A 57,671-nucleotide genomic window follows, 5' to 3' on the forward strand; every position below is an offset into this window, starting at 1 on the left:
ATTTTGTTAGCATCACCAACTACAAAACTATCAAAAACATATTTTTCTTTTAATGGTAAACCAAAAGAGTACTCTTCAGCTTCCTTTGCTGTAATTAGCATAGCTTCATCAAAACCAAATAACTCTTGTGATGAAGAAAAGTTTTTAGTAGTGTATTTTTTTGATATTTTAGATTCTTGTACTACTTTTGCTTCTTCTGATTCGTCTTTTATCTCAACACTTGATGTACTAAAAAAATTAGCTTGCGGTCCAGCTGTGATAACTTCAGTAATTTTTTTACCAGAGAATTTTTTGTTAGAATATTCAATAATTAAATCTTTACCATGACACTCTTGAATTGTTGCTAAAATAAAATTTCCATATTTAGATTTTATATGTTTTTTGAAATATTCATTGTTACAATAAATTGTGAATAAGTTACTATTTTGCTCTACATGAATAGGCTTTATCCACGTTTTATATTCAAACGTAGAAAGTTTTTTTTTTATTCTTTTTAAACATTTATTCCATGTAGTCATATATAAAAAAATACCCTAATATCCATTATAAATATAAAGGGTAGCCAAATGTAGGCAAAAGTATTAATGAATAACTAAGATTTTATTGTAATAAAAAAAAATAAGCAATCATAATTAAGCATACTTGTGGATAATTATGTTAATTAATTTGTTTATTCTTTGTTTCAAGATTTGTGTAATAAGTTATTAACAAATATGTTAATATTTATGTTAATTAATTTGATAATTTTTTATCCATATTTTTATTCAGATTCTTTTTACTACTTTTTTACATGCTTATACATTTATTTTTATCCACGTTTAAATATTGATATATTTATATTTTATAAATTTATGCACAACGAGATACGCACATAATAAATAATAATATAAATAAAACAAAGTAATATATAATAATATAATATAAAGGATATTCAAAAAAAAAAATATTTTTCTTTATAATAGATTGTTAACAAAATTTAAAACATTTTTCTAATGTCATTTAATACAGAAATCTTTTTGAATATAAACAAATATGAGCAACGAATAGCAATAAAAGAAAATAATATTCTCAAAGAAATTTTGATAGAGCGCGATAATCAAAAAAGAATTGTTGGAAATATTTATAAAGGGAAAATAATTAGGGTTCTTCCTGGGATACAAGCAGCTTTTGTAGATATTGGTTTGGAAAAAGCTGGATTTTTACATTTATCAGAAGTTATACCTTTAGAGAAATATGATGATGACTCTGATGAGAATTTCAAACTCAAAAAAATAAACACTGAAGATATAAATGAATGGTTACGAGAAGGTCAAGAGGTTTTAGTGCAAGTAGTCAAAGAAAGTATAGGTAATAAAGGCGTAAAATTAACATCACATTTATCAGTATCTTCACGTTTTGTGGTTTTCTTACCTGATTTAGATCATATAGGCATCTCGCTTAAAATAACTAATGAACAAGAAAAGCAACGATTATTAGAATCAATTAAAAAAATTACTCAAAGTGAAAATCCACGTGGATATATTCTAAGGACAGCTGCTGAAGGTGCGAGTTATGAAAAATTAGAAAATGATATAAAATTTTTAAATAACTTATGGCAAGATATTTTAGATATTTCTAGTACAATCATTAAACCTAGTGTTGTTTATGAAGATTTTAGTTTAATAATCAAAACTATCAATATATTTGCTAATGATAATCTAGATAAAATTCTTGTAGATAATATCGATTCATATAAAGAAATATGTCATTTTACAGATAAATATATTCCTGGTTTAAGAGATAAAATAGAACTTTATCAAAAGCATAATATCTTTGAAGAGTATGATATTGAAAATGAAATAAATAAGGCTCTAGATAAAACTGTATATCTAAAATCAGGTGGTTATTTAGTTATAGAACAAACTGAAGCAATGATAACTGTTGATATCAATACAGGCGGTTATATTGGTACAAAAAATCTTGAGGAGACTATCTTTAAGACAAATCTAGAAGCTACAAAAGAGATAGCTAGGCAGCTAAGACTTAGAAATTTAGGTGGCATAATAATTATAGATTTTATAGACATGATGGATAAAACACATAAAACACAAGTTTTAGAAGCCTTAAAAAAAGAACTAGAGCTTGATAAGGCTAAGACTAGTGTAAGTGATATTTCAGAGCTAGGGTTAGTTGAAATGACACGTAAAAGGGTTCATGAGAGTTTGCTTAGAACTTTGTGTCAGCCGTGTGAACATTGTAATGGTAAAGGAAGTGTCAAAACATTACAAACAATTTGTTACGATATTTTTAGAGAAATAAAGTCAGAATCAAAAAATTATCCAAGCTATAATGATTTTTTACTAATTTCTTCTGAAAAAATAATTGATTATATTGAAAAAGAAGAATCTATTTGGCTGGCAGAATTAGAATTAGAAATACAAAAAAACATTTACTTAAAGGTAGAAAATAGTCATATATATAACCAATACGATATAATTCCATTAAATTTAAAAAAATTCTAAAACATTGTTGACAGCTTTAGAAAAAGAGCTATAATGTATCCTGATAGCCGCCGACTTAGCTCAGTGGGGAGAGCAACTGACTTGTAATCAGTAGGTCGCCAGTTCGAGTCCGGCAGTCGGCACCATAATGGAGTGGTAGTTCAGTTGGTTAGAATATCTGCCTGTCACGCAGGAGGTCGCGGGTTCGAGTCCCGTCCATTCCGCCATATAAATATTAAGGTCTAGTTCTTAACTCAGTTTTCCCCTTTTTACTTCTGATATCTTGATCTAGACCTTAATTTATTTAACCATAGTAGTTTTAAAGTTTTATTATGTAAATCAATAATATTAATTTATAGTGAATTAACTAGATATTGTTAAATTGGCATAAGAGTGTTTGTATATTAATTATTGTTATTTATTTTGTAATGGTGTAATTTTATAAAAATATATAATCAATTTAAAAAGTATGAATATAATTATATAATGCTTGTCAGCAATTAATTAATACTTTATCTTGAAATTTATATCCACAAAATATTAATAATTATTTGTGATTTTTTTATTAACTAAAGAAGATAAAAAACAGCTAAGTAAAAGAGTGCTTTTAACAAAAAAAAATATAAATAAATCTAAATCTCAAAAGTAAATATCTAAAGAAATAGGTATTAGTATTTATACGGTAACTAGATGTTCTAATGTTTAAAAGATTGCTATGCAAGAGTGAAAGAAATATTTAGTGAAAATATTAAAAAATAGGTGAATAAATATAAGTAAAAAATCCAGAAAATTTTTGACTCACATATTGTATAGAGTCAGAATTAGACTGATGATGATTTGAAGTATACAGTTGCGTAATATGAGAAAAGATTAGATGAAAAAATTATGTCTTGTTTTAGAAAACTCATAATATTTACATTATAATAACTATTTGTTTTATGATAAAATTTAGTATTTTATTCTGATACTAGAAAACTATTTGTAATTCATCTATATTTATATTATAGCTGAAAATTTTCAGGGTACGGATATTAACTGTGAAAAACTATATTTAAAATAAAAATAAAAAAACATGAAAGTAGTTGGTGTAGTAACAAAGGTTTCTAATGGTAGAGAAAATCTACTTGAGCAGACTTGGTAGCTATTCTTTAATAGAGAATTTTTAGAGTATATTAATGGTTAAAACTTATCTCAAGATGTAGTATTGGTTTACTATAATTATGTAATCATATAGTATCATATACTCTTTTGATAGGTTATGAAGTAAATGAGTCTGAGGTACCAACAGACTTAAATTCTATTGTAATTGAACTTAATCATGAAGTCTCTAGAGTAGATGGCGAGCTTCCTGATGTGATAATAGATAAATAGTAAGAAATTTGCGCAGATAACTCTAAAAAGAGAGCTTATAAAGTAGATTTTGATAGATATAATCTATATAGAATTATCAAAACACAGAAACTTCAAAAAATATGTAAAAAATGGAAACTACATTAACAAGAATTGTTGAAGCAAAAATAAAGTGGCTTTTTGAAAAAAAGACTACTTTCACTATATATATATCAGAAATAAGTTATCAAAACAGATAGAAAATAGAGCAGTATTTATTTTAGAATATAAAAAAGAGTTAACCTTCTAAAGGATTTAAATGAAATTGCAGCTGTGTACAAAAAAAACTATGCAAATGTAATATCTGTGCTCACAGGTGAAGAGTTTTTTTGGTTAGTTTGCAAATCTAGGATTGTTAGAAAGCAAGTTACATAATCTATACTTTGTAAAGATTTTATAGTATATAAATATCAAATAATATTTACGACATTATCAAGCTTATGCAGCGTTACTGATGCTTTCAGTACTTGATGGTAGTGAGTATAAAAAAATAGCAAAAGTTGCTAATAGTCTTGGTATGGGAATACTTACAGAGATTAGTAATGAAGAGAAACTTGAAAGATCGTATAAAATCTAAAAAGTAATTATAATAGTTGCAACCTTAGAGACCTATCCATAGATTTAAATACTACATGTCTTTTAGCTCAAAAAAAATACCTAAGTGATTTACTCTAATTTTAGAATCAGGCATTTACAAAAAAACAAGAAGTATGTGATCTTAGAAACTATGTAAGTGGTTTTCTTATTAGTAGTTATATTATGGCTGAGCGTAATCTAGAATTTGCGGTTAGGAAGATATTTTATGGATTTAATAAAATTTGTGGTTTAACTTTTAAAAAAAAATATATAAAAAGCTTATGATGCTGGAGCTATATATGGTGGATTTATTTTTGTTGAGAGATCTCATCACTATGTAGATTTTGTCATGGCAAAACAGATAAAAAAATTATATTAAATTATGTAGGCGTATTTGTACATGCTAAGATAGAAAATGTAGCAGATACTTATCATGTACTAAAATTAAGTGCCGTGCAATTACATGGAAATGAAGATCAAGAGTATATAGATACTCTAAAATTAAAACTACATAGAAACTGTCAAATATGGAAAGCTTATGGAGTAGATAAAACTCTTCAAAATTTTTTTTGATAATGTGGATTAATCATCTGTTAGATGCTCAAGTAGATGGTAAGGCTGGTGGTACTGGTAAAGCATTTGATTGGAATCTTATAAAAGATATAAAAAAAATATGATTCTTGCTGGTGGTCTTAATGCTAAAAATATAGCTTAAGCAATAGGTTTAAAATGTTAAGCTTATGATATTAATTTAGGTGTAGAATCTGAGCCATGTCAAAAAGATCAAAATAAGTTAAATGAAGTTTTTGATGTAATTAGAAATTACTAAGATTTTATTGATATTTTTTTAGTAGTGTTATCTTTTTCTTTTTTAGGAATATTTAAGCTTAATATACCATTATTATACTTAGCTTCTATCTTATCACTATCTATATTATCAGGTAGATTTATACTACGTTGAAACTCGCCATAATAACGTTCTTGTACATGGTGCTTTTTATCTTTGTGTAAGTGTTCGCGCTTTGCTTTTATATATAGTTTATTTTTATCTAGTTCTATATCTATATCTTTCTCTTCTACTCCTGCTAAATCTGCAGTGACATTATAAGAACCTTCATCTTCAATGATATCTAGATTTATATTTTCTAAATATCTTTCATCTTTATAATTTTTAGGGAAACTAAAAAAATTATCAAAAAGATCATTGATAGAATGTTTTAGTTCAAATGGATTATATCTAATTTCTTTACTCATATTTGTTCTCCTTCTGAATTATGTTCTCACACCTTTCAATTTGAATATGTGATCATATTTGAAAATTTCAAGCAATATGTTTTTAAAATTATTTCATACAAGTCTAGTTATAAACTTTTAACTATAGCATAACATATTGTTACCAATCCTAAAAATCGAGAAAATAATAGATTAGTTTTAGATAGTGTTGATTTGAAACTATTATCGATTAAAATATATGATTCAGATCTATTAGAGTCAAATTTTAGTGTTGATAAAAATTAGCTGATTATCCATAATGCTCCTAATAACATTATTTTACAGAAAGTTATTTAGATTAATCCTTATGCTAATTTTTTAGAAGGTTTGTATAAATCTGGAGATGCGTTATGTACTCAATGTGAGGCTACATGATTTAATAAAGATTATATACTATTTAGATAGACATGATGTTATGTCGTTTTATACTATCAAAATTATTGCTGACAAGCAAATACCATGTTATTCTCTCTCAAATGGAGATAAGATTGATTCAGGAGATATTTCTGATTCACTGCATTTTGCAACGTGAAAAGATCCATTTAAACCTTGTTACTTATCTATGCTTGTAGCTGGTGATTTAGCAAATATAAAATATACCTATATTACAAAATCAAAACGTAAAGTTAATCTTAAGATTTATGCTTTTAAGAAAGATATAGATAAATGTCATTATGCTATGCAATCTGTTAAGGACTCAATGAAATGGGATTAGCAAAGATTTAATCTCGAGTACAATCTTACATTTATGATTGTAACTGTGCCAGATTTAATGCTGATGCGATGGAAAATAATGGTCTAAATACCTTTAATACCAAACATACTATGGCTGGTGATAAAATAGCAACTGATAAAGATTTTAAGTTGGTACAAAATGTCGTCGGTCATGAGTATTTTAATAACTGGACAGGCAATATAGTTACATGGAGACACTTGTTTCAATTAAGTCTAAAATAGGGATTAACCATATTTAGAGATCAAGAATTCACCTCTGATCTGAATTCAAGATATGTAAAGCGTATTGATGATGTTCGCATAATCAGAAGTTTACAATTTACTGAAGATGCTAGTCCAATATTTCATCTTATCCGTCCTGATTCATATATCGATGAATAATTTCTATGCTGTTACTTATTTACTAATAAGGGCGCAGAAGTAATTAGAATGATTTATACTATATTAGGCGAAGATAGTTTCCAGAAAGGTATGAAACTTTATATTTACGTGATAGTCAGGTAGTTACTTGCGAATACTATGGTAGATGCAAATAATTGTGATTTTAGCTTATTTAAAAGATAGTATAGCCAATCAGGTACACCAAATATTAAAGTTACGGAGAAATATAATACAGATAGTCAAATTTACAGCTTAACTTTGGAGAAAAACATACCGCCAACTACTGATCAACAAGTCAAACAAGTATTGACATATACCAGTTAAAATATTGAGCTTAATGAGCAAAAACAAACTTATACTTAATAAATATCTCAGCAAAACCAGTGGTTTCTTTATTTAGGGATTTTTCTGCTTATTCATTAATTGGTGTATTTGGTGTTAACTTTTCTCAATATTATCATAAAAATGGTTTAGGTTATGCTTTTATGGGTTGTGTAGTTTTTAATTTAGCCAATAATATTACTTGTGGCAGCTATCGATATTGCTGGTATGTCTGTAGCATTTCCTTTAGCTATTGGTTTAGCCTTAGTTATAGAGGTGTAATAACAAATTATATAGAAACACCTTTAGGTTAGCCTATAGAGTTATTTTTAGGAGTTTTAAGTGTACTTTTGCAGCAATTATTATCTATATGGTTATATATAAGCGTATTTCTGATAACAAATCAATTATTTCAGGTATTTTAACGGGCTTTTTCTATCCTTTAGTTATTTAAAGTCTATATCAAGTGATTTTGTGGTTCCTCAATCTGGTTTGATGACACCATATACAGCTAGTTTTATATTTGCGTTAAGGATTTTATATCAAACTTTATAATCAATGGCTGGATGATTAAATTTCCTATTTTAAGAAAAAACTTAAATTTAAAGGATATTTTTCACAATGAACTCCAGTTACACACTATAGTTATCTTAGATGTTGTTTTATCTGTAGAATTGGTTGTTTGAACTTTATAGCATTCCAGTATTGCTAGACTTTCTATTTCTTATGGTTTATGACAAGTAGCAATAATAGCAGCTTTTTGGAGAGTGTTTATTTCGAAAGAATTTGCTAAAGCTCCAAAAGTCACAAATAAAATTATATTATTAATTTTTATAACTTATATTTTAGGTTTAACTTTGATTGTTTTTGCAAGAAATATTTAAAAATAATTTTATATATTATAGTTTTACCAATCTTTAAAATTAAAGTATTTTCTTGACCATAATAATTACTGATTATATAGAGGCCTGTTTAAATCTCTTTGGTAGTTCAAAAAAACTCTGGCGTAAGTCTAATAGTTCCAATGCATGCCTATAGTTTTCTTAGCTTTAATATCTATGGATATTTTTATTAGCTTCCTTTGGCGTAGCATGGATAGAACGCATAAAATCACGGTTCATAGGCACTTATTCATATAGCTATGTCAAGCTTGTTATTTTTTATCAATTTCTTTGAATATTTCACCTTTTATTTTCATCCTTGATTGCGAAGCTAGCCCACAGAGTTTTATTTCTATCAAATAAACTATGATCTGAGAAATGCACATAAGGTAAGCAAGTAATACTAGTATAAGCTAGAGTAATTTGTTGCAAACTGTTTTTCTTTTTTGAATATGGGTTAATAAAACAAATTTCAAAAAATCTTTCTTAGCTCAGAAGTGAAGGGCTACCTTGAGGATTAGAAAATTTATTTTTATAAGTTATATACTGATTTTAAAAGTATGTTTGACTTATGCAGATACTCAGATGAATCTTTAGAGGAGTAAAAGAAGATAATATTGCAGATGGTATGTTTCTTTTTATGGTGTTTAGATTGGTGATGTTTAAAGTTTGAAGTAGCTAATGATTCTATTTAATATATTGGCTATGAAAAATAGTTAAAAGTAATACAACATGACTGTTTTATTTATTATTTATAGGGGTTTTATTTCTTATATTTTTGACTATTTTTTTATAAACATATATCCCATTAGGAGGACCATAGCTAAAACCTATTCTACAGATGAAAATTATGATCTAAACCCTAATAAAAAAAGTTGGTGAATCAAAATAAAAATATCAAAAAAGATTGATAAAATTAAATCTTAATCCAAAGTTATTAATAACATTTAAAAGCTTTTGTAGAATATTTTTGATTGTACTTTTTTTACTTATTATTTTCGGTATATTTTTATTTTTTAAGCTGTAATTTATAGAGTCATTTTATATATCTGTTATAATTTTCCTATCTTAAGTTTTAGAAGATATTTTCATGGCTGAAAAATATATATATTCAATGCACAGGGTTGGCAAAGTTGTGCCGCCTAATAAATATATACTTAAAGATATTTCATTATCTTTTTTCGATGGTGCAAAAATTGGTGTACTAGGTCTTAATGGCTCTGGTAAGTCAACATTTCTTAAAATTATGGCAGGTCTTGATACAGAGATTGTTGGTGAGGCAGCGCCACGCAAAGGTGTAAAGATAGGCTATTTACCACAAGAACCAAAACTTGATCCAACTAAAGATGTGCGTGGTAATGTTGAAGAAGTCCTTGTGCACTTACAAGATATGCTTACTAGATTTGATGAAATCAGTATCAAATTCTGTGAGCCGATATCTGATGATGAAATGGCTAAACTTCTTGAAGAGCAAGGTGATCTACAAAATGCAATAGATTCTGCTGGAGCTTGGGAAATAGAGCGTAAACTAGAAGTTGCTGCAGAAGCTTTACGCTTACCACCTTGGAATGCTGATGTTACTAAATTATCAGGTGGTGAAGCTCGTCGTGTTGCATTATGTAAATTGTTATTATCTGCTCCAGATATTTTATTACTAGATGAGCCTACTAATCATTTAGATGCAGAGTCTGTGGCATGGTTAGAGAAGTTCTTAGCAGAATACAAAGGTACTGTTGTAGCTGTTACGCATGATAGATATTTCTTAGATAATGTTGCTGAATGGATTCTTGAGCTTGATAGAGGCGAAGGTATACCATTTAAAGGTAATTATACACAATGGCTAGAGCAAAAAGAAAAACGTTTAGAGATGGAAGAAAAGCGTGAAACTGCTCACCAAAAAGCCCTAAAAGAAGAGTTAGAATGGGTGCGTCAAAATGCTAAGGGTCGTCAAGTTAAATCAAAAGCAAGACTTGCTAAGTTTGATGAGTTAAGTTCACAAGAGTTCCAAAAGCGTAATGAAACACAAGAATTATATATTCCACCAGGAGAAAGACTGGGTAGGAATGTAATTAAGGTTAAAGATATCGTTAAATCATTTGATGATAAGATACTTATCAATCATCTAAATATCGATATTCCAGCTGGATCTATCGTTGGTATAATTGGTGCTAACGGAGCTGGTAAGTCAACATTTTTCAAAATGATTACAGGACAAGAAACTCCTGATAGTGGTGAGATCGAGCTTGGTGAAACAGTGCATCTAGCTTATGTAGATCAATCACGCGATGCTCTAGATGATAACAAAACCGTGTGGGAAGAAATTGCTGATGGTTTAGATATGATCACAGTTGGTAAATACACTATCCCATCACGCCAATATGTCAGTAGATTTAACTTTAAAGGAACTAGTCAGCAGAAATATATTTCTCAGCTATCAGGTGGTGAGAGAAATCGTGTGCATCTTGCTAAGTTACTTAGAAGTGGTGGTAATGTTATCTTACTAGATGAGCCAACAAACGATCTTGATGTAGAGACTTTAAGAGCACTAGAAGAAGCTATATTAGCCTTCCCTGGTTGTATTATGGTTATCTCGCATGATAGATGGTTTCTAAACCGTGTTGCGACTCACATGCTTGCTTTTGAGGGTAATAGTGAAGTAGTTTGGTTTGAGGGTAACTACGATGCTTATATCGAAGATAAAAAACGCCGTCTTGGTGATAAGTATGATGCTATTACTAATATTAAGTATAAGAGAATATCTGTAAATTAGTTTCTAATTTGTTTCATTATTTATTTCAATCATATTAAAACTAATATCATATAAAAAATATTGTTTCGCATTTGTTTCTTTACTAAATTCTTCACTTATTATTCCAGTATCTAAGACTTTAAATTTGTTAAATATTAGAATAATATTTATCATTTAGAGCTATTGCTAGGTGTATTTGAGCTGTTTTATTTATTGGATTATAAGATCCAGTCATTGTTTCTGAAAGTATTAAGTGAAGGCAAAAATCTTCAACTTTATACCATATTTGGATTTGAAGTTTGGTCTATATATTTTCTTAAAATCAAGAATATTTGTATAAAAATTTTCTGAAACTTCTAGATCTCTTATGTTAAAGCAATATGATTAAGCTTAAGTTTTAGGATAAAATATTTTTAAAACATATATACTAAAATCTACAATTTAGTTATGTTTTACTGCAAAAGCAATAGATTAGTTATAGTTTTATCAATCATAATACTTATAACTTTTCAATTACATCAGAAATTATTTCATCTTTTAAAATTTGCTTCACTATTTTTAAAATACCCAGATTTGATATATTAGTTGATAATAATTAGAAATAAAACCACTAAGAATATTTTTATGAAAATATTTTTCTACTCCACAAAAAAAGTATGACAAAGAGTACTTTTCTAAACTTAACTCTAATCATCGACTAACTTTTATTGTGTTTAAATCGTAAGATACATAAGACTTATAATAGAGTCAAAGGAAGTAATTTTAATATATAGGTGTTAGAAGGTTTTGATATTCATCAAAACCTATAGAAATAATAGGTTTTGGTAATATTGATAAAGCTTTTAGTCAAATTATGTCTGGATTTGGTAAAAAATTTTAGTTTATGATCCTTTTATAAACAAAAGTGATATACATGTATATGTTAAGTTAGTAGATTTTTATACTATATAAGCTTACATTACCATTTCAAATGATGATACTAAATATATGACCAAAAAGCTCTTTGTTTAATAAAATCATTCTGCTTTCGTAATTAATACAAGTCGTGTGTAGCATTAATTGATACTAAAGCTATTATAGAAGCTCTTAAATATAAATCTATAGCTGGTTTAGCTATAGATGTCTATGAGTATGAAAAAGATATTTTCTTTAGAGACATATACGTAGAAATTTTGGCTAATGATATTATTTAAAAGACTTATCACATTTCCGAATATTTTAGTAACTGCTCATCAAGCTTTTTAAACTAAAGAAGCTTTGGAGGGGATTGCAAATACAACATTAAATAATGCTTCTTTAATGGAGGGATTAAATCATTAATCTTGATATGGTCAATCTAAATACCACGAGAAGCTTCTACTACATCCCACATTAGGCTGCTTTGATTGTGTAATATACATGTGGAGTATCTGTGTAAGGATAGTTTTAAAATACTTGTAAGCTCTTTCGATGGTCAAATATAATTCTATATCTAATTGGCCATTTAACTCCAGTAGCATTAGCCATTTCTTGGATATGTTTTTGTAGCTTTCAAAGTTTAGGTTGATACTAGGAAAGGGACCTAAAAGTACTCTGAAATGATCATTATACTCACTAATATGGAATTGCTTCCCATTACTAATAATTACATCATCACCTAGGGTATTAAGTATGGTGAGATAAGCCTACCATATTAAATGGAATAGTTTTGTATAAAGGAATGATAATGTATATATTCATTCAATTACATCTTTAGCTTCAATTAGAGCATCTTTAAGTTTAGAAATTAAAGTATGAAATTTTAACCAAAGGAGCTTTGTAAAAACCAATTTTCATACCATTAGGATGGAAAGATTTACCACCTAAAAGTTTAAGGATATCATTATCTAAGTGCTGTAACTTAACACACTTCTAACAACTTCTTTAGGCTAATATTTTGCCATATAAATAGCTGATTTATAGACTAAGAAGTCGGGAGCTGCTAACAAGTGTATATGTAAATAGTTGCGATTCAATCCACTTACCTAAAACATCAATAGAAGCATATCCTCAATCCATTGAGTTCTAGTGATACCAAAAGCACTTTCATAATCTCTTGAGAAGCCTGCTTGGTATGATGCAAGAGGACAAATACCACAAATATGTGCTACAGAATCAATAATTGCGTTTGGTTCTCTGCCTTCGAGAAATTTTTCAAAATATCGTGGCGGTTTCGTGGTGGTTCATAGATTCTTAGTTCACACTTACATATTTTGCTATCTTTAATTCTTAAATCTAAAGCACCTTCGCCTTCAACACGAGCTAAAATAGGTACTTCAACAATTGTTTTCTACTTATAATTTATACACTAGCATTTTTAAAATACTTAATCTTGACTACTGATGAATCTATATTTATCTTGGATTTGTTTGGCTGATAAGCCAAGCTCTTTTAGTTTGTTTGTCATAGTATCTAGATTTGCATATTTAAATGTGCCAAAACAACCATAGCAACTATGACCAAGTTTTGGACAAATTATACCACAGCCATTAGCTGTTACAGGACCTAAGCATGTTTCATCTTTGGCAACAATTACTCAAGTAACACCTGCATGCTTACAGGTTGTACAAACTGGATCTACAACTTTTTCTGGATATACACCAAAGAGTAGCTGGCAAATAGCTTTAAATTATTTGCTCTGTAGTTATTAGGCAGTTAGAGATGTCAAAATATTAAAAAGTTATCTAACTTTTTAGCTATAGTAAACTTATCTTGATATGATTGAGGCACACGAATCATATCTGCATAATTACTACAGAAGATAACATCTTATTGAGATGCTAAAAATATTGCTTGATCAAACTTAGGATACAAACATGAAACCTGGTCCATCTGATATTTTTTGACAAAAGGCTAGGAATACCATAGTGATGTAAAGCGTGTGTATGCCACACCACAGAATTCACAAAATTGTATTGTTTACTAAGGCAAGCTTCTTTAGCGATTTATTGTAAAAGACTTTTTGCAATTTTCTGGGCTATAAATTCTTGCATGTAATCCATAGCATCACTTATCAATTACATTATATCATTTCTTTGATATCTTTGAGAGTATGTTTAGTCATTTTTTTTCTATAATTTACTCAAAGTCAAGCTTGTCCAAGACTTACATCACTATCATTTACATGTACTTTCTCTGATATATAGATGAAACCCATGGTTTTAATGTAAGCTTTGGCTAGTAGTAGCTTATTTTTGTAATCAGCCACCACTTAAAATTATCGTATTTATATTTCTTTGTTGTGCTGATTTGTCAAGCCATTGCATCAAAGCATAAGCAAGATGGCTATGCCATAAGTTACTAGCTGTAGTTTTACCATAGCATCTAATTGTAGCGCTTATTTTCAGTAGATATTTCAAATAGATTTTCTCTACAGTTATATCACTAGCAAGTGATTCTAGTTCTATCGCAGCTTGAGCTTCATAGTTATTGATATAACAAACATCAACAAGACTACAATCAGAGCCTGTTGTAGGTAGCATAAAACTAAGCTGTTTTATATTTGGAGCAATAGCTTTTCTAAGAATTACTAGAGGAAATTTTTAAGTAAAATATCTGTATAGTAGTAGAATTTATTAGCTCATCTTATTGTTTAGTAACTTCTGCAAAATATGTTTGTATACTTTGTGTATTTAAACCTAATTCTTTTGCAAGGTAATATATAAAATGGCGAAAGCCAACCCCTTGAACTCCATTGACAAGAATTTTTGTTATGACTTGTTGCATTTTTCCACTTTTATTAAAGTGATTGTGTTGTCTATGACAACTTATATCACTTTTTTGTTACGAAGATTTCTACAGGTTATGAGTTTTTATAGCTCTCGATATAGTCTAATATTAGATCATGGTGCTCTTTGGTTTTAAATCCTTCGAATATATGTTGTATTTTGCCTTCTGGATTCCATCATATACTTTTCCCATAAATTTCTTTTCGCTCCATACACTATATAGCCCGGCAACATGATGATCTTCATCACTTAGAAGTTGTACTGATAGTTTATCTTTCTCTTAAAACTTTTCTAAACGTTTTGTGTTATCAGGACTAATACCAAGGACCACAGTGTTAAGAATATTACTTAAACCTATAGATTCGACTGTACACCTAGGAGTCATTGCTTTAGGATAAAAGTAAATTAGGATATTTCTTTTGCTCTTAAAATCACTTACATAGTTTACCTATTTGTTAATTATTGATACATTAGTTTTTAAAATAATTGTATTAATTCCCTTTATTTCAAAGACCTTAACCATCCCAACCAACTATCAAAACCAGCACCAGTTTTTACGAGATAAATCAAATATTTTGACATCTGAACGAATCTTTAATATTTGTGTTACATTCTTGGATATCAAAATAAACATCTTCAATAAGATTTGTTTTATTGATAACAACCACATCTGCATAATAAAATATATCAGGGTATTTAATAGGCTTATCTGCACCTTATGTAGTTTAGATAACCGCTACACGATACTTTTCGCCAAAGTTAAACATAGACAGATTAAATTACCAACATTTTCAATCATTACAAAACCGTTTTTAATATCACCCAGATGTTCAAAAGTATAGCCAACAATATGAGCATTTAAGTGACAAGGTTTACCAGTATTAATTTGATAAGCTTCTGCTTCCGTCTTACGGATTCTTTCTGCATCAAGATCAGTATGTTGATAGCTATCAACAACTGCAATAGAATACTCACTATAAAGCTATTTGATAGTTCTATAAAGTAGAAATGTCTTACCAGAGCTAGGACTTGATACAAAGTTAAGCGTAATATTATTTTAGCTAATACATCTATATTTTGCTGAGCTTATTGATAATTTTCTTCTAATATTGCTCCTATTCTAACTTAATAGCGTAATCTATATGGTGGTGGTGATTTTGGCTATCGCCACAGCTACAAGTTGTACACATAATTAACTCCTTAATTAAAAACTATCGACTCTACGAACATTACCTTTTTTTAAGAATATCTTTCTTAAAACTGCCACAGTTTGGGCACTGCTCGTATAGTTTAATTAATTCAAATTCATGCATTAGAATTGATCAAAAGCTATATTATACCAAGAAGCTGTAAGTAAAAAGCAAGTTAGTAAATATTAACTGTTAAATTATTTCATTCTATTCAAGATATTATCTTTAACTATTAGTTGATGAGATAAAGCCGCTGCTATATGAATAATAACTAGTATAAGTAGTATTGAAGAAAAAATATAATGATAACTAAAAACCTCTTCTCCTAAAGGAACATTTGTTGTTAATAGCTCTGGAAATGGGATAATAAAAAATATATTCCATGAAAAGCCCATGAGCATTGAACCTACAACTCCTGAAAATGCCATGCTAAATGCTGATATGTATATCCATAAATGTACAACCTTAGCTATTAGTAATTGAAATAGTGGCAATGGAGGCTTATACGCAGGCCTAACGCTTATAATTCTAGCTATAACTAGTAAAGGAATCACAAAAAAGGTTACAACTCCAAAAGATTTATGTAGATTTATAATCCAGCCAGAGTCAAAAAAATTGTTAGTATAGCTAAAGCCTAAAATAAGTTGTGCTATTATCAAAAAAGCAAGTAAAGCATGTAAAGCTCTAACTGATAGACTATATTTCATAAGCCTTATAAAATTTTAGAATATATTTGTATTATATAGTATTTGTGATATTTTGAGAATGTTTTTTGATTTTTTAGTCATTCTAAATCTTTCTAAATTCTTTGATGATTTGATCGTAGCGTAGTAAGAAATCTTGAGTATTGTAGTTATCAATAATTCTTTTATATTCTTTAAGTATTATTTTATTGGTGATACTAAAGATTAGATCAGCTAAAGGTTTGATTATTTTACTAGTCATAAACTTTACATAGTTTACTAAATATAATTTTGTCTGGTTCATTAATTGGTGTAAAGTAAACACAAATTTTTAGTTTATCACCGTTTATTTATAGAAGCATAGGGTATACATATTTTTCAATATTATGCATTGCTGATTTAGAGCTTCTATATATTCAGATGTGATATTTAGGAAAATATCTTGAGGAATTTTAATCATCTACCAATAGATTTTTTTATGTACCATAGCTAAGAGCAGTATAGTCGAGTTGGTTTTCGATACAGTGGTGATATTGTTATGCCAAATATCTGTAAGTAGTGAATATTTACCATCAAAATCATCATATAAGTGTTGAGCAAATTCAAAGGCATAGCTACTATCAAGCTCTTCATCCAAAAATATTTATCCAAATCATAATCTGCAATAGCTTTTTGGATATGTTTTTTTTAAATTTAGGAATAGCTCTTTGTGTCTCTGGGGTAAATATACAGTGCCATGTTGGTCAAACCTAAAACCATTAAATGGACGCTATAGCTACAATAGTTATCATAGCAATATTTTATACCAAATCTTTATCTTTACTTTCGTTATCTTTATGAACACTTTTTATCATTGCGGTGATTATTTGCAATCGAATCTTTAAGGTAAATAGAAGTTAAGTATATGTTGTGCTTGGTTGTTTTATTACTGCACGGTGTATACCTCTTAAAGAGGGTGATAAAAATTCTTCAGTTAATTTTATGGAGGATTCATTTCATCCTTGGATTATCTATTTTATAATGCCAGTTTTTGCCTTTGCTAATACTAGTATAAGTTTTGTTGGGATAAATTTTTCGATACTGTCGGAACCTATTATGCTAGGTATTATTTTGGGATTATTTGTCTGTAAACAGCTTGGTATTTTTTCAATATTAGCGATTTTTAAGAAATTAAAATTGTTTAAACTTGGTGAGTCTTTATCAAATCTACAGCTATATGGTATAAGCTTATTGTGTGGTATATGTGGTATAGGCTTTACCATGAGTTTTTTTATAGAAGTTCTTGCCTTTAATGATAATCATTTATTGGGGTTTTGGGTTATATGATTTTGAGATTTATCGCAACAGATCCTAAGCTAATATGATTTTATCTAATAATTTTAATATATAATAAAACTATGTTAAGCTAGCGCTAAGTGGTTAGATGTTTGCAGTAAACTCAAAAGATAATCAATCTAGAAAATTCTGCTTGATGAGTTGGAACTCTTATAAGATAGATCATAAAGATTCTGAGGCTTTTAGTGCATATATCAAACATGTATATTTTAACTATAATGTTGATATTTTTTGCTTGCAAGAAGCCGTTCATCACCATGATAGTAAGTTTCCTATAGACAAATTTTATGTAAATTTTGCTTCAAATATTGTATTACGTTCACATAACTACGGTGTGGCAACTGTTAGTCATTATCCAGTGTTAAAGAATGTCAAAATACTCACAACTTATCGTGAGTCAGTTATAAATACACACAAAGCTTCTTTGATAACACATCTAAATATCAACAATACTAAAGTAATCGTTGTAAATATCCATGCGATAAACTTTAAAAGTAATAAAGTTTATGAGTATGAGTTTGAGAAAATAAAAGAATTTATCGCTCCAAATAAATACAAATATCCAATTATAATTGCTGGGGATTTTAATACTTGGAATAGAAAACGAGTTAAGCTAATAAAAGATTTTTGTCGAGAATTCTATTTTAAAGTAGCATTTATAGATGAACCTCAGTTGATTAAATCTTTCAAAAATAACCACTTAGACTTTGTTTTGTACCGAGGGTTAAATCTTGAAAAAGCTGCTGTGCTAGATTGTAAAAAAATATCTGACCATAATCCAATTATTGCTGAATTTTGTATCAAATAAGAATTTTAGCCACCGAAAGATTTTGTTTTATCATTAATGATGTCATAGCACAAATCTGTTAATTCAGCGACAGAATAGTTTTTAGGATTTATAGGCTTTTCAAAAGACATTTTAGCAATACCAGGTTTAATAAAATCACCTTTTTTACGCCCAAAATAAACGCCAAAATTATGTGCCACAGGTATAATTGGTATATTTGTAACCGTTGCTAATTTCATTGCCGAACGATGAAATTTTGGATATTCACCTACAGGGACTCTAGTTCCCTCAGGAAATATTACGATACTAAGATTTTTATTTAACACTCTATCTTTACCATCTTCCAGTACTTTTTTAATTGCTGAAAGCCCTTTAGATCTATCAATTCCTATTGCTTCAGCAAAAATATTAGTCTTACCAAAGACTGGTTTCTCAAGAAGTTCTTGTTTCATGACAAAACAACAATTGCGTACTAGACAATAAAAAACAAAAGTTTCAAGCATAGATTGGTGTTTAGAAACATAGATACACGGATAGTTAGGAATATTTTCTTTACCATCTATTTTTACATATATTTGCAATAGAATAAGTACGCCTAAACGGTATAAGCAAGACCATATCCAACAGATGAATAGTCTAACCTTTAAAGACGCACCTAAAACTCCCACTATATTCATTAAAATACAGCATAATAGTAGCACAATATATGCATATATTTTAAAAATATGCATTCTTAATACTAATAGTAGATGAACTATCTTTTTCATCTGTTTACCTCTTTTAACCGTTAAACTCTTTAGTTTTTTCAGTTATGACTTTATGACAATAGCTTGTTAGAGTTTTTGAGTCAAAATCTCTAGGATCTATTCTCTTACCAAAATCCATTCTAGCTATACCAGGTTTTATAACTTGTCCCCATTTTTTTGGAAAAAATCTACCAAAATTATGCGCAACAGGAATAATATATACATTAGCATCAGCTGCTAATTTCATTGCTGAACGCTTAAATTCTGGATATTCACCAACATTAACTCGTGTTCCTTCAGGGAAAATAACCACATTTATACCATCAGCCAAACTCTGTTTGCCATCTGTGACAACTTTTTTTAATGATTCTCTTGGTTTATCTCTATCTATGGCAATACTACCTAAGTTTTTCATAGCAGAACCAAAAATTGGGGTATCAAAAAGCTCTTGCTTCATTATAAAATGGCATTTGCCAAGCAATCCATAAAACATAAAAGTTTCAAGCATAGATTGGTGTTTAGAAACATAGATACACGGATAATCTTTGTCTATATTTACACGACCTGTTATTCGAATGAAGACTTGTAAAAAGACTAACATACCTATCCAATAAAGATAAGTCCATATATAACAAACAGCCATTCTCCATACTAAAGGCAGTTTAAAAAATGCAAAAATATTTATGAGGATACTACAGCCACCAATTACTGTAAAAGAATAAAGCTGAAATGCTGTCATCCTTGTCCACATTAAAATACTCCAAATCTTTTTAAGAAAAGATTTCATTAATAAGTTCTCCATAAAATTTTATTTAAAAATAGTTACAAACTACTATAGCCGCGAACTAAGGCTTAATTTTATCTACAATATTGTACACTTTTTAGAAAGAGCTGCCGATAAATAGTAAATATAATTCTATAACATATTAATTGAAATTTAAATAAAATCTGATCGATAGCTTTCTAAAGTAAACAAACTTTATAGTAGATTAATATAACAATAAAAAACTACTGACAAGTTAGTCAAATATTACTATAAAAAAGAAAGCAGTTTTTTCATAACCTAGCATATTTCTAAAGTTGTAAAATGTTACATAAAATAAACATTTCAGTTAAACCAATCCCTTTATTTTCTATAAGTATTATAGCAAGAAAGTTTTCTTAGAGTGCTGAAACAGGTAGTTTTAAAATCAATCTAATAAATTTTAATAAAAAAAGTAATATAAACATAACTAATAATGTCGAAAAAATAGATAAAGAAAAAACGTATTATATTAGAAATAAGTTGTCTTGAACATAAAAAAAAACGTAGCTTTTCAAAGGTTATTTTATTATAAAACACAAAAAATAAATGCTGCTAAGAACCTTCTTCCTATTTTGGAAGGACAATCCATATACTTATCCTACAGGTACCGACATAAAGTTTTATCAGATGGTTCCTTTGTACTTGTTGCTAACAATCAACAAGATATATTTAATAATTATCATAATTGTGATATATATCAGCACATGGAGAAGGTTTGAAAAATGAAATAAGTATTTATAATAAAAGGATATTTATTTATGGCCCATCTAAGTTAGTTCTATCAACTTATTCAATTGCAGCTTATAAGCAACTAGTTATCGAGGAATTATGGTGAAGCCACTGGCTAGTGTTTACCAAGGAGAAGTGCATCCATTTAATGAAGATTCTTTGTTGCAACTACAAAAGAATCAATTAAATCTAAAGTTTTTACTGGGGTAAAGAAATATTTAGAATATATGAAGAATTATGAACTCACATTTGAGAAAACTGAAAAGGACATCAAACATTTTGTAGAATTGTGTCCAAAGATTTAAGTGAAGGCTTAAATCCATGGGTATACTGCAGCGACAATAATATCTTGAGTTATTAATTTACCAACATCATATTTATTATGATGGCGAAATCTTTTTTTCTAGAGAGGATTATAACAATAAATCACTTTCAGCAATTTAACAATTCATTAGTCAATCTTTATGTAAATGTAGAGTTAGTGTTGATTTAGAATATATCAAATGAAACTACAGGAAGTATTTTAGGAGTTTCTAAATTAAACCAACCTTTACTACACATTTATACACAAATATTAACTACTATATCTGAAAATATTATTTTTAGAATGCTAACACAAGAGTCAAGAGAAAAGTTTCGTCAACTTTATGACGATGTAACAGAAAATTAACTAATTTGACATTTGCCTTTGGCGTTGTTTTTCAAGATATCTTACTAGTGATTGATAATGGTTTGGAGACACTAAATTTAGATGATAGTTTAAACAAAAGAAGTTTATCAGGAAATTTTGCATATAAAGTTATAAAAATAAAGCATACTTAATTGGAAAAAATAAAATTAGCTTTAGTTATGATATTATTTTTAATTATTTCAGGATGTGCAAGCTCAAGTTTTGACTTAACAGTTCAACCAGATAAATTAACTAATAATGGTAAACCTTTTTATGTTATTGTAAAAGATATATGTTTAGTTATTTAGATAGTAGCATTGATATTGTATATCAAAGTTACCTAAAAAGTTATGATAAAAATAACAACTTTTTGATTTATCCCAATCAAGGTAAACAAACTATACCTATACACAAAAAAGAGGTGTATCAGTTTATTTTTTTAAAACAAGCGTAGGATATTGTAAGTTTTATATTTAATTAATATTTCAAAAAAAATAATCTATAGGAGGTTTCATAAATGTGGAAATCAAAGTTCTATAGTATAATGAATGATGTTGATAATTTGATATAAAGACATTCTAACATTATAAGCTTATATTAGTTGATAAAAATCGTGAAGAAGGTAAGTTATAGCCAGTCACATTTAAACGTTAAACTATAAAAGCAATATCAGCTAGTTATGATTATGAAATGCTACGAACTCGCTTATTAAAAAAACTAGAATCAGGTAAGCTTTACTATTAATATCTAGAATATTTATTAACACAAATATCACAAGCTTATGTTAATAATTTATGGGTTTATTATTTACTTACGCATGGCTATAAGGGCACGTATGACTCTGATAATTGTTTCGAAAAAAGCCTTTATCTAAGACAGCTAAAAATTTTGACTGCCTAATTGAAAGATCCTGTAAAATCCAACTTTAAAAGATCCTGTAAAATCCAACTTTATTTTTTATAATCAATATATTAGGAAGTTCCTCTTTAATTATTTTCTAACCTATTTTTTTTGAAGTTTTTCCAATAAATATAAAAAGATGCATATGTAGAATAATTAACTGGTGATGCGAAAAGTATTTAAGTCAAAATATTTATAATATGGTTTACAATCTTTAATTAAAACTTGATATTTATTCAATAGCCTTTTAAATAAAAAATTTTAATTATGCTAATACTAATACTGCTTGTTCAATGACAAAATCAAATACTTCTAATATATAAGCACTACTAACAATAATAGTTGTACAAAAAATAGATAAGGTGGTTTTCTTATATGTGTTAATTAATCTTAAGATAGCATTTTTTCTCATTTGTATTGGTTGATAATGTAAACTAAAATCAAAATCAGTAAATGACCTTTGATAATTATGCCAATTTTTAATAATCTGTGGCATTAATTGCATATGATCACCTGTAATAGGTATAAAGCCAAAGTTTTTACTGTATTTACTTAGGTTATTATCTTTTATTTTATATCCTGGATTATCCATAGCTCTAAAAAAACATATTTCAGTATGTTTTAACCTTCCAGTAGGAGTACTTTGTCCTAGTTTAAATTCAGTATCTTTAGCTGATAAGACTCTATCAATATGTTTTTGATCGAAATTAGATACTATTTTTTTTATGACTTCATCTATAATTTTACCACCTTTATTAGGATCAAACTGAGGATGATGTTCAAATACCCGTCCTGTAGAAAAATGAGAATCTAAAATAATAGCCTTAATATTTTTAAATCCTTGTATTTCTAATTGATAAGCCATTTCTACAGCTATTACGCCACCTAAAGACCAGCCAAACATATATACTGTTTCATCTTTAGATAGATTTAACTGATTTATATAAAAACTAGATAGTTTTGATAGATTATCAATTTTGTCTTTATTATAAATATTATAGTTATCTATACCAATACAGTTATAATCATTAGCAAGCCTATCAATAAAATCTTGATACATTTCACAACCACCAAAAGCAGGGTGAATAAATATCATTTTAGGCTTATTAGAAATATTATTAGAATAATATTTAATTAATTGGAATTTATTATTAGATACATTATTCAATAATGATTGTATTGTTTTATATCTAAATATATCAGATATAGATATTTCAGTATCAAATATTAGTGTCATTTTATATGCTGCTTGAATAGATAAAATAGAATTGCCACCGATATTAAAGAAATTATCAGTGACATCTACTTTATCTACCTTTAGAACTTCTTGCCATATTTGACACATTTTTTGTTGTAATTCAGTAGTAGGGGCTAGATATTGTTTCTTAATATTAGAAATGTTGAAATTAGGTAAAGCTGTTCTATCTAATTTACCATTAATAGTTAGAGGGAATGATTCTAATCTCATATAAAAACTAGGGATCATATATTCAGGTAGTTTTTTAGCTAAATGATTTTTAATTATAGATTCGTCTATTTCTGTATCAGCTACATAGTAAGCTACTAGTGTTTCATTGTTAACTAAAACACAGCTTTGTTTAATATTATTAATTGCCAAGATGACATTTTCAATTTCTCCAAGCTCAATCCTAAAGCCTCTTAATTTAACTTGAAAATCATTTCTATCAATATATTCAATCTCTCCACTAGCTAACCATTTACAGATATCACCTGTTTTATATAAATGCGTATAGCCTTTGGCAATATCATCTGGTGTGGCAAAAGGATTATTGATAAATTTTTCTTTAGTTAATTGTGGTAAATTTAAATATCCTCTAGCTAAACCAGCGCCACCTATATATAACTCACCTGGTACACCTATTGGTGTTGGTAGTAAATTATTATCTAAAATGTAAAGCTTTGTATTTGATATTGGTTTGCCTATAGTTACTTTCTTACCTGGTTCACATAATGAATAGCTTACATCAATAGAAGCTTCAGTTGGTCCATATAAATTATATAAAGAAATATACGGGTTTAATTTATAAAAAGTATCACAAGTATTATTTTTAAGTACTTCACCACTGCAGAAAACTATTTGTAAGTTAGATTGTGATGATTCTTTTGTAGATAAATAGTTTAAGAATACATCAAGCATAGATGGGACGAAATGTATTACTGTTATTTTTTCTTTATTTATTAACTGATATAAATAATCACAGTCTTTATGACCTTCAGGTTTAGCAATAACTGTTGCGGCACCATACCAATTAGCCCATAATAACTCCCATACAGATACATCAAAGTTATAAGGTGTTTTTTGTAATATCCTATCTTTATTAGTTAATGGATGTATAGATTGCATCCATACTACTCTATTGATAATGCTTTTATGTTCTAAAGCTACACCCTTAGGTTTGCCAGTAGTTCCAGAAGTGTAAATTATATAAGCTAGATTATTTGGTTGTACATTAGTGCTCAAATTATCTTTACTATAGTTTTGAACCTTTTGTAAATCTGTAGCAATAATCTCTATATCTTGAGCTACCTCATGAAGCTTATCAATTAAATGTGCTTGAGATAGTAAAATAGTTGAATTAGTATCTTCTAAAATATATTTTGTTCTATCACTAGGGAAATCAGGTGATATAGGAACATAAGCAGCTCCTGCTTTAAGTACAGCTAATATTGATATAATCATCTCTAAGCTTCTATCTAAGTATAGAGCTATTGGAGTATCTGGCTGTAGCTCTTGATTTGTTGTAGATTTATATTTAGCTGTGATATATCTAGCAAGCTGGTTACTTTTTTCATTTAACTCTTTATAGGTTAGTTGTTTATCCTCAAAAACTATAGCTATATTATCTGGAGTTTTAGCTACTTGTTCTTCAAAAAGTTGATGGATGGCTTTCTGATGATACTTCTGATATTCACCACTTGAAATAGCTAATATTTGTTTATATTGGTCATCATCTATTATGCTTATTTCTGAAATCTTTTTATTTAAGATAATATCTAATTTAGATAATAAAGTTTTATATCCATTAATAATTGCATATATAAAATCTTTTTCATATTGATTATTAAATTCGACTCTACATAATATCTCACCATTTTTTAAGTCTACCTCAAAATATAATCCCTGCTTAACATAGCCTGAATGAGAATATATCTGTGTTTGGTTATATGGAAGACTATGAGTTTCCTCTGTTTCAAAATTAAATTGAATATCTGATAATAATCTAATATGTTCTCTATCTAAGTTATCTAATAAGCTTTCGTAAGCAATAGCATTATTAATATTAGATATTATTTCACTTCTAGCCTGATGTATAAAATAAATCAAATTATTATTACTATCAAAATCTGATGCTAAAAAAATATTGTTTATTAAACAGCCTATAGTATCTTTATGTTTAGGAGTATATAAACGTTCATCTATATTTGTAATGATAGCAAACTTAGTTTGACTTGATATTTTATGTATGACTAATATAAACAGAGTATACAATATAGAGAATTCACTAGTATTAAGGTTTTTAGATACTTGTAGTAACTGTGTTTTTGTCATTTTATCACAATTAAAAGAAATTTGTTTTCCTTTATTAGTAAACTCTTGATTATTTTTTGGTAAATCTAAAGGAGACAAGCTTTCTAATTTATTTTTCCAGAAGCTAAGCTTTTCTTCAAAATTATTTTTGTATTGCTTATTAATATAGTAAGATGCTTCATTAAAATCATTTATATCTGATTTTCTATTATCTTTTTCATTTAAAAATAAATATGAATATAAATCAGGTAAAATAATATTGATTAATGATGTAGCATCAAGTATCAGATGGTGACAAGAAATAAATAAATATTGTTTCTTAATATCTAAAACATCTATTAGATAAAATCTAATTAATTTATCTGTATATAAATCAAAACTAATTCTCTCTATTTCGTTGAGAACTTGATGTAATTCAGTTTGTGTTTTTACTATTTTTTGTTCACAAATGCAGGAATGATTATAATTTAGTATTCGTTTAAGACAACCATCATTATTATAAATATAGTTACTATGTAATAATGTATACTTATCTAGTAGATATTTAACTCCTGATTTTAAATTATTTAAATCGATATGTTTTTTGTAATCAATAAGGAAACTCTCATTATATATTAAGTTATGACCTGATGATAATTGATGACTAAATATAACTTTTTCAAAATGGTGTAATTTTTCCGATGATAAATTTAATTTTTCATTAGAAATATTATTAGAATAATATTTAATTAATTGGAATTTATTATTAGATACATTATTCAATAATGATTGTATTGTTTTATATCTAAATATATCAGATATAGATATTTCAGTATCAAATATTAGTGTCATTTTATATGCTGCTTGAATAGATAAAATAGAATTGCCACCGATATTAAAGAAATTATCAGTGACATCTACTTTATCTACCTTTAGAACTTCTTGCCATATTTGACACATTTTTTGTTGTAATTCAGTAGTAGGGGCTAGATATTGTTTCTTAATATTAGAAATGTTGAAATTAGGTAAAGCTGTTCTATCTAATTTACCATTAATAGTTAGAGGGAATGATTCTAATCTCATATAAAAACTAGGGATCATATATTCAGGTAGTTTTTTAGCTAAATGATTTTTAATTATAGATTCGTCTATTTCTGTATCAGCTACATAGTAAGCTACTAGTGTTTCATTGTTAACTAAAACACAGCTTTGTTTAATATTATTAATTGCCAAGATGACATTTTCAATTTCTCCAAGCTCAATCCTAAAGCCTCTTAATTTAACTTGAAAATCATTTCTATCAATATATTCAATCTCTCCACTAGCTAACCATTTACAGATATCACCTGTTTTATATAAATGCGTATAGCCTTTGGCAATATCATCTGGTGTGGCAAAAGGATTATTGATAAATTTTTCTTTAGTTAATTGTGGTAAATTTAAATATCCTCTAGCTAAACCAGCGCCACCTATATATAACTCACCTGGTACACCTATTGGTGTTGGTAGTAAATTATTATCTAAAATGTAAAGCTTTGTATTTGATATTGGTTTGCCTATAGTTACTTTCTTACCTGGTTCACATAATGAATAGCTTACATCAATAGAAGCTTCAGTTGGTCCATATAAATTATATAAAGAAATATACGGGTTTAATTTATAAAAAGTATCACAAGTATTATTTTTAAGTACTTCACCACTGCAGAAAACTATTTGTAAGTTAGATTGTGATGATTCTTTTGTAGATAAATAGTTTAAGAATACATCAAGCATAGATGGGACGAAATGTATTACTGTTATTTTTTCTTTATTTATTAACTGATATAAATAATCACAGTCTTTATGACCTTCAGGTTTAGCAATAACTGTTGCGGCACCATACCAATTAGCCCATAATAACTCCCATACAGATACATCAAAGTTATAAGGTGTTTTTTGTAATATCCTATCTTTATTAGTTAATGGATGTATAGATTGCATCCATACTACTCTATTGATAATGCTTTTATGTTCTAAAGCTACACCCTTAGGTTTGCCAGTAGTTCCAGAAGTGTAAATTATATAAGCTAGATTATTTGGTTGTACATTAGTGCTCAAATTATCTTTACTATAGTTTTGAACCTTTTGTAAATCTGTAGCAATAATCTCTATATCTTGAGCTACCTCATGAAGCTTATCAATTAAATGTGCTTGAGATAGTAAAATAGTTGAATTAGTATCTTCTAAAATATATTTTGTTCTATCACTAGGGAAATCAGGTGATATAGGAACATAAGCAGCTCCTGCTTTAAGTACAGCTAATATTGATATAATCATCTCTAAGCTTCTATCTAAGTATAGAGCTATTGGAGTATCTGGCTGTAGCTCTTGATTTGTTGTAGATTTATATTTAGCTGTGATATATCTAGCAAGCTGGTTACTTTTTTCATTTAACTCTTTATAGGTTAGTTGTTTATCCTCAAAAACTATAGCTATATTATCTGGAGTTTTAGCTACTTGTTCTTCAAAAAGTTGATGGATTTTCTTATCTTGAGGAAAAGCTCGTTGTGTTTCATTGACTTTTTGGATAAGATTGTTGACAATCATCATTGATATTTTACTAAAATTTTGACTAACATAATATTAATATAAAAAAAAAATAAGTAAATCTATGATAAGAAACTTGTGATGAAAAATGTGCTACATTGATTAATTTTTGAAAATAATGTTATTTATTTCTATACTTTAATACTAGTATTAATACTGAAGAACAAGTTATAAGAGCCAGTAGATAACCGATAGTTAAAATACAATCATTTTTGATTATTCCATACAATATGCTTACTGTTTGAATAAATATAAAAATGGAAAAAGTTATTAATGAAACAGACTTGGATGATTTTGTTTTATAAATATTTATAGCTTGTGGGATAAACGCAAGAGCATTTAGCACTAATGCGAAACTGAATAAAAAAACAATTAAATCCGTAAAATATGACATTTATGCTATCCCTAATAATTTAAGAAATTTTAAATTTTTCCTAAAACATCAAATATAGCTTCTGCTGCCTCAGATCTTTTTTTGTCTTTTTCTTCAAGCTCTTTATTTTTCTGTTCTAGTTGTTTTTGTAATTGTTTTTGTTTACTAATATTTACCGAAACTCCCACCAAACCAATCACTTCACCATCATCATTTTTAAGACAACTTTTAGTTGCAAGATATATATCTTTTTTACCTTTTTCAGAAATATATTCTTCTTCAAAAACTACAGTCTTATCGTTTCTCATAACGTATAAATCATTTTTGTAAATCTCTTCATTAAATTTTTTACTAACCTCAAAACTAGAATCTGATTTACCAATAATATCTTCATTAGTTAGACCTGACCCTAAAAGTGAAAGGTTTTTTTTATTCATTCCTAAAAATTTGCCTTCTAAGTCTTTCCAATAAATATTAGCATCAATACTATCTATAATTTGTTGAAATGAAGATTTTTGATTATCTAAAAGTCTTTTGATTTCTTTATTTTTCTGTTCTAGTTCAGCTTGTAATTTTTTTTGTTGAGTAATATCAATAGAAACTCCAACAATTCCTAAAACTTTACCATTTTCATCTCTCATAGGGGATTTTTGTGATAAAAATGTTTGTTCTTTTTCTTCAAGCAATACCTTTTCTTCAAAAATGAATGATTTATTACTTTCAATTACTTTCAAATCGTTTGTATATAAATCAGGCCCAGTATTTTTCATAACACCCAACTCAGTATCACTTTTTCCAATGACTTCATTCATATCGCTTAACCCAAGGTAATTAAGCTGACTACGATTCATACCTAGCATCTTGCCAGCAGTATCTTTCCAATAAATATTTGCATCTATAGAATTAATTATTTGCTTTAATTCATGATTTTCATTCCTAAGAGAATTATTCTCACTTTTAAGTTTTTTCAATTCTTGTTTTAATTGTTTATTTTTATCTTCTAATTGACTTGACATAACCACTTTCCTATCTATCTTTGTATAATTTAATTTATCTATAATATAGCTGTAAAACAAGAAAAAAAATAGTGCTGTCCCTTAATTTCACTTTTATATTTTTTCGTTATTGCTGTATATATACGTAATAATTATTACAAATTTAATATAGTCTTGACTTATTTATTGCTTCTTAGTGGATAAATATGGTTTATAAGTTATATAATAATAACATTATTATCGGCACTATGCATAATAATATTCGTGTATATAAGAATAAGAGTTAATAGGGAAGAAGAAATTATTTGAAAAAGCACAATCTTAATGCATTAGACTTATTAATAAAATTAAAGAGCAATAATATAATTAGCTCATTATTTCGATAAATAATATAGATTATTCCACACTTAGGTAAGTAGATTAGTCATAAAAGTTCAAAGGACTCCTGCTATTGCATAAATTTTTAGTATGCTCTCTAGGACAAATATTTTTGGTATGCATAGTGCTATTTTGCGGTATCAAACCTATTCTATCTTTAGGTATTAGTCTATTATTAGTGAGCTTCTATTTAAGATATCTAGTATAAATGAATATTATTGAAAACTTTTACAAAATTGATCTATTTTCTATACAACTCTCTACCAGTAATGCTATGCATTCAGTAACCATAAATACATGATAACAACAAACTGAGTGAAGTAGTAATAAATTATAAACCAAACAAAAAGGTAAATGTCAAATTTTAGTAGAGTCTATAAACCCTAATGTTGAGGTTATTCAACAAGCTATTAATTCATGTAATACTATAAATCAAAATAAGACAAAATTATCTAGCTGGCAATTGCTTCATCATGGTAAAGCAGGAATAGAAAGAGCAAAAACACTTTCAAAATGGGTGTATGGAGCGGGATATTCAGGACAAAGAGATTTTTGGATAGTTTTAACATCTTTTTTGGAGATATAAAAACAGTTAGAAACTATTTCTACTAGCTTATCTAATTCTAATCAAATTGATAAAAATCTTATTTAATAAAGAAGCAAAAATATTAGCAGGAGTAAAAACACAACTAGCTCACTTAGAATTTATGTCAAAAATGCGTTTAATTCTATTATTGTAGATTCTAGATGGAGAGCAACTGGATTTATAAATTATTTTAGAGGAATGTGAACTAGGGATAATTGCCTAATTCATCTAATACTTCTGCTCATGAAATTAGAATTTATAATGGTGTTAAGAGCAGGTTTTATGAAATCTTTCGAAACCTCTTCTAAAGAATGTAGATAATAGTATAACTGAGGTTGTTTCTGCTCAAATATGGCGTTATTTAATTGGTGAAATATTTTCAGAATCAAGACTTGTTATTGATAATAAAGAAAATAATGGGAATTTGTTACTCATGTAAGACGACTTTCATATTCAATATTTTTAATTAATGTCAAGCTGATTTCAATCGTGAAACTTATTTTGAAAAACAGATCATGATTATATGTTGTTAATTGGAAGACTGTGAAAACTAAAGATAAATTTTCTATAAAAAAATTAGAAGTGTTTAAAGGAAAAAGGACATTACAGGCTTGATTAACTTATGAGCTGCTAATTAGTAGATTTAGCCATGGGTATAGTAGTACTACATTCTTGTTAAGAGCTGCTCGTACAGGAAGAGCAAGTCTGAGTGATTACAAAAAGACAACAACATCTAATTCTTAGAGTGCTTTTTTTAGGTCTAACTTAGCAAAACTTAATAATTTTAAAGAGCTTTTTTGATATTTAGGAACTGCAAAAAGTAGTGGGGAAGAAAGAGATAATTGGAAAAAAAATAACAAATAGAAATATTTATAGTAACTTTCTAGAGGAAGTTAGTTTATATAAACAAGATAAGAAAATATCTTTAGCCAAATGTGTGTACTGCAATCAGTAGCATTTTGGGGAGATTATAGTCTCCATTCAAGTAACGTTGCATTGTATGGTAAAGATATTAAGGTTGCAAAAATAGATGGCGGCGTAGCTTTTAGAAGTTTTGCAAAGAATTCACCTATTAATATCCTATTTCCTTATGAATATGAAGGGCGATGAGTTCATAATGTTATTCATAAAAATTATGTAGATTATTATGCCCGTATAATAGGCTTTAAAATTTATTTGTCTTCTATAGCTGATCAGCATATTATCACACAATCAATGAAAAATAGATGATTGGAGAAAATCAATATCTGATATAGTTTATGATAGCATTCAACAAAAAAACACTTATTACATAAGGCATCACAACTGGATCATATTAAGAATAAAGCTTTCTCTAGCTATTTTGGTATGGATTTAAGCGTTGATAAAAAAGTTCTGTCAACATAGATAGAAGGAATAATATATCGTAATATTGAGGGTTTCCAAATAATAATAAAGGATAAAAACCTGTCAGTATTACACAAGAACTATCAAGTTAAAGATATGAATAATTTTTATAATATTCAACTCACTATTTTGCAAATTATCCTTTCTATAGTGATGTAAAATCAAAACCTGGCAAACCTTCAAACAAAGATGAAATTTAAAATTATTTAATAGATAAATTTAAAACTGGAAATTTATTACTAAAAGAAGAATTTTTATCTAAATTAGGAATTACTGTGTGCCCATAGTAACTTATTATCATTTTCTTCAAAAACTGCTAATACATTATTTTAGATTAAGTAGGTTACCTGGTGACTATCCTGTTAGAATCTACCTTGGAATACTACCAATGAAACAAAAAATCTCTAACACAGAATTAATTAAGTGCATGAAAAAGTTTGAGTGAAGTAAATAGAAATATCGTTAAAAATATTATATAAAAAATATAGAATTTGTAAATAAGAAGAATATTAATATTTTTTCTGATTCATAATTTATAGAAAAGATTTTAGCTATTTTAAAATTATTATAAAGTCACTGTAGTGATGTGATCTAGTAATTAAAAATAAGAATAATATAACTAGGGAGAATATTATTTGTGATAATCCAAACTGTACCACTATAATATTGTATTATTAAATTAATTAAAAAATAAATATAAAAAACTATGAATATCAAAAGTACTAAAGAAATAAAATAACTATTTTTCTAAATATTTTAGCTTATCTGGAACAGATGCCCAGTTATCAGCATCTTCACAAGGTTCACACTTTTCTACGATATTTGGCCAAATGCCTACTAGCTCTCTGTTAATTTCAAGCATTTGCTCTTCGTTTTTGCTTAAATCATCACTAGATTTAATCGCATTAACAGGGCACTCAGGTTCACAAAGAGCACAATCAATACATTCATCTGGGTTAATTACTAGCATATTTGGTCCTTCATAAAAACAATCCACAGGACATACTTCTACGCAGTCGCCGTATTTACATTTGATACAACTTTCAGTAACTACAAATGGCATTTTATTAAATCCTTTCGTTTTTTACTATTTTTTTAAAGAAGCCCACAAATTATAGCATAGATATAAAAAAAGGTAAATCATTATTCGTTTTGAATAACTTTTATAACCTTCTTTATAAGTTTGATAATCATGCAATCAAGTTTTACGACTAAATTGAGCAGCTAAAATTAGAAATATTTATTAACAAGTGATACTATAAGCTTAATATTTTACTAACTTTTTGGTTTAAAAAGTGAAAGCTGAACTTGATCCAAGAAAACTTATTGCTGGAACAACGATATCAGTAGCTATTTTATTTTTTACTACATATCTTGTATCTATAGCTGATGGTCATAATACTTTATGTAATCCCTTTATTTCAGGTTGCTCTGATATTACTCATGCTGGATTTACTTCATATGAGAAATATATGCTAAAGGCAGTATTAATACCAACAGCAACACTGATGGCGGTGATATTCTTCTTTATCCAGCAACTGCTTGTACAAATAAGTTACTATAGCAAAGCAGTAATCAAGCAAGGTAAATTAATACTATTTTTAGCATCAGTTGGTTGTATTGGTTTGATAATAGGTACTGCTGTGATTGATGGTCAAGATACACTTATGAATCTACATCTAAAAGCTATTGCAGTATTTTTTGTATTGATAAGTGTTTGCCAGGTATGGTATACGATTATTGAATATAGGTACTCCTCTAAGCTAAATAAAGCTCCACTGATATTACGTAGAATATTAATTTTAATAACAATCGCATTTTCAATATGGTCAGTATTTATGGATCAAACAACTGTTAATCATAATATTGTTGAATGGTGGGGGGTTTATGCACTTATTTTTTGGTTTTGGACATTTTCTATAACTAAAATTAAGTAGCATTCTAGCTAGCAAATTTTGATTAGCTTTTTGTTATCGAACTTATAAAAAAACAAAGTAAAAAATATATAAGGTATTTTTTATGTCTATCAAATCACTATGTTAATAGTGCTAATCTTTCAGTATATAGATGCTAATTCAGTTAAGCCATATGCTTAGCTCACCAAATCAGCTACAGCTACTTAGTGTTTTTCTGCTTTAGTAATGGCTCAAGCTAAGTATGGGAGTCTGTGATATTAGATGAGTATCTCAAGCCATATAGGCATTTTTGGCAAGAGGCAAAAGTTGAGCATAATAATCTAAATATCGCACCGGCACTTGAGACACTAGATAGATTTTTACACCAACAGCAAAAATTTGATTTTATTTACATTTATGCTGATAAACCAAATTACATAAATTACTATGAAAAAGAAAAAGCTCTAGATTTAATTGATTTTTGGGTATTATGCGATAGATAAGTACTTTGGTTAGCTATAGCAGCAGATGAGTCAAATACGGTTGTAATAAGGCAGTGTTGTAATAAGACAGTTAAATAGCTTTATTCACAACGATAAGCGCGTATAAATTTCTAAAATTTAGTGAGTATTTTCCGCTTTTGCTGAAACAATTCCATACGAATACTTTATCAAGTAAATACTTGCATTAGTTGTATCTTCTTCAAGCAGTGTTGCTGCTGAAGCACAAGGTTGTAATGTTTGATGAGTAGGTATAGGTAAGCCAAGTATTGCATGGAGATGTAGCTCAAATTCGTTTATATTTTGAGAAATAAGTATTACCATACCTGTATCATGGGAGCGGCGAGACTTCATTAAAAAATACCTCATCACCTTTTATAAAAAATTCAACACCAAAAACTCCATAACCGCCAACGGCATCAGTAATTTGTTTATCAATTTTTTGTAACTTTGCTAAAGCTGTATCTGGTATTGCATGTGGTTGCTAAGAGAAGCGATAATCATCATCTTGTTGAATATTATGGCCAATATGATCATACGCCTATAATAGTCAAAAGAGTAATTTCATAGTCAAAATCAATAAATTGCTCGATAATTATTCATTTAGCATGACCGCATGAACCATTTTGAGCTTAATCCCTAAGTTTTAAAATAACTTTAGAGTCTTTGACTACAGATTACCATTTACCTGAATAGCTCATTACAGGCTTTATAACAAATGGTGTTCCAATTGATTGTATTATACATCTAGATATTCCTGCTCACTATTTGCAAATGCAAATTTTGATGTTGGCAAATTAAGTTCTTTGGCAGATAAAGCCCTACTCTGATCTCTTTGGTGATCCATAGTTACCTTAGTAGCTTTTGCATATGGTACATGAATCATTGTGTATGAAGCTTAACTAGATATGTGTTTGGAGATTTTAGAATTAGCTTTTCTAGTGTCTTAGCATTAAGAATATATAACATAATTCTCATCGAGCTACCTGCATTGCTTGAGCGTTCTTATAGAGATCAACAGCTATATGTCTATACCTAGTCTTTGCGCGGCTATAATGAATGCTTTGCCTAGCTCGCCTGAGTCGGACAGTATAATTTTGATATTAGAAATATTCATGTTGATAGTTAAAAGAGAATTTGTGAAGTTAAGAAATATATTAGCAGAAAAACAGTATTTTATTATTTATAGTATAGAACTCAGCAAATTTACCAAAATCAACATTATTTAGAGAATATAATATCGTTGTTAGCATCAATATCGACAACTATTTTATCTTCAGATTTAAACTCACCATCTAGAAGTTTTAGAGCTAGAGGATTTTCTAAGTTATTTTGAATAGCACGCTTAAGTGGTCTAGCTCCAAATATAGGGTCAAAACCAGCATCAGCTAGTTTATCCATAGCTTTAGATGTAACTTCTAAGCCAATATCTAAATCTGCTAAGCGTTTTTCTAAACTCTTGATTTGTATCTTAGCTATTTCAGTTATTATCTCTTTATTTAGTGGCTCAAAGACTATAGCATCATCAACTCTATTTACAAACTCAGGTCTAAAGTAGCTAAGTACCATTTCCATTACAGCAGATTTTACTGTTTCATAGTCTTGACCTTGCATTTCTTGGATTCTATGTGAACCAAGATTTGAAGTCATTACGATCACAGTATTTTTAAAGTCTACTGTTCTGCCATGACCATCAGTCAAACGACCATCATCAAGCACTTGTAGCAAAATGTTAAATACATCAACATGAGCTTTTTCTACCTCATCAAGTAAGATTACAGAGTAAGGTTTTCTTCTTACATGCTCTGTCAGATAGCCACCTTGTTCATAACCAACATATCCTGGAGGTGCACCAATTAATCTCGCCACGGAGTGTTTTTCTATAAACTCAGACATATCTACTCTAAGCATTGCATCTTGATCATCAAATAAAAATTCAGCTAAAGCTTTTGTTAGCTCTGTCTTACCAACACCTGTTGGACCTAAGAACATAAATGAACCTATAGGCCTGTTTGGATCTGATAAGCCAGAGCGAGATCTTCTTACAGCATTAGATACTGCTCTTATCGCTTGGTCTTGACCAATTACTCTCTTATGTAAGAAACTTTCCATATTAAGGAGTTTCTCTTTTTCACCTTCCATCATCTTAGATACAGGTATACCAGTAGCTTTTGATACTACATCAGCAATTTCATTTTCTGTAACAGATGTTCTTACTAGCTTATTTTCAGAAGGTTCAGCCGTTGTAGCTTCTATTTGTTTAATTTGTGCCTCGATCTCTGGTATTTTACCGTACTGTAATTCTGCCATTTTGCTTAAATCACCAGCTCTTTGATATTTTTCAAGCTCAAACTTTGCTTTTTCAAGTTGTTCTTTAAGTTTGCTAGCCCCTTGCATTTTAAGCTTCTCAGCTTTCCAAAGCTCTTCTAGGCCGTTATACTCCGAGTCTAGTCCTTTTATTTCTTGCTCAAGTATCTCTAAACGCTTTTTAGTAGCTTCATCTTTTTCTTTTTTTAGCTGTTCACGCTGCATTTTAAGTTGGATAATTTTACGATATAAGCTTTCCATTTTCTCTGGCTTAGAGTCAATTTCCATACGAATTAAACTTGCAGCTTCATCAACTAAGTCAATAGCTTTATCTGGTAGTTGTCTATCAGTTATGTATCTATGTGATAGAGTTGCAGCACTTACAATGGCAGAATCAGTAATATTTACACCGTGATGTAGCTCATATCTTTCTTTTAGCCCTCTAAGTATAGCTATAGTATCTTCAACCGTTGGCTCATCAATTAACACTTTTTGGAATCTTCTTTCTAGTGCTGGATCTTTCTCAACATACTCACGATATTCATCTAAAGTTGTTGCACCAACACACTTTAACTCGCCTCTTGCTAGCGCAGGCTTAAGCATATTGCCAGCATCCATAGAACCTTCAGATTTACCAGCACCAACCATGGTATGTAATTCATCGATAAATAAAATTACATTACCTTCTTGTTTTGCTAGTTCTGTTAATACAGATTTTAGTCTTTCTTCAAAATCGCCTCTAAACTTAGCGCCTGCTAATAAAGCTCCCATATCTAGAGATAGTACTTTTTTACCTTTGATGCCCTCTGGTACTTCATTGTTTATAATTCTTTGTGCAAGTCCCTCTACTATTGCAGTTTTACCAACGCCTGGTTCACCAATTAGCACAGGATTATTCTTTGTTCTTCTTTGTAGCACTTGTATAGTTCTACGAATCTCACTATCTCTACCAATAATTGGATCTATCTTTCCTTTTTTCGCAAGATCTGTTAGATCTACTGTATATTTGTCTAATGCACCTTTCATATCTTCTTGATTTTGACTACTCACTTTTTCTCCCCCGCGATAATCATCAACTGCTTTAGTAATTTTGTCTTTTGTAATATTATATTTACTATACAGTCTAGTTAAACTTTTATCATCTAATGAAGCTAATAAAAAAATCTCACTTGAGATAAATTCATCATTATTTTTATTGGCAATTTCTTGCATTTTGTGCAGAGTTGTAATTAGCTCTCGAGAAGGAGCGATCTTAGGATTACCTTTACCTGTTAATACTGCCACACTATCAACTAGATCATTCACAGCTTTTATAAAGCTTTGGATATTAACTCCACAAACACTTAATATAGATGTAACGACACTATTATTTTGTTCTAATAATGCTTTTAGTAAATGAGCTGTAGTAAACTCGGTAGCTTTTTGTTGAAAAGCATAAGACTGAGCCTCAGCTAAAGCTTCTTGTAGTTTTACTGTAAATTTATTTATATCCATTATTTCCCTTTAAGAAAAATTATCTGCTTATATATTTAAGGTCGCTTAATCATCTTTTTCAAGAATTTATACCAAAGATTTTAGTTAAACTATCTGTCATTAAAGATTTATTGTTGCAGCACAGCTATAATTCTTTTAGAATAAATACTCTAGACATGTTTTAAATTTATCTATGAATTTGTTGATAAATACTCTTAGTGGTTGGAGTAAGAAAGAAGTTATATGGTTATTTAGTTGTATCGTACTGACAATACTAACAGCTTATTTGAGTGGTAGCAGTTCTTTTATATTAGTATATTCTATTATTGGTATCACAAATTTAGTCCTCGTTGCTAAAGGAAAAGTTTTTAATTATGTTTTTGGATTAATCGGTGCGCTTATGTATGCACTTATTTCATACCAAAACCATGTATATGGACAATTTGTTTTAGCAATATTTTTCTTGTGTCCTATACAGTTCTACGGTTGGTATAACTGGACTATCCCTCACAACAATACTAAAGAGCAGCAGATCAAAATCAAAAAACTTACGCTAGTACAGTTTTCCAAAATTATTTTTGCTGTAGCGATACTGTCAGCATTATATGGATATTTTGTATTGTACCTTCATTTTGGACAAAGTGTGGGCTTATTCGCTGATGCGATTGTAGAAGTCACATCAATAGTTGCATTTATCTTAACAGTTCTTATATATCGTGAGCATTGGCTTTTGTGGCTGACAATAGATGTTTTAACTATTTCAATTTGGGTTGATGGAGTTATTAACTCTTCTATAACCATAGCAATTATACCAGTTATTATTACAAAGTTAGTCGCACTTATAAATGCCATATATGGTTATATAAGTTGGAGAAAAATTTATAAATTTCAAAAGACATCTTAGAAAATCTTCTTAGTATATTTAGAAGTTGGCAAATGTGTACTTGATGAAATTCTGGAGTATTTGGAAATAGGCAGAGGTAGAGGGTGAAGCTCATTTCATAGATGAAGCTTGTAAGATATATATTTAAAATATATATAAAGATTGGAAAAAAATTTTAAAAGACTATTTTAAAGCCACATGGATAAAACTTGTATATAAAAAAGAAATGGAAGTTGATGTGGTTAATCAAATGGTCGGTGAAGATGAAGGCAGGGTTAATTTAAAGGAGGATAAAAATTTAGGGAAGCTGCAGAAAAACTAAAAAAAATAGTGATAAGTAAATCCTCTACGCGTTTGTTTATATAATTTATTATAGTTTTTAATAAGTCTTATGTTAATTTAAATGATAGTAGCTGCTTTCATTGCTTTGACAAAACTTTTAAGTTTACTAACTTAATTTTATCAGCTAAATTATTTTGGATTATTTTAATAATAGCATGCTCCTATTACTCTAGCTTTTATTGCCTGTTGTACTTATTTTTGCTATTGAAATTCCAAATCCTAGTATTGGTTTAGGAGCATCATACTCTTTAAGTTTTGCTAATACTTCTTCGACCAGCATATTTGCACGGTTTGCGCACGAGTTATTCCTACTCTTGAAAGTAAATAAGTATAAACCACTACCAAGTTCTGAAATTTGTTTTAGTGTCTCTTCACTAGCGTCTGGTGGAGCTATGAATATTTGTGTTATACCAACTTTCTTAGCAATACCATGTAACTCTTTTGACTCATGAACTGGCACATCTGCTATAAGTATTGAGTCTACACCTGCATCTAGACATTTTTTTATAAAAATTTTCGATACCATTTGCATAAATAAGATTTGCTATATAATAGCAATCCTATTGGTATATCTGGATTTATATCTAATTTTAGCTAGAATCTCTGATAGTAAACCTCTATCAAAGCTAAATCCTAGTTGTTTGGCTATTTTATGAGAATACTGCTTTTGTTTATTAATATTATATGGTTTATCAATACAGCTAGTATCAACTTGCTGGGCATTTTTATTTTTTCTAGAAGTGGAGATTTTTTCTTTTAAAGATATTAAAGAAAGGTTCTAATTTAGCCACAGTAATACCTTCTTCATAATCATCGAGTACTACAACGGATGCTTGTTATAGCCAATTCGCTCGATATACTTTTCTAGTATTGAATAGTCTTATATATCTCAAAGTCATTATTTTCAAGCTTATGTCCAGATATTCTGAGCTTATGATAGCAACTTACTGTATGCAAAATATTCGTATTTAGGTATTTTACTGAGTTTATCTTTTTGTTTGGTGGTTAGATAAACTATTCTTTTATTTATATCATCAAATTTAATAAGGTTTTTATTTAAATATTCTAAGCTAGTGTTTAGTTCATTAATATTAGTTATTTCATATAAACCTTTTCACTAAAAAAATAGTTTCAGATGTTGTATTGACTGAGCTTTTAGGAGCCTGTTTTTCTAGGTACCAATGTTGTTGGAGAAATTTACGTGATTATACTTCTTCTTTTTATATGGCTTGTCTTGAAGTATCTGGAGCTGGTTTTTGATTTCGCTCATTTTTTAACTTTGCTTGTTGCTTTCTTTCATTAGAAATAGTTCGTCTTGATAGAGTATCATAATATTGGTTTTTGATGATGAAATGTCAGCATAGATGCACTAAAGCAAGCTATCATTAATGGCAACAGCAGATGAAAATTATAGAAATACCTGTTAATGGTGCACCAACGGTCGCTGTAAATAGTGCACTCATTCCGGTTATTGCAAAAACTTCAGCATCAATATTATACTTAGGAGATAGTTGAGCTACTAATAAACCATAAGCTAGCTCAAAAAACAGTACCAAGAGCAATCATTGGCGCGAATATCTCATCAGTAACGCCGATATTATATGAGAAAATAATGCCAGCAAAATGAAGATCAAAAATCACTAAAAGCATATTGATTGATAAGTTATAATTAAGATTATTTCTATAACAAATATAACAACTACCAATAGCATTTGGTGATACGACGACACCAATACCAAAAATTATGCAAACAATTACAACTAAAGTCCAATACCTTTTTCTTGGACCTTCTGAGAAAAAGTTTGTGGCTTTAATTTAATAATTTATTTAAAATAATCCAAAACAACTAAAATATAATCCCTAAAACCATAAAAAGTCAAAGAGTATTTTGTGGTACTGAGCTAAAAGTCTCTACACGTATTTAGGTGGATTGTCCATAACAGATCTAGGGATAACAGTACTCATTATACATACCACTAGAACATATTTTATTGCCGAGACACTAAATATGAACTTCCTACTAATCTCTTCAATTACAAAATTTTGTAGTTAAGTTTGAATCTATCAACAAATCAACAAAAAAATGTACTAAGGCAGCTGCCATATGGATTGATAATCTTTTTTAACTAAGCTTAAGCCTGATCCTAATGAGAAAAATCCACTTGTAAACTTTACAGACATAACTCTTTTACGTAGTGTTCGAATCCAGCATCTTTAACTTCCTGGATACCACTCCGGTTTCTTTTGCAAATTTTCTGACGATAAAAATTGAAACTAGCACCATTGTAATAGTTAATGATATTGACATAGTGATTTCAATAAAAATGTTACCGCCGCTGAAGGAAAAAAGAATTTGGTTAATTCTAAAAATAAAATCTAAAAGTAGCTGAAAAGCTGTAGCTAAAAGGCCTATCATTGTACATAACACAGCACCAGACAGTAACAACGTCCAAAAATATGTATCTAATACTCATTATTCATTATAGACATAAGGGTAGTTTGCAAATTAAGACAAATTATACATTTTGAATTTTTTTAAAAAGAAAAAGTTAATCAGATTTCGATAAATATTACTTAAGTAATATTTTTTGTTATTGAATTTGCTAAATCGGCAGATTTTTTCTCATCACCAAGCACACCTATACGAATTTTTATCTCTGTAGAACGACTATCAACATTACTTAAATCTATACTAATACTTTCACCTCCTTTTGAAGCTTTAATTGCAGCAGTTTTAGTATTATAGGTTTGGCTTATTAGTTTATTTTGACTATCCATTTGGATAGTTTTTATTGTAGCATTATACACACTTCTAATATCTCTAGGAACTTCAATTATATAATTACCATTTATGTAATATACAGTACATCCTGCGACTACAGCAGTCCCTATTAAAATGGCAGCAACAACACAACTATTAAGAGAGATAGCAATAATTATTGATATTGTGATTAAATAGAGTTTTTTGTACATGTTAAGAAGTTTTGTGCGCAATTTCTTGGATTTGGTCCATTAGTGTTGAGGACATTACCTGATCACCAAAAGTACCAAATTTGATTGTTACCTTGGTTACTTGGTCTGTTAATCTTTCAATTTTGACATTAAAACTTGTACTATCGATTTTGGTGGCGCCTTCAATATCAGCATTTTGATTTGTTTTATCAAGATCTTTTGATATTAAAACAAAATCATTATTATCATTAATAGCTTTAAGGGCTGCTTTATAAACAGCTTTATAGTTACCTTCTATATTCATCGAATAATTTCCATGAATATAGGCAACTGTCCCGTCACCAACAGCTATTGCGGTAACAATACAACTATTTAGGGTTAGTATTGAAATACAAATTGTAATGGTAGCAAAAGCTTTCTTTAGGAAAGTCATTATAGAATTATCTATTTGATTAAACATTTTTCTGAATTTGATCCATTAATGTTGCAGACATTTTTTGATCACCAAAAGTACCAAACTTAATTGTAACTTTTGAAGCATTGTCAGTAAGCTTTTCTATTTTAACATAAAAACTCGTTGAGTCTACTTTGGTACTACCATAAATAACTGCATCCATAGAAGTAATAGATTTTTTAGTGATTACAAAATCATTATTACTTTGAATAGCTTTTAAAGTAGCATTATAAATATCTTTTAAGCCACCACTCATATTCATTGAATACTCGCCAGAGATGTACGCGGCAGTTCCACCACCTACAGCTGCACCAACAAGTAGCCAACAACTGCTTAAAGATAAGGCTGAAGTTCCTAATAATACCGCAATTAATACTTTTTTAAATTTCATAAATTTATACCTTATTTATATGTGGTAATAACATAAATCATATTATACACGCTTCAGAATATAGTCAATTAATTTATTTGCTGTAAATATAGTTTTAGTTACATTAAATTAAAGCTATTATTAACTATCTGTATGTTACCTATATTGATAAATAATAATGAGTTATATTTTTGATTTTTGCACTATGATTATCAATCTTTTGTGTACATTTTTACTAGCGGGGCTTTATGTTATTGGTTGGCCTGTTGGAATAGTCGGCTTGATTATGAGTGCTGGATTATTCTATGTGAGTGGGCTGTACGCAGATGCTATATTGCAAATAGTTTTGCTATTTAGTTTTGCATATGGCTGGTATAGTTGGCAGCCTAATCTTGGTCATAAAAAAATTGTTGTGCATAAACTTAGTATAACTGGTTGGTTAAATGTTTTAGGGAGTATAGGGTCATTAGGGTTACTTGTGTCACAATTGCTTATTATATACACAGATGCAACAACCCCATATATGGATGGCTTTACAAGTGTGGCATCGCTTGTATGTGTGTTTTTGGCAAGTAGGAAAATAATAGATAACTGGATAATTTGGATGGTAGTCGACTCTACTTATGTATTTTTGTATATGTACAAAGATTTGCCTTTTGCTGCTATCACTACTTTTATATATCTAATTGTAGCAATATACGGCTATATTCATTGGAAGAAGTTAATGTATAAATGCTACTAGATGCGCAACAACGTACAAAATAAAAATTATAATATAAGTTGCTACTAAGTGTGAAAATCATTAATACAAAACTTTCGTCTGTTGCTATGTGTGTTCATTCTTTATTAACAAAATAAAAACTTTAAGTCAGGAGTATGATTTTGTTATTCTTTCTTTTGGAATTCATCCTTGGAGAGCAGATATATATTTTAGCAATCTAATATCTCTAGATAAATATAGGCTTAGATAACGATTTTAAAAAAAATATGCGGCATTTTACATTGATCGGGTGAAAGTTTTTGAATATATCATTTTACATGCTTCATAATAAGATAGAAAGTTATTAAATCTACATACCAGTGTAGCAGATATGGAAGTTTTGAAATTTCTGCAAAAAAGATTATTGTTCACTGATATGCCGGAGATCTTGAGATAGTGGATAATTACTTTAGGAGGTTACTTTTCTATTGGTGTTGGTTTAATGAGTATATCAGAGAGATAACTAGAAGAATATACTTTAGATAGGATTTTGATTAAAACAGATAATTTAATACTCATGACTCTTATGAGGAAAGTGTAACAATGGAATGCTCGCACTACTATTTAAAGTCATAGATGAGATTTGTAAAACTAAGAAAATGCCAATTTAAAGCATTTAGAGACTAGCCATAAAATGTTTTAATTTAGTTATATCACATATAAATATGATTTGTTTAGTAATTTTTTGGTAGGTACTTCAAGCATAAGTTCTAAAAATAGAGGTAAAACTATGCCATTATATACAGTAATTTAGCCATATAACCATGAGTTTTTGAAAGTCTCAGTATATACATTGAAGAATGTGGTAATTCAAATGGTAAACCGGTTGTATTTATCCATGGAGGTCCAGGTGTGGCATACAATCAAGTTACCGACAATATTTTAATCCAAAGAAATATAGAGTTATTATTGTAGGTTAATGCGGATGTAGTAACAGTACACCATTTGCAGAATTAAGAGAGAACACAACTTGGAATTTGATTGAAGATTTTGAGCAGATCCGTAAAAAGCTTAGGATTGATAAATGGATGATTTTTGGAGGTTCATGGGGTAGCACGCTAGGATTGGAATATGCTCAAACCTATCCAACGGTTGTGACTGAACTTATTCTCAGAGAAATATTCTTAGGTCGTAAGAAAGAAATATCATGGCTATACCAATATGGTGTATGTGAGGTCTTTCCAGATAAATAGGGAGGATTAATATAAAACCTATTGATGAAGAACGAAGAAAAGATTTTATATCAGCATACTTAACTGGCAGAGATGAGGAGTTAAAGCAACAAGCAGCTAAGGCTTGGAGTATTTGGGAGGCATCAACTAGTAAGCTATATGTAGATGAGAAATCTATAAGAAATATATGGCGAAGATAATTTTAGTTTGGCATTTGCAAGTATAGGGTGTCACTATTTCAAAAATAAATTATTACTAGAAGAAGGCCAATTACCTTAAAACGCAGATAAAATCAAAAACATTCCTGTAGTGATAGTGCAAGGACGGTATGATATGGTTTGCTCATCTACTAGTGTGTGGGTACAAATGTTTGGTCAACAACAAAACTGGACATTCAATAACAGAGCCAGGAATCTTAGAAGCTTTAGTCAAAGCAACGTTGATATGTATCTAAGTAGCCATCATTATCAAATAATATGTTAATTTTATACTTATTTTTTTGTATTGAGTATTAATTTTTGTATTTATACTGAGGTTATTGAGATGTTTATTGTAAAAAAAAGAAGTGAAAAAGTTAAAAAAAATTGAAAAAGCCCTTGCGTTGTAGTGAGGTGATGTGTATTATATGTCTTCACACGGCTGGCGGGTGATGTTAGCGGTTGAGAGGCAAAAATTTCTAGTGATATTTAAGAGGTATATTATATACAAACACTTTGTTAAAGAATTTGAGTATCAGTAGTTAGAGTAAGAATTTGATTTAAACTGAAGAGTTTGATCCTGGCTCAGATTGAACGCTGGTGGCATGCTTAACACATGCAAGTCGAACGGTAGCAGGACTAGCTTGCTAGTTGCTGACGAGTGGCGGACGGGTGAGTAACGCGTAGGAATCTGCCCATCTGAGGGGGATACCAGTTGGAAACGACTGTTAATACCGCATAGTATCTGTGGATTAAAGGTAGCTTTCGAGCTGTCGCAGATGGATGAGCCTGCGTTGGATTAGCTAGTTGGTGGGGTAAGGGCCTACCAAGGCCACGATCCATAGCTGATTTGAGAGGATGATCAGCCACATTGGGACTGAGACACGGCCCAAACTCCTACGGGAGGCAGCAGTGGGGAATATTGGACAATGGGGGAAACCCTGATCCAGCAATGCCATGTGTGTGAAGAAGGCCTTAGGGTTGTAAAGCACTTTAGTTGGGGAGGAAAGCCTTGAGGTTAATAGCCTTTAGGAATGACGTTACCCAAAGAATAAGCACCGGCTAACTCCGTGCCAGCAGCCGCGGTAATACGGGGGGTGCAAGCGTTAATCGGAATTACTGGGCGTAAAGGGTCTGTAGGTGGTTTGTTAAGTCAGATGTGAAAGCCCAGGGCTCAACCTTGGAACTGCATTTGATACTGGCAAACTAGAGTACGGTAGAGGAATGGGGAATTTCTGGTGTAGCGGTGAAATGCGTAGAGATCAGAAGGAACACCAATGGCGAAGGCAACATTCTGGACCGATACTGACACTGAGGGACGAAAGCGTGGGGATCAAACAGGATTAGATACCCTGGTAGTCCACGCTGTAAACGATGAGTACTAGCTGTTGGAGTCGGTGTAAAGGCTCTAGTGGCGCAGCTAACGTGATAAGTACTCCGCCTGGGGACTACGGCCGCAAGGCTAAAACTCAAAGGAATTGACGGGGACCCGCACAAGCGGTGGAGCATGTGGTTTAATTCGATGCAACGCGAAGAACCTTACCTGGTCTTGACATCCTGCGAACTTTCTAGAGATAGATTGGTGCCTTCGGGAACGCAGTGACAGGTGCTGCACGGCTGTCGTCAGCTCGTGTTGTGAAATGTTGGGTTAAGTCCCGCAACGAGCGCAACCCCTATTGATAGTTACCATCATTAAGTTGGGTACTCTATTGAGACTGCCGCTGACAAGGCGGAGGAAGGTGGGGACGACGTCAAGTCATCATGGCCCTTACGACCAGGGCTACACACGTGCTACAATGGGTATTACAGAGGGCTGCGAAGGAGCGATCTGGAGCGAAACTCAAAAAGGTACTCTTAGTCCGGATTGCAGTCTGCAACTCGACTGCATGAAGTCGGAATCGCTAGTAATCGCAGGTCAGAATACTGCGGTGAATACGTTCCCGGGTCTTGTACACACCGCCCGTCACACCATGGGAGTGGGTTGCTCCAGAAGTAGATAGCTTAACGAATGGGCGTTTACCACGGAGTGATTCATGACTGGGGTGAAGTCGTAACAAGGTAGCCGTAGGGGAACCTGCGGCTGGATCACCTCCTTAACGGAAATACGAAAAAAAATAAGTAAATAAGCTTTAATTGTTGATCAAGTGATTTAGCATAGTGTTTGTAGGTAATGTATTTTAGTGTGAATAAAATACGGGTCTGTAGCTCAGTTGGTTAGAGCGCACCCCTGATAAGGGTGAGGTCGGTAGTTCAAGTCTACTCAGACCCACCAATTTATGTTTTGTTGGGGCCATAGCTCAGCTGGGAGAGCACCTGCTTTGCACGCAGGGGGTCAGCGGTTCGATCCCGCTTGGCTCCACCAATATTTTATTTACATGAAAATAGAGATATTTAACAATTTAGTATAGAAATAGACTTAAGAAAATAAGTGCAAGCGGTGGATGCCTTGGCATTCAGAGGCGATGAAGGACGTGATAATCTGCGATAAGCTTCGGTTAGCTGGTAAATGAGCTATGATCCGGAGATTTCCGAATGGGGAAACCTGGCTAGAGAATAATCTAGTCACTCACTCGAATAGGGTGTAGAGCGAACGAGGGGAACTGAAACATCTAAGTACCCTTAGGAAGAGAAATCAATTGAGATTCCCGTAGTAGTGGCGAGCGAAGTGGGAGGAGCCTGGTATGATTTAGCTGTAATTATAGTAGAACAAGTTGGGAAGCTTGACGATAGAGGGTGATAGTCCCGTATACGAAATAATGACAGTGGAACTAAGCATACGAACAAGTATGGCGGGGCACGTGAAACCTTGTCTGAATATGGGGGGACCATCCTCCAAGGCTAAATACTACTGAATGACCGATAGTGAACTAGTACCGTGAGGGAAAGGTGAAAAGAACCCTTATAAAGGGAGTGAAATAGAATCTGAAACCGCTTGCATACAAGCAGTAGGAGCATGATTTAGTCATGTGACTGCGTACCTTTTGTATAATGGGTCAGCGAGTTACTTTTAGTGGCGAGGATAACTGAATAAGGGATCCGTAGCGAAAGCGAGTTTTAATAGGGCGATTAGTCGCTAGGAGTAGACCCGAAACCGGCGCGATCTATCCATGGCCAGGTTGAAGGTTAGGTAGTACTAACTGGAGGACCGAACCCAATACTGTTGCAAAAGTATGGGATGAGCTGTGGATCGGAGTGAAAGGCTAATCAAGCACGGAGATAGCTGGTTCTCCCCGAAAACTATTTAGGTAGTGCCTCGTGTATAACTCATTGGGGTAAAGCACTGTTTCGACAATGGGGGTTTTACGACCTTACTGACTCGATGCAAACTCAGAATACGATGAAGTTCAATCACGGGAGACACACTGCGGGTGCTAAGGTCCGTAGTGGAAAGGGAAACAGCCCAGACCGCCAACTAAGGTCCCTAAGTCATAGCTAAGTGGGAAACGAAGTGGGAAGGCCCAGACAGCCAGGAGGTTGGCTTAGAAGCAGCCACCCTTTAAAGAAAGCGTAATAGCTCACTGGTCGAGTCGGCCTGCACGTAAGATTTAACGGGGCTAAGCTATGCACCGAAGTTGCGGAATATATTTAGTATATTGGTAGGGGAGCGTTCTGTAAGCCGATGAAGGTGAACTGAGAAGTTTGCTGGAGGTATCAGAAGTGCGAATGCTGACATGAGTAACGTAAAATAAGTGAGATTCTTATTGGCCGAAAACCCAAGGATTCCTACGCAATGTTAATCAACGTAGGGTAAGCCGGCCCCTAAGGCGTAGCTGAAGAGTGAAGTCGATGGGAAACAGGTTAATATTCCTGTGCCGCTTATTATGAACGAAGGAGGGACGGAGAAGGTTAGGTAGGCCTGGCGGATGGTTGTCCAGGTGAAAGTATGTAGGTAGAGGTGCTAGGCAAATCCGGCATCTTGTTAATCTGAGATACGAGACGAAGTCAAACTTGTTTGACGAAGCTATTGATACCATGCTTCCAGGAAAAGCTTCTAAGTATAATTGTATAAGCGACCGTACTGTAAACCGACACTGGTGGGTAGGTAGAGAATACTAAGGCTATGAGATAACTCTGGTGAAGGAACTAGGCAAAATGACACCGTAACTTTGGAAGAAGGTGTGCCCTTGATGGTGATAAGACTTGCTCTTTGAGCTGTTGGGGGCTGCAGATACCAGGTGGCTGCGACTGTTTATCAAAAACACAGCACTCTGCGAAATCGTAAGATGAAGTATAGGGTGTGACGCCTGCCCGGTGCTGGAAGGTTAATTGAAGGGGTTAGCACAAGCGAAGCTCTGGATCGAAGCCCCAGTAAACGGCGGCCGTAACTATAACGGTCCTAAGGTAGCGAAATTCCTTGTCGGGTAAGTTCCGACCTGCACGAATGGCGTAACGATGGCCACACTGTCTCCACCAGAGACTCAGTGAAATTGAAATCGCTGTGAAGATGCAGTGTACCCGCGGTTAGACGGAAAGACCCCGTGAACCTTTACTACAGCTTTACACTGGACTTTGAATATTTATGTGTAGGATAGGTGGGAGACTATGAAGCAGCTACGCCAGTAGCTGTGGAGTCGTCCTTGAAATACCACCCTTGAATATCTGAAGTTCTAACTCAGGAGAAATTCGAGGACAGTGTATGGTGGGTAGTTTGACTGGGACGGTCTCCTCCTAAAGAGTAACGGAGGAGTACGAAGGTGCACTCGGTACGGTCGGAAATCGTGCCAAGAGTATAAAGGCAAAAGTGCGCTTGACTGCGAGAGTGACGGCTCGAGCAGGTACGAAAGTAGGTCTTAGTGATCCGGTGGTCCCGAATGGAAGGGCCATCGCTCAACGGATAAAAGGTACTCCGGGGATAACAGGCTGATTCCTCCCAAGAGTTCATATCGACGGAGGAGTTTGGCACCTCGATGTCGGCTCATCACATCCTGGGGCTGAAGCAGGTCCCAAGGGTATGGCTGTTCGCCATTTAAAGTGGTACGCGAGCTGGGTTCAGAACGTCGTGAGACAGTTCGGTCCCTATCTGCCGTGGGCGTTAGAGATTTGAGAAGAGTTACTCCTAGTACGAGAGGACCGGAGTGAACGAACCACTGGTGTTCCGGTTGTTTCGCCAGAAGCATTGCCGGGTAGCTACGTTCGGACGGGATAAACGCTGAAAGCATCTAAGCGTGAAGCCTCCTTCAAGATTAGATCTCTCTGATGTAAATCAGTAAGGAACGTTGGAGACTACGACGTTGATAGGCTGGGTGTGGAAGTATAGCAATGTATGAAGCTTACCAGTACTAATGATCCGAGAGACTTAAGTCTATTTCTATACTGAATTGTTAAATATCTTTATAATCCCAAAACACAGTTTTGGCGATGATAGCTTGTAGGAACCACCTGATCCCATTCCGAACTCAGAAGTGAAACTACAAAACGCCAATGATAGTCTGGCATTGCCCAGGTGAAAGTAGGTAGTCGCCATCTTCTTAGTTTATCCAAAGACTTATCGTGATAAGCTCAAATACAATGCCTCATAAAAATATGGGACTTGTTGTTTTTTGCATTTGTAAACTTATACGATGAGCCACAGATTAAAAGATTTTTAGAAAAAACTTTTTTAGTTTTAGGTCATGATGTTGAGATTGTCGATATAGCTGGTAATGCGACAAAACTTTTAGGAGAGTATCATATATTATGCTGTTATTCTTGATCTTCGACTTCCATGACCAATATGGTCAAGAATGGCTAAAATCTGCACGCAGATATAGTGAGTGCTATAATTAAGTTGTTCTGCGCGTAATGACACTTAAGAGGTTAAAAAGCTATCGAGAATGGTGCTCTTGACTATATCAAAAAGCCTTCTGATATGCGAGCTTATTGCTAGAGTCAAAAGACAGCTAAATCATCTGCTAAAAAAACAAACTGGTAAATATTTTTTTGCAATTTTAAATATAGATTTTAATGATAATAAAATAAGGTTAATTTTACATTTTTCGAAAAAAGAGTTTTTTATTTTGGATTTTATAGTCAGTCATGCTGGTAAGTTAGTGATGCAAAATACTATTCTGAAGGATGTTTGGGGTGAATGCCATGGCGATGGCACACAGCATTTAAGAGTATATATTGAGCAATTAAGAAAAAAACTATTTACTTGTAAAAAAAACAAAACTCTTAATAACCACAGAAAACGCTATAGGTTATCGCTTTGCTGTCGCTGATTAAGTACGATTCTAATACAAGAAGAACGATATTTTTTCTTTTACCAACTATATAAATTACTATTTAGGGTTATTTATGTTTTATGAACTAACTATCTGCGAGAAAGGTTGTAGTTTAAACTTACGGCTATGTTTCATATGTTACTTTTAATTTGGTTAATACTTTTTACATGTATCGTTATTATTTGTATCTTTATTATCAATTTCCTCTATTTATTTTCTAATAAGTCTCCAGGAAAGATTAATTGCTTCAACATCTTTAAACTTTTTTAGACCTTTGTCATGTCTTATTAATAGATGGTGTAACGGGGAATGCTTTTCCATTATGCTTTATCAGTTCCTAAGATTATAGGTTTTTTTCTAGAGTAACTCTCAAAATACTATATTCTTAGTAAGAAGTTTTTTTTTGAAATTTTTGTTTAAATAAATAGCTTATGTAAGCATACCTTTCCTTTGTCCATCGTGTAAACCGCTACAATTTACTACCGAATGCTCGAAATCAAAAGCTTTAATATATTTAAAAAGTATGATTTTGGTTACTAGATTTCATCCACTTTATATTTTTCATGTACATATCCACATGTTTTATTCCATTGATGAATAAGATAAAGTGTATAAATAGCAACTGATAATACAACTAAAGAGTAATTCTTTTTCATTTATATAATTGTAGCCATTATTAATCATTCTTTTGTATATAGAAACTCTATGAAAATCTTTTCTTTTTTTACCAAAAAGTTTTGGATATTATCATTTTTCTCTAGTTCATTTTGAAAAGATATAAAATAATCAAAATATTTTTTATGGTATTTCTTTAGGAAGTTAGGAGTATAATGACTATTTTTAACTCTCTTAACTTGATCTTCTTTAGTATAACCGTTTCTTGCACTATTGTTCATTGTTATAAAATGACCTCGTAGAATTTTTTTATTTACACCACCTTTAAAGTCACTTAATAAAGTTTGATTAGTTTTAATTTGCTCCTTTAGGTTATGATACTTATAATTTTCTATAGATATTTGTAAAAATCTTCTATCTTATATATCCAAATTTTTTAAATATACAAGTACGTAGTTAAAGCTAAGTTATTGCTTAATTATTTCTTATTTGTAACATTTTTTATTAATTATCAATCTGGGATAGTTTTGTTCATCACTAAAAGATTAATTAGGTAATTTTATAAATGTATTTAACTTAATGATTTAGTGGAATAAAACGGTAGATTTAAAGGTATTAACTTATATGCTGTAAATTTAATGATCTTAGAATGAAGTTTTTATCTAAAATGTACCTTTTTTGGTAACTTATTAATATGACTAAAAAACATATCTTAGCGTTACTCTTATTTGCAATTATCAAAATAACCTTTGCTGGGTCACAAGAGAAATATTCTACAAGCATTAATATAGTAGATGATACCCTCAGCAAGTAGCAGCTTAAACAGATCCATTTGAATACTTTTGATTCTTTGACAAATAATGAAGATAGTTGTGGTATGAAAATAGAGCAACTGGTATTTAGGCTTGATGTTTGGTGGAAGTATGAGTGGCTCGAATATGATGCTTGGAGTTGCTGGTAATGTGATGATTATGTCAGGATATAAATTTAACTAATATCTAGGTATTCAGTATAATCAGATGATCTCATATAGCGGAACCTTTACAGGCATAGGTGAGGAGGCAACTATTATGATTCCTACTGGTTCAATGATTATGTCATATGCTGCAGCTGGGGCTGGGTGGTCAAATATGTCAGGATCTGTACAAAGGTTGCTTGGGATATTGGTGGTGCATCAATATTGCGTTATTAAAGACACTTAGTTCTATTGCTAGTTATAGATACATACAGACTATGGCAACCTAAGTCAAGTTTATAGGTGAGGGTATAAATCAGCCATGCTAGAGCTGCTATGAGTATGGTATCGGGTGGTTTGGTTTGATATTTTTAACAAGCTTATATTTTAAACATTCTCTAATCTATATTTATAAATTATTCTTTCATCTTTTTTATGTCCAGATATTTGCCAGTTGAGTTTAATTTGATCTGTAAAAACTTCAATAATAGCAGAATATAGATCATCAATACAAACATAATCTTGCTTGTTATAAGTTATGATCTGTGCGTATTAGATCAAAAAGTTTGACAACAATGTTATTATAACTAAAACGCGCATGAGATAGGCTTATTAGATTACTATCAATACTTTGCTAGAGATATTAAGTTTTTAAGAGCCGTTTCTTTGAAATAGATACTATTATTTATTCTGTTGCACTGTAACAGTTACGTGACATAGCCATTCCAGCCAGTTAGAGATTTTTTGCCACATTTATAAATAAATTCAAAATATTTTACTTGGAGTAATTTTTAAAATAAATCTATAGCAATTAATAGTAATTTTAATTAAGGTTATTATAGGAAAATTGCGTTATAGAAGTCAGCATTATTTGCTTAGTTATTAAAATAGCGTTATTATTCATGGCGTTTAACAAAAAATATAATTGATATATGAATTCTAAATTTATTGGTTCAGTTTTTTTGATAATAGGTACTACAATTGGTGCAGGTATGCTATCTCTACCTTTGATAGTTTCATCTTGTGGCTTTACCATGGCAATAATCCTTTTAATTTTATCTTGGAGTGTGATGTATATAACTGCGCTTAAACTACTAAGAGTTTGTGCTAAGTATCCGTTAGGTGTCAATTTTACATCAATGATGCAATCACGAGTATCAAAAGCATATTTGATGTTTTTTAGTATTATTTATTTGTTATTGTTGTATTCTTTAATGTCTGCATATACCACACAAGGCTCATCTCTTGTAAGTGCTATAACTAGCCTAGATAATTCTAATAAAACTCAAGTAGGGTTATCTGCTGTTATCTTCACACTGATTTTTGGTGCACTAATGTTTAGCTATAGAGTCAGTGACTATGCAAATAGATTTTTTGTGATAGTTAAATTTTTATTTTTTACAGTTGCTGTATTTATTATATTGTTTTATATAAATCCAAGTTATTTAAGCAGAATACCTATTAGCCTATCAGCGTTTATTTTTGCGTGGCCGACTTTATTACCATCATTTGGGTTTCATAATATAATCCCTGTTATTTATGAATATCAAAAAGGTGATATTACTAAGATTAAAAAAAGTATTCTTATTGGTAGTCTAAGTGTTCTAATGATTTATATTATCTGGATATTTTTGGCTTTAGCACTTATTCCACAGCAAGGGTTACATAGTTATCAAACATTATTTAGTTCTGGTAATAACACCCCAGCAGGGTTGGCAGTAGAGATTAGAGAGGTATCAGGTTCAGTGCTTTTAGAAGTATGGTTAAATATATTTATTTATATTGCAATTATTACATCTTTTATTGGTGTTGGTATTTCATTAATGCATTATATTCGGGATTTGTTTACGCGTTATAATAGACGAATAGGTAATCTAGCTTTGGGGTTGATATGTTTTATCCCACCATTGATTTTCACTATTTTTTACCCGCGTGGTTTTATTTTAGCTTTACAATATGCAGCAATATTTGCAGTGATAATATTTGTTTATATACCATCGTTCCTAAGTAGAAAATTCGATCTTAAAGTCTACTGTTCAAATCTTTATGTGATATTTATGGGTAGCTTAGTTATATTTTTCGAGATTTTTAACTTATGTTTTGATATTAATCCTTTTGTTGGCTTTTAAATAGTCAATGATAATTTGAGATAGAACATATATAATGTATGATTAACGTTTTTATAAGTATAAGATTTTGGCGTTATGAGATTTGTAGATGAAGTAGTTATTAAGCTTCAAGCTGGTAAAGGTGGTAATGGTTGTGTAAGTTTTCGTCGTGAAAAATATGTTCCACGTGGTGGCCCTGATGGCGGCTATGGTGGTAATGGTGGCAGTATTTATCTAAAAGCTGATGAAAATGTAAACACCTTGATTGATTACCGTTATAAAAGAGAATATTACGCTGATAATGGTCGTCCTGGTGGGGGGCGTAATTGCTATGGTAAAACTGGCGAAGATTTATATCTAGTTGTGCCTGTTGGTACTAGTGTTTTTGATATAGATACAAATAAAAAAATTGGTGAAGTGCTACAACATGGACAAACTTTTAAGATAGTCTCAGGTGGTAAAAGAGGTATTGGTAATACACACTTTAAAAGTAGTACAAACCAAGCGCCAAGAAAGTTTACCTTAGGTGAAGAAGGTGAGTACAAAGAGGTCAGGCTAGAGCTTAATCTATTAGCAGATGTTGCTTTGTTAGGTTTACCAAATGCTGGTAAGTCAACTCTTATTTGCTCAGTATCTGAAGCAACGCCAAAAGTTGCTGATTATCCGTTTACAACAATGTATCCTCATTTAGGAGTTGTAAAAGTTGGTGTAGATAGTTTTGTGATGGCAGATATCCCAGGAGTAATTGAGGGAGCTGCTGAAGGTGCTGGACTTGGACTTAGATTCTTAAAGCATCTAACTAGAGCTAGGTGCGTATTGCATATTGTTGATATTTGTCCGTTTAATGAGTCGGATCCTGTTGAAAACTATTTTGCTGTTGAGAAAGAACTAGAGAAGTATAGTCAAGAGCTATTTGATAAACCGAGATTTTTAGTTATTAATAAAATTGATTTACTTGCTGATAAAATAGAACACAAGTGCCAAGAGTTCGTTGAGCATATAGGTTATCAAGGTAATTACTATACAATATCAGCATCCACGAAAAAAGGAACAGATGAGTTGGCTAAAAAACTTAGTGAGTTTTTACAAAAGCAAGAGTAAATGTAAATGAAAATAAAAAATCTTATATTTGGTTCACCAATTCCTAATACAAAACAACAAGAGCAAAAAATAGGCTTGTTTGCTGGTTTTGCAATACTTTCTTCAAATGCACTATCTTCTGTGTCGTATGCTACTGGAGAGGTGTTTATAGTTTTGGCAACTGCTGGAGCAGCAGCTGTTCTGCAATACTCGATTGAAGTAGCGCTAATGGTGATATTACTGATATTGTTGATGGGTTTTTCATATGCGCAAGTTATACGGGCTCATCCAGAGGGCGGTGGTTCATATTCGATAGTTAAAACACACTTTAATGAAAAACTTTTGCTGTTAACTTCGGCATCTCTTATTATTGATTATATTCTTACAGTGGCAGTTTCTGTTTCTACAGCGGCGGTGGCTATTAGTTCGGCTTTTCCTGTTTTAGATGATTATAGTGTTAGGTTAGCTTTGGGTCTTTTGGCACTTTTGATGATTATAAATCTTCGTGGCGTTAAATCTACAGCAAAGATTTTTATATGGCCAACCTATATGTTTATTGTCTCAATTATTATCATGATAATTGTAGGGATATATCAGTATAATCATAACTCTTTACAGACATTTACATATACAAAAAATCAACTTGATCAGATGCAGGCTTCGATGGGTGTTTTAACTATAACTCTTGTACTGCGCGCTTTTTCATCAGGTAGTGCTGCGTTAACAGGTATTGAATCATATGCAAATGGAGTTTCAGCTTACAAGTCTCCAAACTTAGCTAAATCTGGTTTGTTACTTATGACGTTCTTATCGATAGTGATGTTTGCCGGAGTAACTTTTATAACTGCAAAAACAAGAATATTGCCAGATTTTTCAGAAAGTGTTTTATCACAAGTTGCTCACCAAGTTTTAGGTAATGGCTTTTTATATTATTTTTTACAAGCATCCACCTGTTTGATTCTACTTATGGCAGCTAACACTTGTTTTACTGGATTTCCTATTTTAGCTTCAATTATGAGTAAGGATAACTATCTTCCTGAACAGCTACAGCGTGTCGGTGATAGATTTGCATTTAGAAATGGGATTATAATGTTAACTGCATTATCGGCAATCTTGGTTATAATATTTGATGCTAAAGTTAGCCGCTTGATACCATTATATGCTTTTGGTGTTTTTATTGCATTTACACTTTGTCAA

At 30.7% G+C, this 57,671-nt stretch carries 38 protein-coding genes, 4 tRNA genes, 3 rRNA genes and 9 pseudogenes (2 of these 54 cut by a window edge); 30 read left to right on the forward strand and 24 right to left on the reverse strand.

Translation table 11 applies throughout. The features are described 5' to 3' along the window. Positions 1–518, reverse strand: the 5' end (the start) of a protein-coding gene (gene dnaA / locus FSC845_RS02270; protein ID WP_064461589.1) for a chromosomal replication initiator protein DnaA. It extends 958 nt beyond the left edge of the window; only the first 518 of its 1,476 coding nucleotides appear in the window; the start codon lies at positions 516–518; its stop codon lies beyond the left edge, outside the window. Positions 519–992: 474 nt separating this feature from the next. On the opposite strand from dnaA, the gene FSC845_RS02275 reads away from it, so the two are divergent. The 6 genes and pseudogenes from FSC845_RS02275 to trpCF form a co-directional block, all read left to right on the forward strand. Beyond that, positions 993–2,501, forward strand: coding sequence for an Rne/Rng family ribonuclease (locus FSC845_RS02275; protein ID WP_064461590.1), 1,509 nt, complete (start codon positions 993–995; stop codon positions 2,499–2,501). A gap of 49 nt (positions 2,502–2,550) precedes the next feature. Then, positions 2,551–2,626, forward strand: a tRNA-Thr gene (locus FSC845_RS02280). 4 nt (positions 2,627–2,630) lie between these two features. Beyond that, positions 2,631–2,707, forward strand: a tRNA-Asp gene (locus tag FSC845_RS02285). Between the two features lie 276 nt (positions 2,708–2,983). Next, positions 2,984–3,239: pseudogene (locus FSC845_RS08570) on the forward strand (Trp family transcriptional regulator). A gap of 489 nt (positions 3,240–3,728) precedes the next feature. Further along, positions 3,729–3,851 carry a hypothetical protein gene (locus FSC845_RS09360; RefSeq protein WP_257719637.1) on the forward strand — a complete coding sequence of 41 codons (123 nt, stop codon included), beginning with the start codon at positions 3,729–3,731 and terminating at the stop codon, positions 3,849–3,851. Positions 3,852–4,074: 223 nt separating this feature from the next. Next, positions 4,075–5,274 (forward strand): annotated as a pseudogene (gene trpCF, locus FSC845_RS09550) (bifunctional indole-3-glycerol-phosphate synthase TrpC/phosphoribosylanthranilate isomerase TrpF); the annotation flags it as partial. On the opposite strand, the gene FSC845_RS02295 reads toward trpCF, so the two are convergent. Beyond that, complete coding sequence (locus tag FSC845_RS02295; protein WP_064461591.1) at positions 5,271–5,699, reverse strand: Hsp20/alpha crystallin family protein; 429 nt, start codon at positions 5,697–5,699, stop codon at positions 5,271–5,273. The pseudogene trpCF and the gene FSC845_RS02295 overlap by 4 nt on opposite strands. Positions 5,700–5,831: 132 nt before the next feature. On the opposite strand from FSC845_RS02295, the pseudogene FSC845_RS09555 reads away from it, so the two are divergent. Then, positions 5,832–7,246, forward strand: a pseudogene (locus tag FSC845_RS09555) (DUF3458 domain-containing protein); the annotation flags it as partial. 739 nt (positions 7,247–7,985) lie between these two features. Here FSC845_RS09555 and FSC845_RS08600 read toward each other — a convergent pair. Next, positions 7,986–8,464 (reverse strand): annotated as a pseudogene (locus tag FSC845_RS08600) (MBL fold metallo-hydrolase); the annotation flags it as partial. Between the two features lie 661 nt (positions 8,465–9,125). Between FSC845_RS08600 and ettA the strand changes: the two are divergent. Continuing rightward, positions 9,126–10,805 (forward strand): energy-dependent translational throttle protein EttA, encoded by a 1,680-nt coding sequence (ettA, locus tag FSC845_RS02305; RefSeq protein ID WP_064461592.1) that lies wholly within the window; start codon positions 9,126–9,128, stop codon positions 10,803–10,805. 3,197 nt (positions 10,806–14,002) lie between these two features. On the opposite strand, the gene FSC845_RS02310 is transcribed toward ettA, so the two are convergent. The 6 genes and pseudogenes from FSC845_RS02310 to FSC845_RS09560 all read right to left on the reverse strand — a co-directional run. Next, a complete protein-coding gene (locus FSC845_RS02310; protein ID WP_064461593.1) occupies positions 14,003–14,284 on the reverse strand; it encodes a Kae1-like domain-containing protein in 282 nt (93 codons plus the stop codon). Positions 14,285–14,387: 103 nt separating this feature from the next. Beyond that, complete coding sequence (locus FSC845_RS07755; RefSeq protein ID WP_144416523.1) at positions 14,388–14,528, reverse strand: acylphosphatase; 141 nt, start codon at positions 14,526–14,528, stop codon at positions 14,388–14,390. A gap of 282 nt (positions 14,529–14,810) precedes the next feature. Next, complete coding sequence (locus FSC845_RS09950) at positions 14,811–14,915, reverse strand: thioredoxin domain-containing protein (RefSeq protein ID WP_236940293.1); 105 nt, start codon at positions 14,913–14,915, stop codon at positions 14,811–14,813. Positions 14,916–15,266: 351 nt separating this feature from the next. Further along, a complete protein-coding gene (locus tag FSC845_RS09230) occupies positions 15,267–15,494 on the reverse strand; it encodes a P-loop NTPase family protein (protein ID WP_322786756.1) in 228 nt (75 codons plus the stop codon). A 423-nt stretch (positions 15,495–15,917) separates the two neighbouring features. After that, positions 15,918–16,427: a cytochrome b gene (locus tag FSC845_RS02315; protein ID WP_064461594.1), complete on the reverse strand. Its 510-nt coding sequence runs from the start codon at positions 16,425–16,427 to the stop codon at positions 15,918–15,920. Between the two features lie 82 nt (positions 16,428–16,509). Further along, positions 16,510–17,169, reverse strand: a pseudogene (locus tag FSC845_RS09560) (aromatic ring-hydroxylating oxygenase subunit alpha); the annotation flags it as partial. On the opposite strand from FSC845_RS09560, the pseudogene FSC845_RS07005 reads away from it, so the two are divergent. Both FSC845_RS07005 and FSC845_RS02330 read left to right on the forward strand, forming a co-directional pair. After that, positions 17,169–17,767, forward strand: a pseudogene (locus FSC845_RS07005) (Na+/H+ antiporter NhaA); the annotation flags it as partial. The pseudogenes FSC845_RS09560 and FSC845_RS07005 sit on opposite strands and share 1 nt — an antisense overlap. Before the next feature lie 59 nt (positions 17,768–17,826). Further along, entirely contained in the window at positions 17,827–18,546 is a 720-nt protein-coding gene (locus FSC845_RS02330; protein ID WP_064461597.1) for an endonuclease/exonuclease/phosphatase family protein, read from the forward strand. Positions 18,547–18,551: 5 nt separating this feature from the next. Here FSC845_RS02330 and FSC845_RS02335 read toward each other — a convergent pair whose 3' ends face one another. Both FSC845_RS02335 and FSC845_RS02340 read right to left on the reverse strand, forming a co-directional pair. Further along, positions 18,552–19,292, reverse strand: coding sequence for a lysophospholipid acyltransferase family protein (locus tag FSC845_RS02335; protein ID WP_064461598.1), 741 nt, complete (start codon positions 19,290–19,292; stop codon positions 18,552–18,554). Positions 19,293–19,305: 13 nt separating this feature from the next. Then, positions 19,306–20,058, reverse strand: a complete 753-nt coding sequence (locus FSC845_RS02340) for a lysophospholipid acyltransferase family protein (RefSeq protein WP_064461599.1) — start codon at positions 20,056–20,058, stop codon at positions 19,306–19,308. Positions 20,059–21,480: 1,422 nt separating this feature from the next. Here FSC845_RS02340 and FSC845_RS08045 point away from each other — a divergent pair. Beyond that, entirely contained in the window at positions 21,481–21,627 is a 147-nt protein-coding gene (locus FSC845_RS08045) for a hypothetical protein (RefSeq protein ID WP_158506404.1), read from the forward strand. Further along, on the forward strand, positions 21,628–21,783 hold the full coding sequence (locus FSC845_RS07760) for a hypothetical protein (protein ID WP_156507914.1): 156 nt from the start codon (positions 21,628–21,630) through the stop codon (positions 21,781–21,783). Positions 21,784–22,640: 857 nt separating this feature from the next. Here FSC845_RS07760 and FSC845_RS02345 read toward each other — a convergent pair. The 3 genes from FSC845_RS02345 to FSC845_RS02350 all read right to left on the reverse strand — a co-directional run bounded on the left by FSC845_RS02345 (position 22,641) and on the right by FSC845_RS02350 (position 29,879). After that, complete coding sequence (locus FSC845_RS02345) at positions 22,641–28,490, reverse strand: non-ribosomal peptide synthetase (RefSeq protein ID WP_169815253.1); 5,850 nt, start codon at positions 28,488–28,490, stop codon at positions 22,641–22,643. Between the two features lie 121 nt (positions 28,491–28,611). Continuing rightward, entirely contained in the window at positions 28,612–28,884 is a 273-nt protein-coding gene (locus tag FSC845_RS09955; RefSeq protein ID WP_082343476.1) for a SemiSWEET family sugar transporter, read from the reverse strand. Positions 28,885–28,913: 29 nt separating this feature from the next. Beyond that, positions 28,914–29,879 carry a PAS domain-containing protein gene (locus tag FSC845_RS02350; protein WP_064461602.1) on the reverse strand — a complete coding sequence of 322 codons (966 nt, stop codon included), beginning with the start codon at positions 29,877–29,879 and terminating at the stop codon, positions 28,914–28,916. Positions 29,880–31,755: 1,876 nt separating this feature from the next. Between FSC845_RS02350 and FSC845_RS07765 the strand changes: the two genes are divergently transcribed. Continuing rightward, positions 31,756–31,932, forward strand: coding sequence for a hypothetical protein (locus tag FSC845_RS07765; protein WP_156507915.1), 177 nt, complete (start codon positions 31,756–31,758; stop codon positions 31,930–31,932). A 1,015-nt stretch (positions 31,933–32,947) separates the two neighbouring features. Here the strand turns inward: FSC845_RS07765 and fdxA are convergent. Then, positions 32,948–33,271, reverse strand: coding sequence for a ferredoxin FdxA (gene fdxA, locus FSC845_RS02355; protein WP_064461603.1), 324 nt, complete (start codon positions 33,269–33,271; stop codon positions 32,948–32,950). A 232-nt stretch (positions 33,272–33,503) separates the two neighbouring features. Between fdxA and FSC845_RS02360 the strand changes: the two genes are divergently transcribed. Next, positions 33,504–34,145 carry a hypothetical protein gene (locus FSC845_RS02360; protein WP_064461604.1) on the forward strand — a complete coding sequence of 214 codons (642 nt, stop codon included), beginning with the start codon at positions 33,504–33,506 and terminating at the stop codon, positions 34,143–34,145. A gap of 230 nt (positions 34,146–34,375) precedes the next feature. Next, entirely contained in the window at positions 34,376–34,606 is a 231-nt protein-coding gene (locus FSC845_RS08615) for an O-methyltransferase (RefSeq protein WP_064461605.1), read from the forward strand. Positions 34,607–34,723: 117 nt separating this feature from the next. On the opposite strand, the pseudogene FSC845_RS07020 reads toward FSC845_RS08615, so the two are convergent. Both FSC845_RS07020 and clpB read right to left on the reverse strand, forming a co-directional pair. Continuing rightward, a pseudogene (locus tag FSC845_RS07020) lies at positions 34,724–35,720 on the reverse strand (ATP-grasp domain-containing protein). A 104-nt stretch (positions 35,721–35,824) separates the two neighbouring features. Continuing rightward, positions 35,825–38,404: an ATP-dependent chaperone ClpB gene (gene clpB / locus FSC845_RS02380; protein ID WP_064461608.1), complete on the reverse strand. Its 2,580-nt coding sequence runs from the start codon at positions 38,402–38,404 to the stop codon at positions 35,825–35,827. A gap of 172 nt (positions 38,405–38,576) precedes the next feature. Here clpB and pnuC (FSC845_RS02385) point away from each other — a divergent pair, with 172 nt between their 5' ends. Then, positions 38,577–39,287, forward strand: coding sequence for a nicotinamide riboside transporter PnuC (pnuC, locus tag FSC845_RS02385; RefSeq protein WP_064461609.1), 711 nt, complete (start codon positions 38,577–38,579; stop codon positions 39,285–39,287). Positions 39,288–39,777: 490 nt separating this feature from the next. Here pnuC (FSC845_RS02385) and FSC845_RS02395 read toward each other — a convergent pair whose 3' ends face one another. The 6 genes and pseudogenes from FSC845_RS02395 to FSC845_RS02415 all read right to left on the reverse strand — a co-directional run bounded on the left by FSC845_RS02395 (position 39,778) and on the right by FSC845_RS02415 (position 43,405). Beyond that, positions 39,778–40,134: a tryptophan synthase subunit alpha gene (locus tag FSC845_RS02395; RefSeq protein WP_158506406.1), complete on the reverse strand. Its 357-nt coding sequence runs from the start codon at positions 40,132–40,134 to the stop codon at positions 39,778–39,780. A gap of 75 nt (positions 40,135–40,209) precedes the next feature. Next, positions 40,210–40,878 (reverse strand): annotated as a pseudogene (locus tag FSC845_RS09565) (hypothetical protein); the annotation flags it as partial. Then, positions 40,829–42,089 (reverse strand): annotated as a pseudogene (locus FSC845_RS09960) (chloride channel protein). The pseudogenes FSC845_RS09960 and FSC845_RS09565, both read right to left, overlap by 50 nt. A gap of 93 nt (positions 42,090–42,182) precedes the next feature. Then, entirely contained in the window at positions 42,183–42,581 is a 399-nt protein-coding gene (locus tag FSC845_RS02405) for a DUF3568 family protein (protein ID WP_064461610.1), read from the reverse strand. A 1-nt stretch (position 42,582) separates the two neighbouring features. Continuing rightward, positions 42,583–42,993 carry a DUF3568 domain-containing protein gene (locus FSC845_RS02410; RefSeq protein WP_064461797.1) on the reverse strand — a complete coding sequence of 137 codons (411 nt, stop codon included), beginning with the start codon at positions 42,991–42,993 and terminating at the stop codon, positions 42,583–42,585. Positions 42,994–43,012: 19 nt separating this feature from the next. Then, complete coding sequence (locus FSC845_RS02415) at positions 43,013–43,405, reverse strand: DUF3568 domain-containing protein (RefSeq protein WP_064461611.1); 393 nt, start codon at positions 43,403–43,405, stop codon at positions 43,013–43,015. Positions 43,406–43,562: 157 nt separating this feature from the next. Between FSC845_RS02415 and pnuC (FSC845_RS02420) the strand changes: the two genes are divergently transcribed. From pnuC (FSC845_RS02420) to FSC845_RS08635, 9 genes are all read left to right on the forward strand, one after another. Beyond that, a complete protein-coding gene (pnuC, locus tag FSC845_RS02420) occupies positions 43,563–44,126 on the forward strand; it encodes a nicotinamide riboside transporter PnuC (protein ID WP_064461612.1) in 564 nt (187 codons plus the stop codon). A 995-nt stretch (positions 44,127–45,121) separates the two neighbouring features. Next, complete coding sequence (locus tag FSC845_RS08625; protein WP_227806629.1) at positions 45,122–45,337, forward strand: alpha/beta fold hydrolase; 216 nt, start codon at positions 45,122–45,124, stop codon at positions 45,335–45,337. A 738-nt stretch (positions 45,338–46,075) separates the two neighbouring features. Then, positions 46,076–47,609 (forward strand): 16S ribosomal RNA (locus FSC845_RS02430). A gap of 99 nt (positions 47,610–47,708) precedes the next feature. Further along, a tRNA-Ile gene (locus tag FSC845_RS02435) sits at positions 47,709–47,785 on the forward strand. Between the two features lie 14 nt (positions 47,786–47,799). Next, positions 47,800–47,875 (forward strand) — tRNA-Ala (locus FSC845_RS02440). A 52-nt stretch (positions 47,876–47,927) separates the two neighbouring features. After that, positions 47,928–50,817 (forward strand): 23S ribosomal RNA (locus tag FSC845_RS02445). 47 nt (positions 50,818–50,864) lie between these two features. Then, positions 50,865–50,979: ribosomal RNA gene (gene rrf / locus FSC845_RS02450) — 5S ribosomal RNA — on the forward strand. Together the 16S, 23S and 5S rRNA genes with 2 tRNA genes alongside form the textbook arrangement of a ribosomal RNA operon. Positions 50,980–51,046: 67 nt before the next feature. Beyond that, a complete protein-coding gene (locus FSC845_RS08630; RefSeq protein WP_236940294.1) occupies positions 51,047–51,205 on the forward strand; it encodes a hypothetical protein in 159 nt (52 codons plus the stop codon). A 121-nt stretch (positions 51,206–51,326) separates the two neighbouring features. Beyond that, positions 51,327–51,713 carry a winged helix-turn-helix domain-containing protein gene (locus FSC845_RS08635; protein WP_227806631.1) on the forward strand — a complete coding sequence of 129 codons (387 nt, stop codon included), beginning with the start codon at positions 51,327–51,329 and terminating at the stop codon, positions 51,711–51,713. Positions 51,714–52,396: 683 nt separating this feature from the next. On the opposite strand, the gene FSC845_RS02460 is transcribed toward FSC845_RS08635, so the two are convergent. Then, a complete protein-coding gene (locus FSC845_RS02460; RefSeq protein ID WP_064461613.1) occupies positions 52,397–52,612 on the reverse strand; it encodes a hypothetical protein in 216 nt (71 codons plus the stop codon). A gap of 551 nt (positions 52,613–53,163) precedes the next feature. Here FSC845_RS02460 and FSC845_RS09365 point away from each other — a divergent pair. From FSC845_RS09365 to FSC845_RS02480, 5 genes are all read left to right on the forward strand, one after another. Then, a complete protein-coding gene (locus FSC845_RS09365) occupies positions 53,164–53,292 on the forward strand; it encodes a hypothetical protein (RefSeq protein WP_257719638.1) in 129 nt (42 codons plus the stop codon). 58 nt (positions 53,293–53,350) lie between these two features. Then, positions 53,351–53,533 (forward strand): hypothetical protein, encoded by a 183-nt coding sequence (locus FSC845_RS08640; RefSeq protein ID WP_227806632.1) that lies wholly within the window; start codon positions 53,351–53,353, stop codon positions 53,531–53,533. Between the two features lie 685 nt (positions 53,534–54,218). Continuing rightward, positions 54,219–55,415, forward strand: coding sequence for an amino acid permease (locus FSC845_RS02470; RefSeq protein ID WP_064461614.1), 1,197 nt, complete (start codon positions 54,219–54,221; stop codon positions 55,413–55,415). Between the two features lie 75 nt (positions 55,416–55,490). After that, entirely contained in the window at positions 55,491–56,495 is a 1,005-nt protein-coding gene (gene cgtA / locus FSC845_RS02475; protein WP_064461615.1) for an Obg family GTPase CgtA, read from the forward strand. A 6-nt stretch (positions 56,496–56,501) separates the two neighbouring features. Then, positions 56,502–57,671, forward strand: partial view of an APC family permease gene (locus tag FSC845_RS02480; protein WP_064461616.1) — the 5' portion only. Its footprint extends 699 nt past the window's final position; the window shows 1,170 of its 1,869 coding nt (coding positions 1–1,170); it begins with the start codon at positions 56,502–56,504; its stop codon lies beyond the right edge, outside the window.

Origin of the sequence: Francisella persica ATCC VR-331, from assembly GCF_001653955.1 — a bacterium.
Lineage (GTDB): Bacteria > Pseudomonadota > Gammaproteobacteria > Francisellales > Francisellaceae > Francisella > Francisella persica.

Excerpts from the sequence above, each read along its gene's own strand:
- FSC845_RS02275 (WP_064461590.1), top strand. The coding sequence starts at position 993 with ATGTCATTTAATACAGAAATCTTTTTGAATATAAACAAATATGAGCAA.
- FSC845_RS02295 (WP_064461591.1), bottom strand. The coding sequence starts at position 5,699 with ATGAGTAAAGAAATTAGATATAATCCATTTGAACTAAAACATTCTATC.
- ettA (WP_064461592.1), top strand. The coding sequence starts at position 9,126 with ATGGCTGAAAAATATATATATTCAATGCACAGGGTTGGCAAAGTTGTG.
- FSC845_RS02310 (WP_064461593.1), bottom strand. The coding sequence starts at position 14,284 with ATGCTACCTACAACAGGCTCTGATTGTAGTCTTGTTGATGTTTGTTAT.
- FSC845_RS07755 (WP_144416523.1), bottom strand. The coding sequence starts at position 14,528 with ATGCAACAAGTCATAACAAAAATTCTTGTCAATGGAGTTCAAGGGGTT.
- FSC845_RS09950 (WP_236940293.1), bottom strand. The coding sequence starts at position 14,915 with ATGACTCCTAGGTGTACAGTCGAATCTATAGGTTTAAGTAATATTCTT.
- FSC845_RS02315 (WP_064461594.1), bottom strand. The coding sequence starts at position 16,427 with ATGAAATATAGTCTATCAGTTAGAGCTTTACATGCTTTACTTGCTTTT.
- FSC845_RS02330 (WP_064461597.1), top strand. The coding sequence starts at position 17,827 with ATGTTTGCAGTAAACTCAAAAGATAATCAATCTAGAAAATTCTGCTTG.
- FSC845_RS02335 (WP_064461598.1), bottom strand. The coding sequence starts at position 19,292 with ATGAAAAAGATAGTTCATCTACTATTAGTATTAAGAATGCATATTTTT.
- FSC845_RS02340 (WP_064461599.1), bottom strand. The coding sequence starts at position 20,058 with ATGAAATCTTTTCTTAAAAAGATTTGGAGTATTTTAATGTGGACAAGG.
- FSC845_RS02345 (WP_169815253.1), bottom strand. The coding sequence starts at position 28,490 with ATGATTGTCAACAATCTTATCCAAAAAGTCAATGAAACACAACGAGCT.
- FSC845_RS09955 (WP_082343476.1), bottom strand. The coding sequence starts at position 28,884 with ATGTCATATTTTACGGATTTAATTGTTTTTTTATTCAGTTTCGCATTA.
- FSC845_RS02350 (WP_064461602.1), bottom strand. The coding sequence starts at position 29,879 with ATGTCAAGTCAATTAGAAGATAAAAATAAACAATTAAAACAAGAATTG.
- FSC845_RS07765 (WP_156507915.1), top strand. The coding sequence starts at position 31,756 with ATGTGTGTACTGCAATCAGTAGCATTTTGGGGAGATTATAGTCTCCAT.
- fdxA (WP_064461603.1), bottom strand. The coding sequence starts at position 33,271 with ATGCCATTTGTAGTTACTGAAAGTTGTATCAAATGTAAATACGGCGAC.
- clpB (WP_064461608.1), bottom strand. The coding sequence starts at position 38,404 with ATGGATATAAATAAATTTACAGTAAAACTACAAGAAGCTTTAGCTGAG.
- pnuC (WP_064461609.1), top strand. The coding sequence starts at position 38,577 with ATGAATTTGTTGATAAATACTCTTAGTGGTTGGAGTAAGAAAGAAGTT.
- FSC845_RS02395 (WP_158506406.1), bottom strand. The coding sequence starts at position 40,134 with ATGGTATCGAAAATTTTTATAAAAAAATGTCTAGATGCAGGTGTAGAC.
- FSC845_RS02405 (WP_064461610.1), bottom strand. The coding sequence starts at position 42,581 with ATGTACAAAAAACTCTATTTAATCACAATATCAATAATTATTGCTATC.
- FSC845_RS02410 (WP_064461797.1), bottom strand. The coding sequence starts at position 42,993 with ATGACTTTCCTAAAGAAAGCTTTTGCTACCATTACAATTTGTATTTCA.
- FSC845_RS02415 (WP_064461611.1), bottom strand. The coding sequence starts at position 43,405 with ATGAAATTTAAAAAAGTATTAATTGCGGTATTATTAGGAACTTCAGCC.
- pnuC (WP_064461612.1), top strand. The coding sequence starts at position 43,563 with ATGAGTTATATTTTTGATTTTTGCACTATGATTATCAATCTTTTGTGT.
- FSC845_RS08635 (WP_227806631.1), top strand. The coding sequence starts at position 51,327 with ATGGTGCTCTTGACTATATCAAAAAGCCTTCTGATATGCGAGCTTATT.
- FSC845_RS02460 (WP_064461613.1), bottom strand. The coding sequence starts at position 52,612 with ATGAACAATAGTGCAAGAAACGGTTATACTAAAGAAGATCAAGTTAAG.
- FSC845_RS08640 (WP_227806632.1), top strand. The coding sequence starts at position 53,351 with ATGATCTCATATAGCGGAACCTTTACAGGCATAGGTGAGGAGGCAACT.
- FSC845_RS02470 (WP_064461614.1), top strand. The coding sequence starts at position 54,219 with ATGAATTCTAAATTTATTGGTTCAGTTTTTTTGATAATAGGTACTACA.
- cgtA (WP_064461615.1), top strand. The coding sequence starts at position 55,491 with ATGAGATTTGTAGATGAAGTAGTTATTAAGCTTCAAGCTGGTAAAGGT.